This is a genomic window from Actinokineospora sp. NBRC 105648 (assembly GCF_030269645.1).
Taxonomy (GTDB): Bacteria; Actinomycetota; Actinomycetes; order Mycobacteriales; family Pseudonocardiaceae; genus Actinokineospora.
Genome location: NZ_BSTR01000001.1, coordinates 53,740 through 111,410, shown reverse-complemented (window position 1 = coordinate 111,410; position 57,671 = coordinate 53,740). Strand labels below are relative to the sequence as shown.

At 71.9% G+C, this 57,671-nt stretch carries 42 protein-coding genes (1 of these 42 running past the window's edge); 24 read left to right on the top strand and 18 right to left on the bottom strand.

What is annotated here, in order from left to right:
- Both QSK30_RS00460 and QSK30_RS00455 read right to left on the bottom strand, forming a co-directional pair.
- A protein-coding gene (locus tag QSK30_RS00460) for a type I polyketide synthase (RefSeq protein ID WP_502871773.1) crosses the window boundary here: on the bottom strand, nucleotides 1–11,266 show its 5' portion. It extends 4,160 nt beyond the left edge of the window; 11,266 of the gene's 15,426 nt are visible here — the first part of the coding sequence; it begins with the start codon at nucleotides 11,264–11,266; its stop codon lies off the left edge, out of view.
- A gap of 203 nt (nucleotides 11,267–11,469) precedes the next feature.
- Nucleotides 11,470–12,711 carry a cytochrome P450 gene (locus QSK30_RS00455; RefSeq protein WP_285498704.1) on the bottom strand — a complete coding sequence of 414 codons (1,242 nt, stop codon included), beginning with the start codon at nucleotides 12,709–12,711 and terminating at the stop codon, nucleotides 11,470–11,472.
- A gap of 240 nt (nucleotides 12,712–12,951) precedes the next feature.
- On the opposite strand from QSK30_RS00455, the gene QSK30_RS00450 reads away from it, so the two are divergent.
- The gene (locus tag QSK30_RS00450) at nucleotides 12,952–13,668 is read left to right on the top strand and encodes a thioesterase II family protein (protein ID WP_285498703.1); all 717 of its coding nucleotides are present in this window, start codon (nucleotides 12,952–12,954) and stop codon (nucleotides 13,666–13,668) included.
- 612 nt (nucleotides 13,669–14,280) lie between these two features.
- Here the strand turns inward: QSK30_RS00450 and QSK30_RS00445 are convergent.
- A complete protein-coding gene (locus QSK30_RS00445; RefSeq protein WP_285498702.1) occupies nucleotides 14,281–14,460 on the bottom strand; it encodes a hypothetical protein in 180 nt (59 codons plus the stop codon).
- 38 nt (nucleotides 14,461–14,498) lie between these two features.
- Complete coding sequence (locus QSK30_RS00440; protein ID WP_285498701.1) at nucleotides 14,499–14,960, bottom strand: hypothetical protein; 462 nt, start codon at nucleotides 14,958–14,960, stop codon at nucleotides 14,499–14,501.
- Between the two features lie 350 nt (nucleotides 14,961–15,310).
- Between QSK30_RS00440 and QSK30_RS00430 the strand changes: the two genes are divergently transcribed.
- Together QSK30_RS00430 and QSK30_RS00425 are read left to right on the top strand one after the other, a co-directional pair.
- Nucleotides 15,311–16,609, top strand: coding sequence for a helix-turn-helix transcriptional regulator (locus tag QSK30_RS00430; RefSeq protein ID WP_502871769.1), 1,299 nt, complete (start codon nucleotides 15,311–15,313; stop codon nucleotides 16,607–16,609).
- 14 nt (nucleotides 16,610–16,623) lie between these two features.
- Nucleotides 16,624–16,998: a hypothetical protein gene (locus QSK30_RS00425; RefSeq protein ID WP_285498700.1), complete on the top strand. Its 375-nt coding sequence runs from the start codon at nucleotides 16,624–16,626 to the stop codon at nucleotides 16,996–16,998.
- A gap of 106 nt (nucleotides 16,999–17,104) precedes the next feature.
- Here the strand turns inward: QSK30_RS00425 and QSK30_RS00420 are convergent, their stop codons facing one another.
- Together QSK30_RS00420 and QSK30_RS36715 are read right to left on the bottom strand one after the other, a co-directional pair.
- Nucleotides 17,105–17,524 carry an Imm1 family immunity protein gene (locus QSK30_RS00420; RefSeq protein ID WP_285498699.1) on the bottom strand — a complete coding sequence of 140 codons (420 nt, stop codon included), beginning with the start codon at nucleotides 17,522–17,524 and terminating at the stop codon, nucleotides 17,105–17,107.
- Nucleotides 17,525–17,657: 133 nt separating this feature from the next.
- A complete protein-coding gene (locus tag QSK30_RS36715; RefSeq protein WP_352231533.1) occupies nucleotides 17,658–18,011 on the bottom strand; it encodes a DddA-like double-stranded DNA deaminase toxin in 354 nt (117 codons plus the stop codon).
- Here QSK30_RS36715 and QSK30_RS00415 point away from each other — a divergent pair.
- On the top strand, nucleotides 17,944–18,912 hold the full coding sequence (locus QSK30_RS00415) for an IS30 family transposase (RefSeq protein ID WP_285498861.1): 969 nt from the start codon (nucleotides 17,944–17,946) through the stop codon (nucleotides 18,910–18,912). The genes QSK30_RS36715 and QSK30_RS00415 overlap by 68 nt on opposite strands.
- Nucleotides 18,913–19,149: 237 nt before the next feature.
- Here the strand turns inward: QSK30_RS00415 and QSK30_RS00410 are convergent, their stop codons facing one another.
- On the bottom strand, nucleotides 19,150–21,660 hold the full coding sequence (locus QSK30_RS00410) for a helix-turn-helix transcriptional regulator (RefSeq protein ID WP_285498698.1): 2,511 nt from the start codon (nucleotides 21,658–21,660) through the stop codon (nucleotides 19,150–19,152).
- A 319-nt stretch (nucleotides 21,661–21,979) separates the two neighbouring features.
- Between QSK30_RS00410 and QSK30_RS00405 the strand changes: the two genes are divergently transcribed.
- Together QSK30_RS00405 and QSK30_RS00400 are read left to right on the top strand one after the other, a co-directional pair.
- Nucleotides 21,980–23,407: an acyl-CoA carboxylase subunit beta gene (locus QSK30_RS00405; protein WP_285498697.1), complete on the top strand. Its 1,428-nt coding sequence runs from the start codon at nucleotides 21,980–21,982 to the stop codon at nucleotides 23,405–23,407.
- A 24-nt stretch (nucleotides 23,408–23,431) separates the two neighbouring features.
- Nucleotides 23,432–24,187, top strand: coding sequence for a thioesterase II family protein (locus tag QSK30_RS00400; protein ID WP_285498696.1), 756 nt, complete (start codon nucleotides 23,432–23,434; stop codon nucleotides 24,185–24,187).
- Between the two features lie 49 nt (nucleotides 24,188–24,236).
- Here QSK30_RS00400 and cutA read toward each other — a convergent pair whose 3' ends face one another.
- The gene (cutA, locus tag QSK30_RS00395) at nucleotides 24,237–24,578 is read right to left on the bottom strand and encodes a divalent-cation tolerance protein CutA (protein WP_285498695.1); all 342 of its coding nucleotides are present in this window, start codon (nucleotides 24,576–24,578) and stop codon (nucleotides 24,237–24,239) included.
- Between the two features lie 88 nt (nucleotides 24,579–24,666).
- Between cutA and QSK30_RS00390 the strand changes: the two genes are divergently transcribed.
- The 3 genes from QSK30_RS00390 (at nucleotide 24,667) to QSK30_RS00380 (ending at nucleotide 28,828) form a co-directional block, all read left to right on the top strand.
- Nucleotides 24,667–25,053 (top strand): hypothetical protein, encoded by a 387-nt coding sequence (locus tag QSK30_RS00390; protein WP_285498694.1) that lies wholly within the window; start codon nucleotides 24,667–24,669, stop codon nucleotides 25,051–25,053.
- Nucleotides 25,046–25,456, top strand: coding sequence for a hypothetical protein (locus QSK30_RS00385; RefSeq protein ID WP_285498693.1), 411 nt, complete (start codon nucleotides 25,046–25,048; stop codon nucleotides 25,454–25,456). The genes QSK30_RS00390 and QSK30_RS00385 overlap by 8 nt, the downstream gene beginning before the upstream one ends.
- A gap of 552 nt (nucleotides 25,457–26,008) precedes the next feature.
- Complete coding sequence (locus tag QSK30_RS00380; protein WP_285498692.1) at nucleotides 26,009–28,828, top strand: ATP-binding protein; 2,820 nt, start codon at nucleotides 26,009–26,011, stop codon at nucleotides 28,826–28,828.
- 433 nt (nucleotides 28,829–29,261) lie between these two features.
- Here QSK30_RS00380 and dprE2 read toward each other — a convergent pair whose 3' ends face one another.
- Nucleotides 29,262–29,999, bottom strand: a complete 738-nt coding sequence (gene dprE2, locus QSK30_RS00375) for a decaprenylphospho-beta-D-erythro-pentofuranosid-2-ulose 2-reductase (protein WP_285498691.1) — start codon at nucleotides 29,997–29,999, stop codon at nucleotides 29,262–29,264.
- A gap of 369 nt (nucleotides 30,000–30,368) precedes the next feature.
- Here dprE2 and QSK30_RS00370 point away from each other — a divergent pair, with 369 nt between their 5' ends.
- The 4 genes from QSK30_RS00370 to ispH all read left to right on the top strand — a co-directional run bounded on the left by QSK30_RS00370 (nucleotide 30,369) and on the right by ispH (nucleotide 35,805).
- Entirely contained in the window at nucleotides 30,369–31,799 is a 1,431-nt protein-coding gene (locus QSK30_RS00370; RefSeq protein ID WP_285498690.1) for a family 2B encapsulin nanocompartment shell protein, read from the top strand.
- A 93-nt stretch (nucleotides 31,800–31,892) separates the two neighbouring features.
- Entirely contained in the window at nucleotides 31,893–33,278 is a 1,386-nt protein-coding gene (locus QSK30_RS00365) for a family 2B encapsulin nanocompartment shell protein (RefSeq protein ID WP_285498689.1), read from the top strand.
- A gap of 160 nt (nucleotides 33,279–33,438) precedes the next feature.
- Complete coding sequence (locus tag QSK30_RS00360; protein ID WP_285498688.1) at nucleotides 33,439–34,482, top strand: family 2 encapsulin nanocompartment cargo protein polyprenyl transferase; 1,044 nt, start codon at nucleotides 33,439–33,441, stop codon at nucleotides 34,480–34,482.
- 87 nt (nucleotides 34,483–34,569) lie between these two features.
- Nucleotides 34,570–35,805, top strand: coding sequence for a 4-hydroxy-3-methylbut-2-enyl diphosphate reductase (gene ispH / locus QSK30_RS00355; RefSeq protein WP_285498687.1), 1,236 nt, complete (start codon nucleotides 34,570–34,572; stop codon nucleotides 35,803–35,805).
- 602 nt (nucleotides 35,806–36,407) lie between these two features.
- On the opposite strand, the gene QSK30_RS00350 is transcribed toward ispH, so the two are convergent.
- From QSK30_RS00350 to QSK30_RS00320, 7 genes are read right to left on the bottom strand one after another with little or no spacing between them, the layout of a single operon-like run.
- Nucleotides 36,408–36,866 (bottom strand): carboxymuconolactone decarboxylase family protein, encoded by a 459-nt coding sequence (locus QSK30_RS00350; protein WP_285498686.1) that lies wholly within the window; start codon nucleotides 36,864–36,866, stop codon nucleotides 36,408–36,410.
- Between the two features lie 13 nt (nucleotides 36,867–36,879).
- The gene (locus tag QSK30_RS00345) at nucleotides 36,880–38,475 is read right to left on the bottom strand and encodes a class I adenylate-forming enzyme family protein (protein WP_285498685.1); all 1,596 of its coding nucleotides are present in this window, start codon (nucleotides 38,473–38,475) and stop codon (nucleotides 36,880–36,882) included.
- Nucleotides 38,475–39,257: a class I SAM-dependent methyltransferase gene (locus QSK30_RS00340; protein WP_285498684.1), complete on the bottom strand. Its 783-nt coding sequence runs from the start codon at nucleotides 39,255–39,257 to the stop codon at nucleotides 38,475–38,477. The genes QSK30_RS00345 and QSK30_RS00340 overlap by 1 nt, the downstream gene beginning before the upstream one ends.
- Nucleotides 39,250–40,557 carry a protoporphyrinogen/coproporphyrinogen oxidase gene (locus QSK30_RS00335; RefSeq protein WP_285498683.1) on the bottom strand — a complete coding sequence of 436 codons (1,308 nt, stop codon included), beginning with the start codon at nucleotides 40,555–40,557 and terminating at the stop codon, nucleotides 39,250–39,252. The genes QSK30_RS00340 and QSK30_RS00335 overlap by 8 nt, the downstream gene beginning before the upstream one ends.
- On the bottom strand, nucleotides 40,554–41,492 hold the full coding sequence (locus tag QSK30_RS00330; protein ID WP_285498682.1) for a UbiA family prenyltransferase: 939 nt from the start codon (nucleotides 41,490–41,492) through the stop codon (nucleotides 40,554–40,556). Before QSK30_RS00330 ends, QSK30_RS00335 begins: the two co-directional genes overlap by 4 nt.
- Nucleotides 41,489–42,613, bottom strand: a complete 1,125-nt coding sequence (locus QSK30_RS00325; protein ID WP_285498681.1) for a DegT/DnrJ/EryC1/StrS family aminotransferase — start codon at nucleotides 42,611–42,613, stop codon at nucleotides 41,489–41,491. The genes QSK30_RS00330 and QSK30_RS00325 overlap by 4 nt, the downstream gene beginning before the upstream one ends.
- Nucleotides 42,610–43,815 (bottom strand): DegT/DnrJ/EryC1/StrS family aminotransferase, encoded by a 1,206-nt coding sequence (locus QSK30_RS00320; protein WP_285498680.1) that lies wholly within the window; start codon nucleotides 43,813–43,815, stop codon nucleotides 42,610–42,612. The genes QSK30_RS00325 and QSK30_RS00320 overlap by 4 nt, the downstream gene beginning before the upstream one ends.
- Before the next feature lie 218 nt (nucleotides 43,816–44,033).
- On the opposite strand from QSK30_RS00320, the gene QSK30_RS00315 reads away from it, so the two are divergent.
- From QSK30_RS00315 to QSK30_RS00285, 7 genes are read left to right on the top strand one after another with little or no spacing between them, the layout of a single operon-like run.
- Nucleotides 44,034–45,035: a Gfo/Idh/MocA family oxidoreductase gene (locus QSK30_RS00315; protein WP_285498679.1), complete on the top strand. Its 1,002-nt coding sequence runs from the start codon at nucleotides 44,034–44,036 to the stop codon at nucleotides 45,033–45,035.
- Nucleotides 45,032–45,862, top strand: coding sequence for a sugar phosphate isomerase/epimerase family protein (locus QSK30_RS00310; protein ID WP_285498678.1), 831 nt, complete (start codon nucleotides 45,032–45,034; stop codon nucleotides 45,860–45,862). The genes QSK30_RS00315 and QSK30_RS00310 overlap by 4 nt, the downstream gene beginning before the upstream one ends.
- Before the next feature lies 1 nt (nucleotide 45,863).
- Entirely contained in the window at nucleotides 45,864–47,117 is a 1,254-nt protein-coding gene (locus QSK30_RS00305) for a M20/M25/M40 family metallo-hydrolase (RefSeq protein ID WP_285498677.1), read from the top strand.
- Nucleotides 47,114–48,226, top strand: a complete 1,113-nt coding sequence (locus tag QSK30_RS00300; protein ID WP_285498676.1) for an Ldh family oxidoreductase — start codon at nucleotides 47,114–47,116, stop codon at nucleotides 48,224–48,226. Before QSK30_RS00305 ends, QSK30_RS00300 begins: the two co-directional genes overlap by 4 nt.
- Complete coding sequence (locus QSK30_RS00295; RefSeq protein WP_285498675.1) at nucleotides 48,226–49,155, top strand: Gfo/Idh/MocA family protein; 930 nt, start codon at nucleotides 48,226–48,228, stop codon at nucleotides 49,153–49,155. The genes QSK30_RS00300 and QSK30_RS00295 overlap by 1 nt, the downstream gene beginning before the upstream one ends.
- Nucleotides 49,152–49,553: a DUF6917 domain-containing protein gene (locus QSK30_RS00290; RefSeq protein WP_285498674.1), complete on the top strand. Its 402-nt coding sequence runs from the start codon at nucleotides 49,152–49,154 to the stop codon at nucleotides 49,551–49,553. Before QSK30_RS00295 ends, QSK30_RS00290 begins: the two co-directional genes overlap by 4 nt.
- Nucleotides 49,550–50,869: an NAD(P)/FAD-dependent oxidoreductase gene (locus QSK30_RS00285; protein ID WP_285498673.1), complete on the top strand. Its 1,320-nt coding sequence runs from the start codon at nucleotides 49,550–49,552 to the stop codon at nucleotides 50,867–50,869. Before QSK30_RS00290 ends, QSK30_RS00285 begins: the two co-directional genes overlap by 4 nt.
- Nucleotides 50,870–51,005: 136 nt before the next feature.
- On the opposite strand, the gene QSK30_RS00280 is transcribed toward QSK30_RS00285, so the two are convergent.
- A complete protein-coding gene (locus QSK30_RS00280) occupies nucleotides 51,006–51,548 on the bottom strand; it encodes an EF-hand domain-containing protein (RefSeq protein ID WP_285498672.1) in 543 nt (180 codons plus the stop codon).
- A 416-nt stretch (nucleotides 51,549–51,964) separates the two neighbouring features.
- Here QSK30_RS00280 and QSK30_RS00275 point away from each other — a divergent pair, with 416 nt between their 5' ends.
- The 3 genes from QSK30_RS00275 to QSK30_RS00265 all read left to right on the top strand — a co-directional run bounded on the left by QSK30_RS00275 (nucleotide 51,965) and on the right by QSK30_RS00265 (nucleotide 54,943).
- Nucleotides 51,965–52,303 (top strand): hypothetical protein, encoded by a 339-nt coding sequence (locus QSK30_RS00275; protein WP_285498671.1) that lies wholly within the window; start codon nucleotides 51,965–51,967, stop codon nucleotides 52,301–52,303.
- A gap of 30 nt (nucleotides 52,304–52,333) precedes the next feature.
- On the top strand, nucleotides 52,334–53,572 hold the full coding sequence (locus QSK30_RS00270) for a nucleotide sugar dehydrogenase (protein WP_285498670.1): 1,239 nt from the start codon (nucleotides 52,334–52,336) through the stop codon (nucleotides 53,570–53,572).
- A gap of 586 nt (nucleotides 53,573–54,158) precedes the next feature.
- Nucleotides 54,159–54,943, top strand: a protein-coding gene (locus QSK30_RS00265) for an IS5 family transposase (protein WP_285498860.1) whose coding sequence is annotated in 2 segments (ribosomal slippage) — nucleotides 54,159–54,480 and nucleotides 54,480–54,943 — 786 coding nt in all. Because the reading frame shifts where the segments join, the coding sequence is not laid out codon by codon here.
- Nucleotides 54,944–55,023: 80 nt separating this feature from the next.
- Here the strand turns inward: QSK30_RS00265 and QSK30_RS00260 are convergent.
- Nucleotides 55,024–56,493: an AlkA N-terminal domain-containing protein gene (locus QSK30_RS00260; RefSeq protein WP_285498669.1), complete on the bottom strand. Its 1,470-nt coding sequence runs from the start codon at nucleotides 56,491–56,493 to the stop codon at nucleotides 55,024–55,026.
- Nucleotides 56,494–56,615: 122 nt separating this feature from the next.
- On the opposite strand from QSK30_RS00260, the gene QSK30_RS00255 reads away from it, so the two are divergent.
- Nucleotides 56,616–57,449, top strand: coding sequence for an isocitrate lyase/PEP mutase family protein (locus QSK30_RS00255; protein ID WP_285498668.1), 834 nt, complete (start codon nucleotides 56,616–56,618; stop codon nucleotides 57,447–57,449).
- The last annotated feature ends 222 nt before the right edge of the window (nucleotides 57,450–57,671 follow it).

Below are 57,671 nucleotides of genomic sequence, written 5' to 3'. Positions count from 1 at the left end.
GCTCGTCGATGTGCAAGGTCTTGGGCACGACGCCGGCACGCAGCGCCAGCACCATCTTGATCACCCCGGCGACACCCGAGGCGGACTGTGTGTGCCCGATGTTCGACTTCACCGACCCGAGCAGCAGCGGGTGTTCGCGGTCCTGGCCGTAGGTGGCGATCACCGCCTGCGCCTCGATCGGGTCACCCAGGGTCGTGCCGGTGCCGTGCGCCTCCACGACGTCCACATCGGACGGTGTCAACCCGGAGTTGGCCAGCGCCTGGCGGATCACGCGCTGCTGGGACGGCCCGTTCGGCGCGGTGAGCCCGTTGGACGCGCCGTCCTGGTTGATCGCGGTGCCCCGCACGACGGCCAACACGCGGTGACCGTTGCGCAGCGCGTCGGACAGGCGCTCGACGAGGATCATGCCCACGCCCTCGCCCCAGCCGGTGCCGTCGGCCGCGGCTGCGAACGGCTTGCACCGGCCGTCGGGAGCCAACCCTCGCTGGCGGCTGAACTCGGTGTAGGAGGTCGGTGACGGCAGCACGGCCACACCACCGGCCACCGCGAGCTCGCACTCGTTCTGCCGCAACGCCTGGCACGCCAGGTGGATCGCCACCAGACTGCTGGAGCAGGCAGTGTCCACAGTGACCGCAGGACCCTCGAGCCCGAAGGTGTAGGACACCCGGCCGGACGCCGCGGCGGTTCCGGTGCCGGCCAGGAAGAAGCCCTCCGCGTCACTGCCCGGGGCCAGTGCGCCGATGCCGTAACCGACGAACGAGGTCCCGACGAACACGCCGGACCGGCTGCCACGCACCGACGCCGGGTCGATCCCCGCCCGCTCGAAGGTCTCCCAGGTCGCCTCCAGCAGCATCCGCTGCTGCGGGTCGGTGGCGATCGCCTCGCGCGGGCTGATGCCGAAGAACCCGGCGTCGAAGTGGCCCGCGTCGTGCACGAACCCACCCTCGCGGACGTACGACGTGCCCGGGTTGTCCGGATCGGGGTGGTACAGCGCTTCCAGGTCCCAGCCGCGGTCGTCCGGGAACGGCGTGATCGCGTCGACACCGTCCATCACCAGCCGCCACAGGCCCTCGGGCGAGTCGACCCCGCCCGGGTAGCGGCAGCTCATGCCGATGATCGCGATCGGCTCGTCGACCGCGGTCGATGCCACCGTGGCGGGCGCGGTGGCGTCGAGGCCGAGCACGTCGGCGAGCAGGTGGTCGGCCAGCGTGCGCGGGGTGGGGTAGTCGAACACCAGGGTGGCGGGGAGCTTGCGGCCGGTGGCGGACTTCAGCCGGTTGCGCACGTCCACCGCGGTGAGCGAGTCGAAGCCCAGGTCACGGAAGGCGCGGTCGGGTTCGATGGCGGAACTGTCCGGGTAGCCGAGCGCGGCGGCGGCCTGGGCCCGGACCAGCTCGAGCACGTGGCCCACGCGGTCGGCCTCGGGCAGCGCCAGCACCCGGGTGCGCAGCTCATCAGTGTCCGCAATGGACTCCGGTTCGGCCGAGGCAGCCTCGGGGATCTCGCCGATGAGCGGCCGGGCGCGGGCGGCGGTGTAGCCGGGGGTGAAGCGGGGCCACTCGATGTTGGCGACCGTCAGGCAGGTCTCGTCGGCGTCGAGGGCGCGCTGCAGGGCGGCCAAGGCGAGGGCAGGCTCCATCAGGTGGAGACCGCGTTTGCCGAGGGCTTCGACGGCGGCGGCGTCCGCCATGCCGCCTTCCGCCCAGCCGCCCCAGGCGATCGACGTTGCCGCCTTGCCCTGCGCCCGTCGACGCTGCGCGAGAGCGTCGAGGTAGGCGTTGCCCGCCGCGTAGGCGGCCTGGCCCGCACCGCCCCAGCTGGCGGCACCTGAGGAGAAGAGGATAAAAGTGTCCACATCGGACAACTCATCGAGGTGGGCGGCACCTGCCACCTTGGCGGCGGTGACCTCGGCCAGCTCGGCCACGCCGATCTCGGTGAGCCCGGTCGACTGGGCCACACCCGCCGCGTGGATCACCGCGTCGACCGGGTGCTCGGCCAGCAGCGCGGCCACCGACCCGCGGTCGGCCACGTCGCACGCGGCTACCACGACCTCGACCCGCTCTCCCAGCTCGGCCACCAGCTCAGCGGCCCCGGGCGCGGCGAGCCCCCGTCGACTGGTGAGCACCAGCTTGGTGGCGCCACCGTCGGCCAGCCATCGGGCCAGGTGCCCGCCGATCGCACCGGTACCACCAGTGACCAGCACAGTCCCGCGTGGACGCCAATCACGGGTCTTCGCGACCTCGCCCGCCCGCACCATGCGCCGGGCGAAGACGCCGGACGCGCGGACGGCGACCTGGTCCTCGTCCCCGCTCAGCACGGCCAACGCCCGGGCAAGCGCGCGATCGTCCGGGTCGGCGGGCAGGTCGAGCAGACCGCCGTAGTGCGCCGGGCGCTCCAGGCCAGCGACCAGGCCCAGACCCCACACCGGTGCCTGCGCCGGGTCGCGCAGCGGGTCGGCGCGACCCACCGACACGGCACCGCTGGTGACCATCCACAACGGACCCTGAACGGCCTCCTCGACCAACGTTCGCACGAGCGCGAGCGTCCGGGCGAGGCCGCGGGTGACGGCCTGGTCCGGCGTGGTGTCCAAGCCCAGCAGGGACACCACGCCGGCGAAGGGGGTATCGGTCGGCACGACCGGGTCTTCGTCGACGAGGATGGTGCGCGCCGACCCACCGGCGTCAGCGATCCGCTCGGCTAACCGACTGGCCAGCTCAGCCTGGCCGCGGCCCGCGACGACGGCCCACTCACCACTCAGCTCGGGCTTGGCCGTGCTCACCGACCGCCAGGTGATCCGGTACGTCCAATCGGCCACAGTGGACTCGTCGCGCGCACGCCCGCGCCACGCGGCCAGCGCGGGCAACGCACCAGCGTCGACACCGATGGCCTCGTGGTCGCCGCTGTCGACCGCCGACCAGAACCGCGCGTCCTCGACAGTCCCGTTGTCGGTCAACGGCTCCAGCCAATAGCGGTCCCGCTGGAACGGGTACGTGGGCAGGTCGACGGGCGTGCCCCCGAACTCCCACCGCGGCTCGACACCGCGCACGAACGCCTCGGCCAGCGACACCGCGAACCGCTCGGTGCCCCCTTCGTCGCGGCGCAGCGTGCCGAGCACGACCGGCTCAGGGGCACCCGCGTCCTCGACGGTCTCCTGGATACCGCCACCGAGCACCGGGTGCGGGCTGTTCTCGATGAACACACCGTGCCCGTCGGCCAGCAGCGCTCGGGTGGCCTGTTCGAATTGGACGGTCTGGCGCATGTTGCGGAACCAGTAGCCCGCGTCGAGCTCAGCGGTGTCCAGCGGACCACCGGTCACCGTGGAGTAGAAGGGAATCGGCGAAGGACGCGGCGCGACCGGCGCCAAGACCGCCAACGCCTCCGCGCGCAGCACCTCGACCGGCGGTGAGTGGCCCGCGCCGTTGATGCGGACCTTGCGGACCCGCACCCCCTCGGCCTCCAGTTCGGCGACCAGCTCGTCGATCGGCCCGTGCGCACCCGCGACAGCCACCGAGCGGGCGCCGTTGACCGCGGCGATCGTCAGGTCGTCGCCCAACCGGGCGGCGACCTCGCCGGGCGGCAACGACACCGCGGCCATCGCCCCCTGGCCGGCCAGCCGGAGCAGCAGCTTGCTGCGCTCGGCGACGATCAGGGCCGCGTCGGCCAGGGTCAGCCCGCCCGCGACGTGGGCGGCGGCGATCTCGCCCTGGGAGTGGCCGACCACCGCGGCGGGCTCGATCCCGCGCTCGCGCCACAGCGCGGCCAGCGACACCATCACGGCGAACAGCACCGGCTGGATCACATCGAGCCGGTCCAGGGGCTGCGCGCCCTCGACGCGCAGCAGGGCGTCCTCGACCGACCAGTAGACGTGTTCCTCCAGCGCCGCGGCGCAGGCCCGGAAGGTGTCGCGGAAGGTGGGCGAGTCGGTCATCAGCGCATCGGCCATACCGAGCCACTGCGAGCCCTGACCTGGGAAGACGAAAACGACCTTGCCCGTTCGGCCAGCCGTGCCCCGGATCAGCCCGGGGGCCGGGAGGTCACGGGCGAGCGCGGTGAGCTGGGCGGCGTGGTCGGGCCCGAGCAGCACGGCCCGGTGCTCGAAGCGTGAGCGGGCGCTCAGGGTGAGCGCGACATCGGCGGGCGCGTGCTCGAGTTCGCTCAGCTGGGCGGCTTGGGCGCGCAGGGCAGCGGCGGTCCTAGCGGTGACCAGCCACGGCGCCTCGACCGGCTCAGTGGCCGGTTCTGGCTGGTCAGGGGCCTGTTCGAGGATGGTGTGCGCGTTGGTGCCGCTCATCCCGAAGGACGAGACACCCGCGCGGCGCGGCCTGCCGGTCTCGGGCCAGTCGGTCCGCTCGGTGAGCAGCTCGACGCCGTCCCAGTCGACCAGCCGGGTCGGTTCGTCGATGTGCAACGACCGGGGCAGCACGCCGTGCCGCAGCGCGAGCACCATCTTGATCACACCGGCGACACCCGCCGCCGACTGGGTGTGACCGATGTTGGTCTTGATCGACCCGAGCCGAAGCGGCTCCGCACGGTCCTGCCCATAGGTGGCCAGCAGCGCTTGCGCCTCGATGGGATCACCCAGCGAGGTGCCGGTGCCGTGCGCCTCCACGACGTCCACATCGGACGGATGCAAACCTGCGTCGCTGAGCGCCGCGTGGATTACCTTCTGCTGCGCGGGACCGTTGGGCGCGGTTAGCCCGTTGGACGCGCCGTCGGAGTTGACCGCGCTGCCCTTGACCAGGGCGAGCACCCGGTGGCCGTGACGCTGGGCGTCGGAGAGGCGCTCGACGAGCAACATGCCGACGCCTTCGCCCCACCCGGTGCCGTCGGCCGCGGCGGCGAACACTTTGCAGCGACCGTCGGGGGCGAGCGCGCCACCCTGGCTGGAGTCGAGGAACATGCCGGGGGTGGTCATGATCGTCGCGCCGCCCGCGAGCGCCAGGTCGCACTCACCCTCGCGCAGCGACCGGACAGCCATGTGCAGCGCGACCAGGCTGCTGGAGCAAGCGGTGTCGACGGTGATCGCCGGCCCCTCGAGCCCGAACGCGTAGGCGAGCCTGCCGGAGATGACGCTGGTGGCGGTGCCGGTCAGCACGTGCGGACGAGAACCCTCGGGGATGTCGAACAGGCCGATGCCGTAGCCGGAGGTCGCAGTGCCGATGAAGACGCCGGTCTTGCTGCCGCGCAACGCTTCCGGGTCGAGTCGGGCGTGCTCGAACGACTCCCACGAGGTCTCCAACAGGAGCCGCTGCTGGGGGTCCATCGCCAGCGCCTCGCGCGGGCTGATCGCGAAGAACGCCGGGTCGAACTCGCCCGCGTCATGCACGAAGCCGCCGACGAAACCCTGCTCCGGCCAGCCGCGGTCGGCGGGGATGGCACCGATCGCGTCGACCTCGTCGAGCACCAGCCGCCACAGCTGGTCCGGGGTGTTGGCGCCGCCCGGGAACCGGCAGGCCATACCGACGATCGCGATCGGTTCGTCGGCGGCGATCTGCGCTGTAGTGGCAGGGTTGTCAGTCTTGCCCGCCCCTCCTGGAAGGTGGGACAACAGGTGCGCGGCCAGCACAGCGGGCGTGGGGTAGTCGAAGACCAGCGTGGCTGACAAGCGCAGACCGGTGGCCGCGGCAATGCGGTTGCGCAGTTCCACGGCCGTGAGCGAGTCGAAACCGAGGTCCTTGAACGGGCGGTCCAGGTCGACGGCCTCGATGGAGCCGAAGCCCAGCACGGTGGCGCCGTGCGTGCGGACCAAGTCGGTCAACACACGCAGAGAGTCCTCAGTGGACAACTGGTGGAGCTTGTCGGCGAGGGTGCCGGTCGACGCGGTTCGGCGGGCCGGGCGGACTAGGCCGTGCAGCAGCGGCGGGAGGGTTTCCGGGTTCGCGGCAAGCACGGCGGTGTCGAGGACGGCGGGCACTGCGAACGAACCGGGCAGCGTGAGAGCGGCGTCGAGGAGCGCCAAACCGCGCTCGGGGGTCAGCGGCGGATAGCCGGAGCGGGCGATGCGCTCGACCTCGGCCGCTCCCAGCGAGCCGAGCATGCCGCCGTCGGTGTGCCAGGCGCCCCAGGCGAGCGCGACGCCGGACCGGCCGGTGGCGTGCCGCTGGGCGGCCAACGCGTCGAGGTAGGCGTTGGCGGCGGCGTAGTTGGCCTGGCCGGGGCTGCCGAAGGTGCCCGCGAGCGAGGAGTAGAGCACGAACACGTCGGGGTCGGTCAGTTCGTGCAAGTATTGGGCCGCAAGCGCTTTCGGGGCGAAGGTGGTCGCGAGCCGGTCGGCGTCGAGGGCGGCGGTGACACCGTCGTCCACGACACCGGCGACGTGGAAGACGCCGGTGAACGATCGACCACTCAGCGCCGCTTCGAGCGCGGCCCGATCGGTGATGTCGCAGGCCAGCGACGTGACCTCGACGTCGTCACCGAGATCGACACCGAGATCGACACTGCCGCCGCCGCGGCTGAGCAGCACCAAGCGGCGGATGCCGTGGGCGGTGACCAGGTGCCGGGCGAGGAGCCTGCCGAGCGCGCCGGTGCCGCCGGTGATCAGCACGGTGCCGTCCGGGTCGAGCGCCCGCGGCATGGTGAGGACGACCTTGCCGATGTGCCCGGCCTGGCTGAGGAACCGGAACGCCTCGACGGCGTGGCGCACGTCCCAGGTGCGCACCGGCGGCGGCGTGAGCACGCCCGCGGCGAACAGGTCCATGACCGCGGCCAGGATCTCGCCGATCCGGTCGGGGCCCGCCTCGCCGAGGTCGAAGGCGCGGTAGCCGGGGACGCCCTCGCGGACGTCGGTCTTGCCCATCTCGATGAACCGACCGCCGGGCTTGAGCAGCCCCAACGACGCGTCGACGAACTCCCCAGCGAGGGCGTTGAGGACCACGTCCACGGCTGGGAACTTCGCTGCGAAGCCAAGATCTCGTGAAGACGCCAGGTGGTCGTCGGCCAGCCCGGTGGCTGTCCACTTGGGAGCACTGGCGGTGCCGTAGACCTCGGCGCCCAGGTGCCGGGCGATCTGCACGGCCGCCATCCCGACACCGCCGGCGGCGGCGTGGACGAGCACGGACTGACCGGACTGGAGGCCGCCCAGGTCGACCAGGCCGTAGTAGGCGGTTGCGTAGACGACGGGGATCGCGGCGGCCGTGCTGAACGACCAGCCGTCCGGGATCCGGGCGAGCAAGCGCTGGTCGGTGACCGCGCTCGGCCCGATCGCCCCGGTCACCAGGCCGAGCACCCGGTCTCCCGGCGCGAACCCGTCGACCCCCGGCCCCACCTCGGTGACCACACCCGCGGTCTCACCGCCCAGGTCGACCGCGCCGGGGTAGAGGCCCAGCGCGTTGAGCACGTCGCGGAAGTTGAGCCCGGACGCGTGGACGGCGATCCGGACCTCCCCCTCGGCCAGCAGTCGTTCCTCGACGCGCGCGAGCCGGAGGTCGGCCAGGGTGCCGCGCTCACCGATGTCGAGCCGCCACGGCCCGTCCGGCACCGCGAGCCCGGTGTCCACACGCGACAGTCGAGCGGCGAGAACCGCGCCGCCGCGCACCGCGACCTGCGGCTCACCGCTGGCCAGGGCAGCCGGGACAGCGTCGGCGGAGGTGTCGGTGGCGTCGACCAGCACGATCCGGCCGGGGTTCTCCGACTGGATCGACCGGACCAGGCCCCACACGGCCGCGCCCGCCGGGTCTGCGGGCAGGTCACCAGACAGCGCTTGGACGGCGCCGGACGTCCGGACGACGAGCTTCTCGTCGGTCTCGAGCGCGAGCCACGCCTGCACCCGGCCCAGCACGTCGGCGGCCCGACCCAAGGCATCATCCACAGTGGACTCGATGACCGTGTGCGCAGGAACCGCGCCAGTGCTGGGAACTGCCACCCAGCCCAGGCCGTAGAGATCAGTGGTGTCGACAGCCTCGAACGGCGCCGCCGGACGGGTGACCACCCGGTCGACCGACACCACCGGGCCACCAGCACCGTCGAGCGCCAGCACGCTGACTCCGCCGGGCACTGGCGACACCCGCACACGCAACGCCGTGGCACCCGAGGCCCACAACGACACGCCGCTCCACGAGAACGGCAGCCCGGCCTCCCCCGAGCCCCCGCGCGCGGCGACTGCCTGCAGAGCGGCGTCAAGCAGGGCGGGATGGATGCCGAAGCCCGCGTCGTCTAGTACTTCCAGCTCGGCGTAGACGTCCTCGCCGTGCACCCACACTGACCGCGCGGCACGGAAAACGTCACCGTAGGAAAGCCCGGCGGACGCCAGACGGTCGTAGAGGGCGGTGACATCGGCGGGCTCGGCGCCGGGCGACGGCCACGCGCCGACCGCGTCCTGGGCGACCACGCGGGCCTGCGGCGCGAGCACACCGGTGGCGTGCCGGGTCCACGGCCGATCGTCGGAGAGTCGCGCGTGGACAGTCAGCGACCGCCTGCCGTCCGGGTCCGCCGAACCCAGCATGACCTGCACGCGGGCCGTGGCGTTCGCGGGCAACACGAGCGGGGTCTCCAGGACCAGCTCGTCGATGCGTTGCGCCCCGACCTGATCACCGGCGCGCAGCGCCAGCTCCACGTACGCGGTTCCGGGCAGCACCACCCGACCATGCACGACGTGGTCAGCCAACCACGGCTGCGCCGAGGTGTTGAGCTGCGCGGTGAACAGATGGCCATCGCCCTCGGCGAGTCCGACCCCGGCGGTCAACAGCGGGTGCCCGGTCGGCGCGAACCCCGGGGACGAGGTCACCCGGGGCCAGTACCGCTCCCGCGCGAACGGGTAGGTGGGCAGGTCTACGACCCGCCCACCCCAACCACCGAACACCCGGGCCCAGTCGACCGGCACACCCCGTGTGTGCAGAGTGGACAGTGCACGGAGCAGCGTCGCGGCCTCGTCCCGTTCCGCCCGCAGCGCCGGGACACCAGTGCCCACCAGCGCGGACAGCACACCGTCCGGCCCGAGCTCGAGGTGGTGCCCGGCCCCGGCGCGATCAACGGCGTCGGCGAAGCGGACGGGTGAGCGGACCTGCTGAACCCAGTACTCCGCCGTGGCCGGGTCGCCCTCGGCAGTGGTCACGATCGGGATCACCGGCTGGTGGTAGGTCAGGGTCCGTGCCACCGAGGCGAACTCGTCGAGCATCGGGTCCATCAAGCGAGAGTGGAAAGCGTGCGACACCGTCAGCCGCTTGACCTTCAGGCCCTCACTCCGCCACCGCGCCGCCAACTCGTCGATGACGTCCTCGGCACCCGAGACGACCACCGAACCAGGCGCGTTCATTGCCGCGAGGTCCACAGTGGAGGGAATCTCGACGTCGCCTGCCACCGCCAGCATCGCCCCACCCGTGGGCAACGCCTGCATCAGCAACGCCCGGGCAGCGACAAGCGTGCACGCGTCTTCAAGCGAGAGCACGCCCGCGACGTGCGCCGCCGCCAGCTCGCCGACGGAGTGCCCGATCAGCACCGCAGGCCGCACACCCCAGGATTCCACCAGCCGGAAGAGCGCCACCTCCAACGTGAACAGCCCCGCTTGAGCGTTCGCGGTCTGATTGAGCGCTTCGGCTGTGGAGAAGTCGAAACCGTCGCCCAGCAGGCCCAGCACCTCGTCCCAGGCCGCGACGAAAGCCGGGAAGGCCCGCAGGCCCGACCCCATACCGACCCGCTGGGAACCCTGCCCGGTGAACAACACCGCCAACTCGCCTGCGGCCACCGAGCCCCGCACGAGGTCAGGCGACTCCGCGTCCTCGGCGAGCGCCCGCAAGCCCTCTTGGCCGAACACGACGGCGCGGTGCTCCAACGCCGCCCGCGTGGTCGCCAGAGAGCGGGCCAGGTCCATCGGCTCGGCCTCGACCGCGAGCACCCGCTCGGCCTGCTCCCGCAACGCCTCCGCCGACCGGGCCGACAACACAAGCGGCACAACCGAAGGCGCCGCGCCCTCGACCACGACCTGTTCGGCGGCAGGAGCTTCCTCGATGATCGTGTGCACGTTCGTACCGCTTACACCGAAGGAGGAAACGCCCGCCCGGCGCGGGTTTTCCCCGCGCGGCCACGGCTTCGCCGAGGTCAGCAGCTCGACGGCGCCCGCCGCCCAGTCGACGTGCGGGGTCGGCTCGTCCACGTGCAGGGTCGGCGGCAGCACTTCGCGCTGGAGCGCCTGCACCATCTTGATCACACCCGCCACCCCGGCGGCGGCCTGCGCGTGACCGATGTTCGACTTCACCGAACCCAGGTACAGCGGCGTCGCGCGCCCCTGACCGTAGGTGGCCAGCAGGGCCTGCGCCTCGATCGGGTCGCCCAGCACGGTGCCGGTGCCGTGCCCCTCCACAACGTCCACATCGGATGGTGAGAGGCGGGCACCCGCCAACGCGCTGAGGATGACCCGCTGCTGAGACGGCCCGTTCGGCGCGGTCAGACCGTTGGACGCGCCGTCGGAGTTGACCGCGGACCCGCGCACGACCGCGAGCACCCGGTGCCCGTTGCGCTGCGCGTCGGACAGCCGCTCGACCAGCAGCACGCCCACGCCCTCGGACCACCCCGTGCCGTCGGCGGCCCCGGCGAACGACTTGCACCGCCCGTCTGCGGCGAGCCCGCGCTGGCGGCTGAACTCGGTGAACACGCCGGGGGTGGCCATCACGGTCACACCACCGGCTAGCGCCAGCGTGCTCTCCCCCGAGCGCAGCGACTGGCAGGCCAGGTGCAGCGCGACGAGGCTGCTGGAGCACGCGGTGTCGATGGTGACCGCGGGCCCCTCCAGGCCGAGGCTGTAGGCCACACGACCGGAGACGACGGCGGTCGCGCCGCCGGTCAGCAGGTGGCCCTCGGTGCCCTGCGGATCGCTGACCAGCAACGACAGGTAGCTCTGGTCGTTTGTCCCGGCGAACACCCCGGTGCGGCTGCCGCGCAGCGACAACGGGTCGATACCCGCGCGCTCCAGGGCTTCCCAGCAGGTCTGGAGCAGCAACCGCTGCTGCGGGTCCATCGCCAGCGCTTCGCGCGGGGAGATGCCGAAGAACCCGGGGTCGAACTCAGCGGCGTCGGGCAGGAAGCCGCCCTCGCGCACGTAGCTGCTGCCGGGGCGGTCGGGATCGTCGTCAAACAGTGCGCCGAGGTCCCAGCCGCGGTCGGTGGGGAAGCCGGTGATGCCGTCGGCGCCGGTGGCGACCAGCCGCCACAGGTCGTCCGGGGACGCCACCCCGCCGGGGTACCGGCAGGCCATCCCGATGATCGCGATCGGCTCGCGGGCGCCGTCCTCGACCTCCCGCAGCCTGGCCTTGGCCTGCCGCAGATCCGCCGTCACCAATTTCAGGTAGTCGCGGAGGGTCTCTTTGTCTGCCATCTGGTGGGACCTCTCGGGCGGCGCACGACCGGCTGCGGAGCGCGGGGAATACGATTTCCGCGCGCGCGATATCCACGTCTCCGCGGGCCAACCCTAATAACGCCGCACGGGCCCGGACAACCCCTAGCGGACCCTTACGCTCACGGCCCCTAGCCTGCGGTGATCTACCGCACGGCCACCGGGAACTGCAACATCCCGCGGATGATGAAGGAATCCCGGCGGCGCACCGGACCCACCTGGCGCAGTTCCGGCAGCCGCTCGGCGACCGCCGCCAACGCGATCTCGGCCTCCAACCTGGCCAGCGCGGCACCGAGGCAGAAATGGATTCCGGCGGAAAAGGACAGCGTTTCCGGACCGGATTTCCGGGTGATGTCGAATCGGCCGGGCTCGGAATACACCTCCGGGTCGCGGTTCGCCGCCCCCGCGCAGATCGCCAGCTCGCTGCCCGCGGTGACCACGTGGCCGTCGAGCTCCACGTCCATGTGCGCGATCCGCCGGTACTGCTGCACCGGCGTGTCGTGGCGCAGCGTCTCCTGCACGACGGCCGGGGCGAGACCGGCGTCACCCTTGAGCAGCGCCCACTGCTCGGGGTTCTCCAGCAGCGCGCGGGTGGCGTTGCCGATCAGGTTGACGGTGGTCTCGGTGCCCGCCAGCGGCAGGAACATGCACAGCGGGACCAGCTCGTCCATCTCGAGCCTGCCGTCGTCGACGGCCGGGAGCAGGTCACCGATCAGGTCCTCGCGGGGGTCGGCGCGGTGCTCGGCGATGATGTCGGTGAACATCACCGTCATCTCCTCGATCGCCGCCCGCACGTCCCGCGCGACCTCGACCGAGGCCACGCCGTCGAGCAGGTAGGCCATCCGCCTGCTGAGCTGGAAGAACGCCCGCCGGTGCCGCTCCGGGATGCCCACCAGGTCGCCGATCACGCGCAGTGGCAGCTGCTGGGCGAACGCGCTCATGTAGTTGACCTCGGCCCGGCCCGCGAGCATCCGGTCGATCAGCTCGTGGCAGTACCGATCGGCGCTGGGCCGCCACCGGTCGAGCCTGCGCGGGTTGAGCGAGGGCACGGTCAGCTTGCGCAACCGGGTGTGACCGGGCGGGTCGAGCCCGAGCATGGAGTTGTCGAACGGCATGAACTCCGGAGCCTTGCTGCCGTCGGCCCGGCGCACACCGAACCGCTTGTCGCGCAGCACCTTGTTGGCCAACCGGTGACTCGCGGTGACCCACACGCCGAGCCCGCTCTGGTGCAGCGGACCGAGCGCGCGCACCTGCTCGTAGAGCGGGTACGGGTCCTGCGGCGCGCGCAGGAGCAGCGCGTACGGGTCGCCGCGGTCGCCGACGGCACGCAGGTGGTCCTGCCACAGCGCCATCTGCGCCCGCGCCTGGCGGTCCGCGAGGTCGGTCATCGGCGCTGTCCCCCGTCTGTCACGTCACACCCGGGCCACGCTAACCCGGCGTGTCCCCCTAGCCTCAACCCCTAGGTGCGGATGGTGGACAGCTTTCGGGCACCCTGGACACGGTGTGCCACAACGACTAGGGGTTGCCCGTCCACGACGGCGGCCGGCACGTTGGGCGGCGGGGAGGACCTTGCCCCGCACCCGACTCGTAGCCCCGCGCGGGCGGGCGCGGAGAGGAACCGAAGAGCCATGGGCGCAGTGGGGGACTCCTGGATCCGGCGGCTCCGCACCGCCGAGGACCCCCGGACCCGCCTGGTCTGCTGCCCGCCCGCGGGCGCGACCGCGATGTTCTTCCTGCAGCTGGCCCAGGCCATCGCCCGCCCGGTCGAGGTGGTCGGCGTCCAGTACCCCGGCAGACGCGACCGCAGGCACGAACCCGCGGTCACCTCGGTCACGGCCATGGCCGACGAACTCACCGCGGCCCTGGCCGACGACCTACCAACCGCCCTGTTCGGCCACGGCATGGGCGCCGCGGTGGCCTTCGAGACCGCGGTCCGCCTGGAGCGGGCGGGCGGGAAGCCACTGGCCCTGTTCGCCTCGGGCGCCCCCAGCCCGTCCCGGCTCGGGACCGCGGGATTCCCGGCGCACGACCCGAGCGACCTCATCCCACCGACCCGCGACCCGGCCCCCACCCCGCTCTCGGCCCTGCGCGACGACCGAACCGCCGCGGAGACCTACCGCTGGCACCCAGCCGACCGCGTCCGCTGCCACATCCTGGCACTGGCGGGCGACACGGACCCGGCGGTGACGGTCGACGAGGCCACCGCCTGGGGAGAGCTGACGACGGGCCGCTTCGAGCTGCAGGTGTTCTCCGGGGGGCAGACGTTCTTGAGCACGTACGTGTCCACAGTGGCCAACACGATCTCCGAGCGGATCACGGCGCTGTGCAAGGGAAGGGCTTACTAGCTTCTCGGCGGCCGGCTTGCTGTCCGGGCTCTGCGGGTCTCTTGCTGGCCGGGCTTGCGGTGGCTGGCCTGCCGGGCTTTGTGGGTGGGCTCGATTGGGTGGAGTGGCTTTGTTCGGGGCCCCTAAGAAAAGGGGCGCCGTGGGTAGAGCGGGTGGGAAAGGGATACCCACCGCCCGGGCAAGGCTAGCGCCTCTTTTCTCCCCGAACAAAGCCACTCCACCCAATCGAGCAGGACAGCTGTGCAGGTGCCGTTTGGGCTCGGCGCGGTCTACTGCTCCGCCGTGCCAGGGCAAGGGGTGGTCCATGTCTCGCTGGATCGCCGTGACAAAGTCACCGGCTTGGCGGTATGGACCAGGTAGCCAGCATGCCTGAGGGTGGCGGGAGTCGGTAGTGGTCCAGAGTGGCGCCAGCGCGGTCGACTGACCAGCCCAGCAACGCGGCCACGCAGTGAAGTCCACTGTGGTCGACCAGGATCGCTTGGTGGCCGTGAGCCACCAGGATTCCAGCCCAGTCTCCCAGTCGACGCGCGCCGTGTGGCGGTGTCGTGGACAGGGCGAGCAGATCGATCGGGTGCGCACTCGACGGTTGCGTCTGCCAGGGGTGCGTCAGGCTCACCGGGGCGCCGCCCGGGTGAGGTGGGTGGCCAGCCAGCGGCAGGTGGTGATCACCTCGGCGGTGACGTCGTCGAAGGTGTCGACCTGGTCGAGGCTGAGGCTCTGGTCCTCGATCGCGGTGAGCAACTGGTCGACCAGCCCGATGACCTCCCGCAGGTCACGCGCGAGATAAGCCACCCCACGCGGCGGAACACCATGAGTGCACGCGGGAGCGTTCACCGCGTCCCCCCGCCACCGGCCGCCGCCCGATTCACCAACGCGACAACGTGGTCCACGACCCGCGCCACCGACTCCCGCCGCACACCCAACCCGCCATCAACAGCAAGGACCAGCCCCTGGTGGTCGGCCATCACCTGACGACGCAACCGCTCCTGCCACACCCGCACCGCACCCTCCACCTCCCCGAGAGCACGCCCCCTCACGCGAATCCGCGCCCGCCGAACCCTCGCGGGAGCATCAACGAACACCATCACCGTCGCCCCATACCGCCGCCGCGACAACAACACCCCCACCCACCGATACGCCCGCCGCTCCACCGGAACCACACCCGAACGCACCAACCAGAACGCCAACCGCGCCACCACCGCCGTGTCATCACCGTCCTTCACCACCACCTCCCCACGCCCCAACGCCGCACCGATCACCCCCTCATCCACCGCATACAGCTCAGCCACCACCCCCAACACCCACCCCACCACCGCGGCCCGACCCCCGGACTCCGGCCCCGACAAGCGCTCCCCACCAGCAGCACCAACCCGGCACGCCGCCACGCCCCGCCGAGTCAACTCCGTGTGCACAGCACGCATGAGCCCAGCCGTGTCCGCCCCGGCCAACCCCTCGAACACGATCAACACGCCGGACCGCCTCCCACTCCATCGTTTGAGAGAAGGATGGGGACCGATTGTCGCGACGAACAGGGAATGGACCGGAAGACAAGCGGAAAACACCCGGAAAGCACCCGACGGTCACGTCCTCGCAGGTCACAGCATGCGCTATCGTGGACCGGAGTCATAGCCCGGAGGTTTCCATGGCGTCACATCCCCGGCGGGTTGGTTTGATCAATGCCCGGGAATCCGCACACCTGACCCAGGAGGCGTTGGCCCACGCACTCGGGATCGACCCGCGCACGGTGCGCTTCTGGGAAGCGGGCGACCACCGACCCGGTCTCGAACTTCGTTCACGTCTGGCAGCTACGCTGCGAAAGACCCCGGCCGAGCTGGACGCGCTCCTCCACGATCCGGTAGCCATGACGGGGCGCCCGCCACGAGTGCGGCCCGCGCTCCAGACCGGATCGATGCCCGCCCAGCCCAGTCACGCGGAGACAGACGACATGAACCGTCGAGACCTGTTACGCCTGTTCAGCATGACGAGCGCTTCGTTAGCGCTCCCCGCGGTAACACCTGCGATCGGTGCCGGCCGAGATGGCGCGTTGGGCCCGATCGCGGTTGGTGAGTTCACGCAGCTCAACCGCCACCTCTGGCAGGTGTACGCGATCGCGCCGATCAAGGGCCACCTGCTCTCGCCGGTCCAAGCCCAGCTCGACGTGCTGTCCGCGAGCCTGCGGCGACCACAGGCGGCTGACGTTCACCGAAACCTATGCGGGCTGACGGCCGATCTGTTCCAGCTCGCCGGTGAGATCCTGTTCGACGCCGACCGCTACACCGACGCGGCTCACTGCTACACCCTGGCGGCGACGGCGGCCAAGGAAGCCGGCTCAGTCGACCTGTGGGCATGCGCGTTGACCAGGCACGCTTTCATCGCCGTCTACGAACGGCGGTTCACCGAAGCTGCCCCGATGCTCGACCTGGCAGCCGACATGGCACGTCGTGGGGACAGCGGGCTGTCTACTCGCCACTGGGTGGCCGCGGCCCAGGCCGAGACCCACGCGGGACTCGGTGACCTGACCGCCTGCCAACGAGCACTCGACACAGCGGCGGAGGTCCGGCCGGGGAACGCGCACAACGGCGGCTGGTTGCGGTTCGACGGATCGCGGCTGCCCGAGCAGCGGGGTGCCTGTTACGTCACTCTCGGCAGGCTCGATCTCGCCGAGGCCGCGTTGACCGAGGCATCGGGCACGGCGCTCACCACCCGGCGCAAGGCCGGGGTGCTGACCGACCTGGCGATGGTCGGTGTCCACCGCCGCGATGTCGACCAGGTGATCACCCACACCGACGCGGTCCTGGCCACCGCCCGCGAGACCGGGTCGGGGGTGGTCGCGCGCAAGCTGCGCGACCTGCGGCCCAAACTGGTCCCACTGCGCACCGACCAACGAATCCAACGACTCGACGCCGAGATCACCAACCTGGTCGGCGACCGAGCCGCGTGATGGGAGACAGCACGATGTCGCACAACGGAGGCCGGGTGTTCCGCGAAGCGTGGATCGCCGGAGTGGTCAAGCACTTCCCCGGAGAGCCCAAGCCCGGTTACGTCACGCCGTGGGACGAGACCCCGGAGTGGGAGCGCGAAGCGGCAACCGCAGTCCACGACCAGGTTGTCGCCTTCATCACGACCACTGACGGCGCCGCTGGAAAGCTTACCCGGGACCAGAAGAGCCGATTCGTGGCACTCTGCTGGATTGGCCAGATCTACAAGCACTTCCCCGACCCCAAACCATCCTACGTCGCCGATTGGGACAGCCTTCCTGACTGGCAAAGGGCCACCGACGCCGACATCTTCGAACACATCGAGAAGGCCAACAGCGATGTGGTCCGGTAACCACTTGGACGACTGCAGCATAACGCCTAGTGGTCGCCCCATTCGACGAATGGCGGCCAATTGCCAGAACGAGGACAACAAACCCTCAGGAAGTGGTCAATTTACTCTACTTCTTCTTCCATTCGATTGACACAGGTCGATCGCCGCCAGTGGTGAGGAATTCTTTCAGGCCTTGCCGGAGCGAAGGCATCGGGATACGGGCGCTTCGGGGGAACTCAGTCTCGTTGCCCATGAAGTCGTAACTTGTCACACCCGGGGCGGAATCACTGCCAACGCTGAGCCAGAGCCCGGGCCACTGGCGTCCCGAGTAGGACATCGCGCCGTATTCGCCATCGACCCCGACTCCGACCTCGGGCGTGTGGATTCCACTTTCACCGGTGATGTAAACCTGCACGAGGAATGGGCATCCTAGCCTTGTGGAGTCCTGCTGGATCCGATCGAGTAGCACGTCCACATCGACCTCGGTCGCGAGGATGACACCGCTTTCGTCGTCGTCTTGCCCGTAGAACGCTGTCAGCGACCTCATGTCGCATCCCTCCCGTGATAGATCCGAAAGAATCCGCCCGCACCGTGCACAATCACAACGCAGCCTTTGGCCAAAATCTTTGGCACTAGCGCATCGCACGAAAAAGGACCTCAAGTACACGGCACATGATTGATCACGAGTGTGATCGAACTAATGCCGTGCACCGCATGTGAACGGCCAGCTTCATCTCCACGTCCGATGCCCGAAGGGGTACTCGACCACCCGGGCGCGACTCGAAATAGGCCACAGCTTGATCGTATTTGTCATCTTTCCCACTCACTTCCCCGCGAGTTGTCCCGTTCGGACCAATCCACCGGCCGTGCGTCTTGGGAGTCGACGCACCAGGTGACGGCAGGTTCAGACGGTCGTAGCATGTGAACTTGGTGTTCGGTGGGGAAGGATGCCCTGTCGTGCGGGAGATGTTGACGTTGGCTGATCGGGAGGAGATCTCCCGGGGTTTGGTGGAGTTGTTGGAGTTCAAGGACATCGCCGCCCGGATCGGTCGGAATGCCTCTGTGGTGTCGCGTGAGGTGGGTCGTCATGGTGGCCGGGACGGGTATCGGGCGGTGGCGGCCGAGGCCGCCGCGAGGGTGGGGCGGTGTCGGCCGAAGGTGATGGCGGTGGAGCGGTCGGCTCGGACCAGGGCGCGGGTGTGGTCGTTGTTGCGTCGTGGCTGGTCACCTGCCTCGATCGCGGGCCGGTTGGCACGCGAGCATGCGGCCGGGGACCCTGGTCGGGTGAGTCACGAGGCGATCTACCAGTGGGTCTACGCGCAGCCGGTCGCGACGCTGCGTCGGGAGTTGATCGCGTTGCGCACCGGCCGGACCCGGCGCACCGGTCCGCGCCCGGCACCCGCCCCGCGGATCCGGGAGCCCCGCTATATCGACGACCGCCCCGACGAGGTCGTCGGGCGTGCTGTGCCTGGCCACTGGGAGGGAGATCTGGTGATCGGGAAGGGTGGCAAGTCGGCGGTGGCGACCCTGGTGGAGCGCACGAGCAGGTTTCTGATCCTGGTTCCGTTGACCGGGCGGGACTCGTTGACGGTGACCCAGGCGATCATCGCCGCCGTCGGCGACCTCCCCGCGTCGATCACACGCTCGTTGACGTGGGACTGCGGCTCGGAAATGGCTCTGCACAAGGATGTCGCGGCCACCGGGTTGCCGGTGTTCTTCGCCCACCCGCACTCACCCCGGGAACGGGGAAGCAACGAGAACCTCAACCGGATCGTTCGCGAGTACCTGCCCAAGGGCGTCGAGATCACCAGCGACCCGACCTACCTCGCCGCCATCGCCGCGGAGATCAACGACCGACCCCGTAAGATCCATGACTGGAAGAAGCCCAGCGAGGTATTCACCGAACTCCTCGAAGCAGATGCTTCCACCGCCTGAACTCGCCGACCGCTTGTCCGGCGGAATGATGTCGGGTGGAAGTTCCTGCCGCAATCGAGACCGCGCTGAGAGCTTCGGCGTCGCGAGAGACGGACATGCACGGGATCCTAACCTGCTAGCGCCCCTATCTAAGCCGGGCACCGAATTACGCCGCCAAAGCCCAACCCGATCCAAGTATGTATTCAACAGCAGGGCCGCTGACCCCATGAGCCAATTCGACTAGCTAAAGCCCTAACCTCACGCCCCAGCCCGATCCGAGTGTCCGGTCAGGACGGAGGGCAAGTCCGAACGCCGGGAAACGCCCAGTTTGCGGTAGATCTTGGTCAAGTGCTGCTCCACCGTGCTCACCGTGATGTACAGCTTGGTCGAGATCTCCCGGTTCGTGTGGCCAAGTGCCGCCAACGAGGCCACCCGGTGCTCCGCGTCGCTCAGGCCACCGGACGTCTCGCGTTCCAGAGTGGTGACTGCTCCTTGGCGCAGGACCCGGTCGACCAAGTCGTCGACGCCGCACTCCAGGGCTTCGTCTGTTGCCGTCTTCGCCACTCGGCGGGATCGGGCGGGTTCGCCGCGTTCGGCCAGCAGGCCGCTCAGTTCGGCTAGGGCGACGGCTGCGCCGAAGCGGTCGCCGGATGCGCGGAACTCCTCTGCTGACTGCTGCATCAGGGCCAGTCCGCGTTCTTCGGCCACTGCCAGCACTCGTAGTGAGCGGGCTCGGGAAAGTCTTCCGCACGAAGGCAATTCTGCCTGCGCCTGGGCTAGGTGGGCGGCGATTCGGCGGCGGCCCATGCGCACGTGGGCTTCGGCCAGGTCTGTGCGCCAGGGTGCGAGGGCGGGCAGGTCGATTCCGTTGCGGGTCAGGAAACGGCCGCATGCTTGGAAGTCCGCGACAGCAGCTAGAAGGCGATCAGTTGCCAGGTAGTGCTGGCCGCGTGCTCGCAGGTACCGCACGCCCATCACCGTGTCGAAGACCGTGTCTGGGACGACCTCGCGCAAGCCTGCGCTGTCTGCCACCCCGAGGGCGGTGTCGGCCGACACTATTGTCGACAGGGGCAAAGCCACCAGCACGCCCCAAGACCGTGCCGGCAACCGTCGCAATGCGACTTCGGCTTGTTCGCGTGCCGTTCGGATTGCGCCGCGCCGCAAGGAGATCTCGGCGCCTACCGCCTCCAGCAATGCCAGCCACATGGTGGCGCCGCGCTTGCCCGCTTCGGCCACCAACTCGCCGCACCAGTACTCTGCGCGGTCTGGGCGGTCGGCGTAAGCCAGGGCGGTCAGTGCGGACGCCAGCACCTCCGCGGTCTGGTCGCCTAGCAGACACCCGTGCAACACGCGTTCCGCGTCGCGGACGACCTCGTCGTTTTCGCCACGCAGCAACCCTGGCAACAGGGCCGCGGCGGAGTGTTCCCACAGGGCTACCGGTGTTCCGCGGGCGACTCGGGTGGCACGGGGGCCGCGGATCCACTCGTCGCCCAGGGTGAAGCCGGTGGCGGCGCGTGGGTCGGTCACCTGGGCCAACAGGTCCGGCACGGTGTCGGAGGCGTGCCACAGCGCGTACCGCACCGCGGTCTCAGTGTCCACTTCTGACAGACAGGGCAACTCCGCGGGCGCGTAGCGCCAAGCGATCCGGGCCAGGGCCGCCGCGGTGGTGGAGCGCATGCGGCCGGTGGTCGCGGGCAAGGCCAGTTCGAGGCAGCGCACCGCGAACTCGCCCTTGTCGCAGGCGGTCGCGTCGGCCGCCGCCGCGCACAGCACCGCCACGCCCCACGCACCGCCGACCTGGCCCGCGGCGACGAGGAGGCGGGCCACGTCCATCGGTGCGGCGCGGCGGCGGTGGAGCACCTCGGCCGCCCGCAGGTGCAGCCGGGCGGAGTCGTCGGCGGGCATGCTGTCGAGCACCGCCGCGGGCACGGCGTCGTGCCGGAACCGGCCGCCCACCAGCAGTCCCGCGGCGGCGAGGATGCCGGTCGTGCGGGCGACCACGGCCCGGCTCGACCCGGTGAGCTCGGCCACCAGGCCGGGCGAGGTCTGTCCACTCAGGACGGCCAGCGCCTGGGCGACCTCCAGCAGCCGCGGCTCCCAGCGGTGCAGGCAGGCCAAGACCGCTTGTCGGAAGGAGTTCCCCGGCACCGCGCGACCGGCGCGGTGATCAGCCACCAACGCGTGCACCAGCAACGGGTTGCCACCACTGACCCGGTGGCACGCCGCCGTCGCGCGGTCGTCGCCCAGTTCGGCGCAGAGCAGTTCGGCGACCCCGGCCTCGCTCAACGGCCCCAGCCGCACCCGCCGATCGGCGCGCATCGTCAGGTCCCCGGCGGAGAGCGGCTCCCACTCGGTGAACACCAGCAGCACCGGCGCGTCGGCGAACCGGTCGCGCAGCCCGGCCAGCGCGCGCAGCGAGGCGCCGTCGAGGTGCTGCACGTCGTCGACGACGAGCACCACCGGTCGTTCGGCCGCCGCGCGCAACACCCGGTCGGCCAGAGTCCCGACGCCGTCGTCGGCCAGCCCGGACACCAGCTGCCCCACCGCGCCGAGCGGGATCGCCCGCTCGCCGCGCGAGCCGGTGGCGGTCAGCAGGAGCGCTCCCGAGTCGGCGACCTGGCCCGCGAAGACGTCCAGCAGGCTGGACTTGCCACTGGCCAGGCCCCCGGTGACCGCGGCGACCCGACCGGCACCGGCGGTGCTCTCGGCCAGGGTCGCGGTCAGCGCCGCGAGCGCGGCCCGGCGTTCGACCAGTGCCATCCCGGCCATCCCCTCCACACCCCGCGAGCGGCGGTCCGGCTGAGCAATCTACTCCCGGCGCCGGGTGACCGAGAAGTGAATTGTCATTGCGGCCACGAGATCTTCTGGTTAACCGCGGACTTAAGGAAAACGCAAGGCACGCCAGGTAGGAATAGGGGTGCCCAGGGGTAGACGCGGCCACCCCGGCCCGGACCTACTCCCTGGTCGGATCGATGCAGCCCCAGCGCATCCGTCCCACCCGGCGGTAGGGGTTGTCCACCCCCGACGCCGCTGGGATGGTCGGGATTCACGGGGGGTCACGCCGCTATCTGAGTGGGGGAATGAGGCCATGACCGTTCTCGCCGGGCATTCACTCGACGAATCAGGGATTCACGAGGGCGACTTCCGCGACCCCGAGCACCGCCTGGCCCAGCTGCTCGACCCGGGCTCGGCGACCGAGCTGCGCGCGGGCGGCACCACCGCGGTGACCTACACCCGCGGCCGGGTCAACGGGGCGCCGATCGTGGCCTACTGCACCGACGCCACCAACCGCGGCGGCTCGCTCGGCTCGGCCGAGGCCGACCGGATCATCGACGCGATCGAGCTGGCCGTGCGGCTGCGCGTGCCGGTGATCGGGCTCTGGCACTCCGGCGGCGCCAAGCTGGCCGACGGTGTGGAGTCGATGGACGGCGTCGGCCGGATGTTCGCCGCGATGACCCGGGCCTCCGGTCGGGTGCCGCAGCTCTCGGTCGTGCTCGGCCCGGCCGCGGGCGCCGCCGCCTACGGCCCGGCGCTGACCGACCTGGTGATCATGTCGACGGCCGGCCGGGTGTTCGTCACCGGCCCGGACGTCGTGCGCAGCGTCACCGGTGAACAGATCGATCAAGAGGGCCTCGGCGGCGTCGAGGCGCACGGCCGCAAGTCCGGTGTGGTGCACGTGACCGTGGAAACCGAGGCGCAGGCCTACGAACGGGCCCGCGCGATCACCACCCTGCTGACCCGCCCCGGCCTGCTCGACGTGCGCTCCGCCGCGGGTGAGACCCCGCTGCGCGAGCTGCTGCCGGAGAACCCCAAGCGCGCCTACGACGTCAAGCCGGTGGTGCGCGCGCTGCTCGACGACGGCGCCTTCGAGGAGCTGCAGGCCAAGTGGGCGGCCAACATCGTGGTCGGCCTGGGCAGGCTGGCGGGCCGCACGATCGGCGTGATCGCGAACAACCCGCTGCGCAAGGGCGGTTGCCTGGACTCGCTCTCGGCGGAGAAGGCGTCGCGGTTCGTGCGGATGTGCGACAGCTTCGGCGTGCCGCTGCTGGTGCTGGTCGACGTGCCCGGCTACCTGCCCGGCGTCGGCCAGGAGTGGGGCGGCGTGGTGCGCCGCGGCGCGAAGCTGCTGCACGCCTTCGCCGAGGCGGCGGTGCCCCGGGTGACCCTGATCACCCGCAAGTCCTACGGCGGCGCCTACATCGCGATGAACTCCCGCTCGCTCGGCGCCACCCGCGTCTTCGCCTGGCCCGAGGCCGAGGTGGCGGTGATGGGCGCGGAGGCCGCGGTGGCCGTGCTGCACCGGAAACGGCTGGCAGCGACCCCGGAGGACGAGCGCGAGCAGCTGCGCGCGGAGCTCGTCGTCGAGCAGCAGCGCACCGCGGGCGGGGTCGACCGGGCGCTCGCGCTGGGCGTGGTGGACGAGGTCATCGAGCCCGCGCACTCCCGTCGGCACATCGCCGAGGCACTCGCGACCGCACCCGCGGGCCGCGGCCACCATGGCAACATCCCCCTGTAGGGATCACCAGGGGAAGGACCCGAGATGACCACCGACACCGACCTGTGGGTGCGCCGCTTCCACCCGGCGCCGGACGCGCCCGCCCGCCTGCTCTGCCTGCCGCACGCGGGTGGCTCGGCGAGCTACTTCTTCCCGGTGTCCCGGGCGATGGCGCCGCGCGTCGAGGTGCTGGCCGTGCAGTACCCGGGGCGGCAGGACCGGCGCGGCGAGCCGTGCGTGGAGACCGTCGGCGAGCTGGCCGACAAGATCGCCGACGTGGTCGCGCCGTTCCTGGACAAGCCGCTGACCCTGTTCGGCCACAGCATGGGCGCCTCGGTGGCCTTCGAGCTGGGGCTGCGGTTGCAGGAGCGGACCTCGGTGGTCAACGGCGTGTTCGTCTCCGGCCGCCGGGCCCCCTCGGCGCTGCGCGACGAGCGGGTGCACGAGCAGGACGACGACGGCCTGATCGCCGAGATCAAGCGGCTCAACGGGACCGAGTCGCAGCTGCTCGACGACGACGAGATCCTGCGCATGGTGCTGCCGTCCATCCGCTCGGACTACAAGGCGGCCGAGACCTACCGGCACGTCGGCGGCACCCGGTTGCGGGTCCCGGTGATCGCCCTGCTGGGGGACACCGACCCCAAGGCCACCACCGAGGAGACCCGCCGCTGGGCCGAGCACACCGACGGCGAGTTCACCCTGGAACTGTTCCCGGGTGGACACTTCTACCTCAACGCGCACGTCCCCGCGGTGATCGACCGCATCCGCGGCCACATCGACGCGCTGTCCGTCGTGGACTAGCAGTGGACTGACCGATCGGCCCGGGCGCGAGTCCCCGGGCCGATCGGTACTACTCGACTGCCCGGGTCTCTGCGGTTCGAGTTTCAGCGACGACCCAGTCCAGGTACTCGGCGCTGCCACCCGCGATCTCGACCGCGACCACCTGCGGCAGGTCGTAGCTGTGCCGCTCCCGGATGTGCGCGACCAGGGCGTCGAGCCGGTCGGCCGCCGTCTTGACCGCCAGCCGCCACTCCGGCGCCTGCTCCACCTCGCCCTGCCAACGGTAGACGCTGGTCACCGCCGTGATGTGCACGCACGCGCCCAGGTGCTCGGCGACGATCCCGTGGGCGAGCCGCTCGGCCTCCTCCGCGCTGTCCGTTGTGGTCACGACCTGGAGGCAGCGCGTCGTCATGGGCCGACCGTAGCCCGATCCGGCCCGCCGGTGCGGGGCGTGCGACGCTCTATCGCGTTCGCGCGCGCGGGCCGACGGGAGGGTGACGATGATCGACGCGCTGTCCGACACCCTGATCTGGGTGGCCCTCGCGGCCGCGGTCTGGGCGCTGGTGCTGGTCGTGCTCAACCGGCCGCCGCTGCCCGGCCCGAAGGACGGGTGGGCGTTCTTCGGCCTGCTCGCCCTGCTGGAGCTGGGGCTGCTGGCCCAGGCGGTGGTCGGGCTGGTCCAGCTCGCCACCACCGACCGCGACGTCGCCGGGCTCGCCTTCGCCGGCTACCTGCTCGGCGCGCTGCTGATCCTCCCGGTCGCCGCGTACTGGTCGCTGGCCGAGCGCACCCGCTGGGGCACCGCGGTCCTGGTCGTGGGCGCGCTGGCCCTGCCGGTGATGGTCGTGCGGATGCACCAGGTCTGGACGGCGGTGCCCGGTGGCTGAGGACCGCACCGCGACCCGCTCCGGGCCCGGCAGGCTGCTGATCGCCGTCTACGCGATCTTCGCGCTGGCCGCCTGCGCCCGCTCCGCCAGCCAGATCGCCGGCCACTTCTCCCGGGCGCCGCTGGCCTACCTGCTCTCCGCCTTCGCCGCCGTGGTCTACGTGGTGGCCACCGTCTCGCTGTCCCGCGGCAGCCGCGGCTCGCGGCGGCTGGCGGTCGTCTCCTGCGCGGTGGAGCTGGTCGGGGTGGTGACCGTCGGCATCGCCAGCCTGGTCGCGCCGAGTGCCTTCCCGGATGCCACGGTGTGGTCCGTTTTCGGTCAGGGGTACGGATTCGTGCCCGTTGTGCTGCCCGTTCTGGGATTGCTCTGGATCCGGCGCACGGCGGGATTCGGCGACTCCTGACACACGGCATTCACGCGACTGAATTGCGCGCGGAACAGGCCCTCGACTACTCCGTTCGGGGACGATGATCGTGACTACCCGTAGTGAACAAGATAAGGTCATCCCATGGCCGACAACTGTCCAGTTGGCATGATCACCACCCCTGGCGGTCGGCCCGCGCAACCCCGAAGCACCCCTAATCTCCGGACACTTAAGGCGCTCTTGATGTCATGGGTTGGAAAGTGCCCAACCCATCGTCCACAGCAGAGCGACCGGACAATCACTCCGGGTGATCCCCGCCTGGGCCTGGGCGGTTGTTGAACAGACACCTACCCATGCGGACCGCGGTACGGCTAGCGCCGCAGTGGAATGGTCCGAATGGTGCACCCGAGAAGTGAAAACGCGTCTGGATTACGCATTGTTCATCCAGTCACTTGGCAAACCTTCCACATCCGTGCTCATTGCCGTTAGATTCGACCCGGAGCGTGGGGGGACGGGGAAATCAGGGTCACTGAGCGTGACCTCGGCGCGGGTGCGGCAGCCCGTCGAGGGCCACAGGGGAAGGGGCGACGCATGGCGCTGGTCGAGCGGAACGAGGAACTGAGGGCTCTCGGGGGGCTTTACGCCGAGTGCACCCGCAGCCGGGGGCAGGTGGCCCTGATCAGCGGGGGCGTCGCCAGCGGCAAGACCGAGCTGCTGCACGCCTTCGCCGACCGCGCGGTGGGCGAGGGCGCCCTGCTGCTCGTCGCGTCGTGCTCGCGCGCCGAGCGCACCCTGGCGTTCGGGGTGCTGCGCCAGCTGTTCGCCTGCCCCTCCTTACCCGGCGCCGTGGCCGCGGACGTCACCCGGCTGCTGCGGGGCGACGACGTCGACGCGGTCCCGGCCGAACCCGCCGCGGGCGACCCGGTGTCGATCGGCTGGGCGGGCGCCCGGGTGCTCGACGGCGTGTGCGCGGCCCTGCTCGAGCTCGCCAAGGACCGCCCGGTCGTGATCGAGGTCGACGACGTCCAGTTCGCCGACGCCCCCTCCCTGCAAGCCCTGCTCTACCTGCAGCGCCGGATGCGCTTCGCCCGGGTGCTGGTGATCCTGACCGAGTGGGCGCTCCCCCGCCCGACCCAGGCCGTCTTCCGCGCCGAGGTGACCCGCCAGCCCAACACCTCGCACCTGCGACTGGCCCCGCTGTCGCTGCGCGGGGTCGGCGAGCTGCTCGCCACCCAGCTCGACCCGGCCACCGCGGGCGCGCTCGCCCCGGTGCACCACGCGGTCAGCGGCGGGAACCCGCTGCTGGTGACCGCGCTCATCGACGACCACCGCGCCGCCGTCCGCGCGGGCGCGCGCCCCGCCGACGGCCAGGTCGCCGTCGGCCAGGAGTTCGGCCACGGCGTGCTGGCCTGCCTGCACCGCTGGGAGTCCGGCATGGTCCAGGTCGCCCGCGGCCTGGCGCTGCTGGGCGACGCCGGTTCGCCGGTCCTGCTGGGCAAGCTGCTCGACATCACCTCCGACTCCGCCGCCCAGGTGCTCGACGTGCTGGAGATGGCGGGCCTGCTCGACGGCGGCCGCTTCCGGCACCCGGTCGCCAAGGCCGCCGTGCTGGACAGCCTCGCCCCCGCCGACCGCTCCGCGCTGCACGCCCGCGCCGCGCGCCTGCTCTACCGCGACGGCTCGGCCGCCGACGAGGTCGCCTGCCACCTCACCGCGGCCGACGGCGTCGACGGCCTCACCGACGCCCCGTGGGCGGTGGAGGTGCTGCGGCACGCCGCGCAGGAGGACCTGGTCGCCGACCGCGTCGACCTCGCCGCGCGCAGGCTCGAGGTCGCCGCCCGGCTCAGTGCCGACGACGACGAGCGCGCCGACATCACCATGCAGCTGCTGCGCGTGGAGTGGCGGCGCAACCCGTCCTCGGCCGCCCGGCACCTGCCCGCGCTGCGGGTGGCCAGGGCCGAGGGCAGGCTGTCCGACCGCAATGCCGTGCACCTGGCCAAGTTCCTGCTCTGGTACGGCCACACCGAGGAGCTGGCGGCGATCCTGGCCGACCTGGCCGCCCGGTCCGCCGAGCGCGAGGCGCCGATGGCGGGCCAGGTCAGCCTGGTGTTCCACTGGCTGGCGTTCCTCTACCCGCCGGTGATGGCCGGGGTGCCGCACCCGAACAACGACGCCCCGCCCGCGCTGCTGGCCAACCCGTGGACACGCGCGTCGGCCATGCTCGACCGCGTGCGCGTGGGCGGCCCGCGCGAGGAGATCGTCACCGCTGCCGAGCACATCCTGCAGAGTTGCCGACTCGGCGAGCAGACCCTCGGCTCACAGCTCTCGGCACTGGCCGCGCTCGTGCACGCCGACCGCAACGACCGCGCGATGCACTGGTCGGACGCGCTGCTGGCCGACGCGACCGCCCGCAGCGCGCTCACCTGGCAGGCCGTGCTCGGCGCGATGCGCGCGGAGATCGCGCTGCGCCAAGGAGATCTGCCCGCGGCGGCGGAGACCGCGACCATCGCGTTCGGCAAGCTGTCGGCCACCGGGTGGGGCGTGTGCATCGGGGTGCCGCTGGCGACCCGCGTCGCGGCGGCGACGGCGATGGGCGCACACGACGAGGCCGCCGCGCTGCTGCGCACCCCGGTCCCGGAGGCGATGTTCCAGACCCAGTTCGGACTGCACTACCTGTACGCGCGCGGCACGCACTACCTGGCGACCGACCGTCCACACGCGGCACTCGCCGACTTCCAGCGCTGCGGCGAGCTCATGGGCGGCTGGGAGATCGACCTGCCGACCCTGGTGCCCTGGCGCGCGGGCGCCGCGCAGGCGCAGCTGGCCCTGGGCAACCACGAGATCGCCCGGGCGCTGATGGCCGAACAGCTCGCCCGCCCGGGGTGCGAGGGTGCCCGCACGCGCGGGGTGTCGTTGCGGATCCTGGCCGCGACGTCCACTTCGGACCGACGGGTGGCCCTGCTGGAGGAAGCGGTCGAACTGCTGCACGCGGGCGGCGACCGCTTCGAGCTCGCGCGCGCCCTGCTCGACCTGAGCCACGCCCACAACACCACGGGCGACTGCGAGAAGGCGCGCACGGTGGCGCGCCGCGCGCTGCAGATGGCCAAGGGCTGCAACGCGGAGCCGCTCAGCCGGGAACTGCTCCCGGGGCGGGACGCGGAGGTCCCGGAGCAGGCCGGCCGTCGGCCGCAGCCGACCGGGATGGAGACGCTGAGCGAGGCCGAGCGCCGGGTGGCGGTGCTGGCGGCGCTCGGGCACACGAACCGGGAGATCGGCGGGAAACTGTACATCACGGTGAGCACGGTGGAGCAGCACTTGACGCGGGTGTACCGGAAGTTGAACGTGACCCGCCGGACGGACCTGCCTGCTGGGCTGCCCCGACAGCTGCTGACGGCTTCGGACGAACGCTGAAGTCGTTGGTGGGTAGCGGGTTCTGAGCTTAGTCGGCTCTACCCTGGTTGTTGGGGTGTGTCGTCGGGGCTTGCTGTGGTGGTGGTGGTGCTCGATTGGGGACTGCCTTTGTGCGGGGCCCCTGGGCGACCGCCGGTGGAAGGGCGGGTGCGGAAGGGATCCGCCCACGCGCCGGGGAGCTCAGGCGGTCGCCCTCCCCCACACAAAGACAGTCCACCCAATCGAGCATTCGGGCTGAGCAGGGCGCCTTTGATGGTAGGCGGGATTGGGCAAAGCGGTGGACGGGCGGGGCGGGTGGGGAAAGTCGGTCTCGGTCGATCGGCACGAGTAGTGGGCAGGGCAGGAATCTATATGCCGCGAGTCACTTAATCATGAATCTCGCTCAATCGTGAATCCTGAATCGTGCATTTGTGGATATGGGTGACGATTCTCCCTACCGGGGCAGCCTGCGCCAGACCGCTCTCGGTAGGAGGCGCATGAGGAAGAAGACCGGGCGCAGGACGCCGGGGACCCAGACCTCGCCCCGGCCCTTGCGCAGGGCGCGGACTGTCGCGTCGGCGACCTGGTCCGGGGTGCTGGCGAACGGGGCCGGGCTCATGCCCTCGGTCATCCGTCCGATCACGAAGCCGGGTCGGACCAGGAGCAGGCGCACGCCGCTGCCCGCCAGGGCGTCGGCCAGGCCGCTGGCGAAGCCGTCCAGGCCCGCCTTGGCCGAGCCGTAGACGTAGTTCGCGCGTCGCACCCGGACGCCCGCGACCGAGGAGAAGACCACCAAAGAACCCTTTCCCTGCTGTCGCAGCAGGTTCGCGAGCAGGGTGAGGACGGAGAGGTGGGCGGTGTAGTCGGTGTGGGCGATGGCCACCGCGTGCGCCGGGTCGCTCTCGGCGCGGGTCTGGTCGCCGAGGATTCCGAAGGAGACCACGACGGTGTCGATCGGACCGTGGTCCGCCACGATGCCGTCGAGGACTGTCGCGTGTGCGCCCAGGTCGTCGGCGTCGAACTCGACCGCCTCGACCGCCGCCGCGCCCGCCGCCCGCAAGGCCGCCGCCTGGTGTTCAAGATCACTTGACCGCCTGGCCGCCAGCACGACGCGCTGACCTGGGGCGATGCGGTGGGCCACGGCCAAGCCGATCTCGCTGCGGCCGCCCAGCACGACGATCAGTCCACTCATGGGACCGCAGTGTGCCCACACAGCGGTACCGGCGGCCCGGCGGCCCCCACCTCTCCCGTGGACCATCCGTGCACAAGATCGAGTGGTAGATCGACTCAATGACTACTCCGGGTCTGCCTGACCCCTGAAACGGGTGATTTCTCCCGGGTTATCACCAGCCCATTCGGGGACTGTACGGCAACAAAATCCCGGTGCTAGCTTCGTTGCCGTCAACCGAACCGAAGGGGCACACGGGAGTCTCGGCCCGACAAAAAGGTGAATGCGAGACATTTTCCGCCAATGGCCTGCGATACCTGGTCAGCCCGCCGCCCTGGACACCTCGCCTGATACCTCTCGAATCCGAACACGCCCAGATTGGCGGTAGCTACCGTGACCGAGACCCTGCGTCCCGTCGACGGCGACGCGACGTCGCCGCAGCAAAGCCTCACCACCGCGGCGGCGCGGAACCTCGCCACCACCACCAAGTCCGTCCCGCAGATGCAGGAGATCACCTCCCGCTGGCTGCTGCGCGTGCTGCCGTGGACCCAGGTCGGCGGTGGCACCTACCGGGTCAACCAGCGGCGTAGCTACGTCGTCGGCGACGGCCGCATCGCGATCGACTACGTCGTCGGCGACGGTCGGATCACCGTCGACCGCGACGCCGCCACCGCCCGGGTGGTCGCGGGCGACCTGCGCGAACTGTCCTTCCTGCGCGACTTCGACGACGAGGAGGCGCTCGACGCGCTGGCCGCGCTGTTCGAGCAGGAGCAGTACGCCGCGGGCGACACGATCGTCGAGTGGGGCCACGCCGAGGACCGGTTCCTGGTCATCGCGCACGGCCGGGTCGAGCAGCGGGCGGCGGGCCAGTACGGCGACGAGACCGTGGTCGGCGTGGTGGCCGACGGCGAGTACTTCGACCAGTGGGGCCTGCTGGAGGAGCGCATCTGGGACTTCACCGCCCGCGCCGCCACCGCGGTCACCGTGCTCTCCCTGCGCCGCACCGACTTCCAGAACCTGCTGGAGCGGGTGCCCAGCCTGAGCGCGCACATCGAGGCCTACGCCGCGGCGGGCATCGACCACCGCGACGGCGAGGTCCCGATCAACCTGGCGGCCGGCCACGAGGGCGAGGTCGAGCTGCCGGAGACCTTCGTGGACTACGAGGAGAACCCGCGCGAGTACGAGCTCAGCGTCGCCCAGACCGTCCTCAAGGTGCACACCCGGGTCGCCGACCTCTACAACCAGCCGATGGACCAGGTCGAGCAGCAGCTCCGGCTGACCATCGAGGCGCTGCGCGAGCGCCAGGAGCACGAGCTGGTCAACAACCGCGAGTTCGGCCTGCTGGCCAACGCCGACCCGCGCCAGCGCATCCACACCCGCTCCGGCGCGCCCACCCCGGACGACATGGACGAGCTGCTGGCCAAGGTCTGGAAGGACCCGTCGGTCATCCTCGCCCACCCGCGCGCGATCGCCGCGTTCGGCCGCGAGTGCAGCAAGCGCGGGATCTACCCGACCAGCGTGGAGATCGCCGGGCACCACGTGCCGTCCTGGCGCGGCATCCCGGTGCTGCCCTGCAACAAGATCCCGGTCAGCGACACCCGCACCACCTCGATCCTGGTGCTGCGCACTGGCGAGCAGAACCAGGGTGTCATCGGCCTGCACCAGACCGGCATCCCGGACGAGTACGAGCCCGGCCTGTCGGTGCGCTTCATGGGCATCAACGACAAGGCGATCCTCTCCTACCTGGTGAGCGCCTACTACTCCGCCGCCGTCCTCGTCCCGGACGCGCTCGGCGTGCTCGACAACGTCCAGATCGGCCTCTAGCCACCCTCCCGGGGCACCCGGGCCCACCCAACCCCCAGGGGTTGGCCCGGGTGCCCCACCCCCGCACACGACCACTGATTGGCGGTACCGCGCGTGACCGGTCTGCTGGAAACCGGACCTGAGCAGCAACAGAGCCTCGGGACCACGGCGGCCAGAAAACTGGCCACCACCACCAAGTCCGTCCCGCAGATGCAGGAGATCACCTCCCGCTGGCTGCTGCGCATGCTGCCCTGGGTCGAGGCCCAGGGCGCGGTGTACCGGGTGAACCGCAGGCTCAGCTACACCCTCGGCGACGGCCGGGTCACCTTCACCAACACCGGCGCCGACGTGCAGGTGGTCGCCCAGGAGCTGCGCGAGCTGGCGCTGCTGCGCGGGCTGGAGGACGCCGAGGCGCTGGCCGAGCTGGCCCGCCGGTTCACCCAGCGCGAGTTCGCCGCGGGCGAGACGATCGTGCGCGGTGGCGAGGCCGCCGACGAGGTCCACCTGATCGCGCACGGCAAGGTCACCACCTACACCACGGGCCACTACGGCGACGACGCGGCGCTGGCGATCCTGGCCGACGGCGAGTTCTTCGGCGACCGCGGCCTGGTCGAGTCCGACGCCACCTGGGACTTCACCGCCAAGGCGACCACCCAGGTGATCCTGCTGTCGCTGTCGCGCTCGGAGTTCCTCTCCCTGCAGGAGCGCTCGGCCGCGCTGCGCGCGCACGTCGAGGCGTTCCGCGCGCAGCCCAAGGCGCGGCAGAACAAGCACGGCGAGGCCGAGATCGCGCTCGCCTCCGGCCACCAGGGCGAGCACGAGCTGCCGGGTACCTTCGTCGACTACGACCAGGCCCCGCGCGAGTACGAGCTCAGCGTCGCGCAGACCCTGCTCAAGATCCACTCGCGGGTCGCCGACCTGTACAACGAGCCGATGGACCAGGTCGAGCAGCAGCTCCGGCTGACCATCGAGGCGCTGCGCGAGCGCCAGGAGCACGAGCTGGTCAACAACCGGGACTTCGGGCTGCTGCACCAGGCCGACCTGCGCCAGCGCATCCACACCCGCGAGGGCGCGCCCAGCCCGGACGACCTCGACGAGCTGCTCTCCCGTCGGCGCGGGTCCAAGTTCTTCCTCGCCCACCCGCGGGCCATCGCCGCCTTCGGCCGCGAGTGCACCAAGCGCGGGCTCTACCCGCCCACCACCGAGGTGCAGGGCAGGCAGGTCCAGGCGTGGCGCGGGGTGCCGCTGCTGCCCTGCGACAAGATCCCGATCAGCGACACCAACCTCACCTCGATCCTGGTGCTGCGCACCGGCGAGTCCGACCAGGGCGTGATCGGCCTGCACCAGACCGGGATCCCGGACGAGTACCAGCCCGGCCTCTCGGTGCGGTTCACCGGCATCAACGAGCGCGCGATCATCTCCTACCTGGTCAGCACCTACTACAGCGCCGCCGTACTGGTGCCCGACGCCCTCGGCGTGCTGGAGAGCGTGCAGATCTGATCCCCGGCACCCCGCCGCCGCGCTCGCGGCGGCGGGCCCACCGGTCCGTCCACACCCCACTATCCCCAGGACCGGACACATGCACTCCAACCGCTCCGCCATCCGCCTTCCCGACGCCCGGCGCCCCGGAGAACCACCGCACCCTGGAAGGGAACCCGACGTGACGCCGACCGCCGAAGCGCCCGCAGCCCCCCGCTCGGCCCGGGATGTGCTGGCACAGGCCAGGAACCTGTTCGACCCGGCGCTGCGCGCGGCCGTCGACACCCTCCCGGAGTCGATGCGCGCCATCGCGGGCTACCACTTCGGCTGGTGGGACGAGCACGGCGCGCCCGCGGCGGCCGACAGCGGCAAGGCGATCCGCCCGGCCCTGGTGCTCGTCGCCGCCGAGGCGGTGGGCGGCGACCCGAGCGACGCGCTGTCCGCGGCCGTGGCGGTGGAGCTGGTGCACAACTTCACGCTGCTGCACGACGACGTGATGGACGGCGACCGCACCCGGCGGCACCGCCCCACCGCGTGGAGCGTCTTCGGCTTGGGCGCGGCCATCCTGGCGGGCGACGCGCTGCTGACCCTCGCCTACGACGTGCTGGCCACCACCGGCCACCCGTGCGCGCAGGAGGGCGCCCGGGTGCTGTCCGCGGCGGTGCTCGCGGTGCAGGACGGGCAGGCCGCCGACCTGGCCTTCGAGAAGCGCGCCGACGTCAGCCTGGCCGAGTGCCTGCGGATGGCCGAGGGCAAGACCGGCGCGCTGCTGGGCTGCTCCACCGGGATCGGCGCGCTGTTCGGCGGCGGCACCCCGGAGCGGGTCGGACACCTGCGCTCGTTCGGCGAGCGGCTCGGCCTCGCCTTCCAGCTCGTCGACGACCTGCTGGGCATCTGGGGCGACCCGGCGGCCACCGGCAAACCGGTCTACTCCGACCTGGGCAACCGCAAGAAGTCGCTGCCCGTGGTGGCCGCGCTGGCCACCGACACCGCCGCCGCCCACGAGCTGCGCGCGCTCTACCGGGGCACGGCACCGCTGTCGCACCCCGAACTGGTGCGCGCGGCCGAGCTCATCGAGCAGGCGGGCGGCCGGTCCTGGACCCAGACCCGCGCCGACGAGCTGCTCGCCGACGCCCTCGACCACCTCGAGGCCGCCCACCCGCAGCCGCGCGCCGGGGGCGAGCTGACCGCGATCGCCCGCCTGTCCACCAGCCGCGACCACTGAGGTCACCGTCGAAGCAGCCGCCTCACCATCGACTCGCCCCACCGGACGCCCGTCCGCCTGTCGAGCACACCGAGGAGACCCGACCCGATGACCACGCTGGGACCGACCGACCCGCTGCCCCCGGGCACCGTGCTCGTCGCCGACGAGCTGCGCGGCTTGGGCGGTCCCGACGTCGGCTGCCCGGCGGCGACCCTGATCGAGGGCGAACTGCGCAGGCAAGGCGTCCCCAGCGTGCGCGGCGTACTGGACGTCGCGGTCGACCGGACCAACACCGACGCCACCTGGTCCACCGTCGGCGACACCGGCTTGGGCGTGGTCGTGCGCCACGGCGACCACAAGGCACGACTGGCGGCCCGCTCGGCGGTCAGCGCCTGGGTGGCGGTCAGCGGCCCGCGCTCGGTGGTCCTGGCGGCACCGCGCTCGTTCTGCGCGGGCGTCGAACGCGCGGTCCAGGTGGTGGAGCGGGCGTTGGACCGGCAAGACGAGCCGGTGTACGTGCGCAAGCAGATCGTGCACAACACCCACGTGGTCGCCGACCTGGAAGCACGCGGCGCAGTGTTCGTGGACGAACTCGATGCGGTACCCGATCAGTCCACTGTGGTCTTCTCGGCACACGGCGTCTCCCCAGCGGTCCGCACCGACGCGGCGGCACGCGGGATGGCCGTCATCGACGCCACCTGCCCCCTGGTCACCAAGGTCCACGCCGAAGCACGCAGGTTCGCGGGCCGAGGCGACACAGTGATCCTCATCGGACACGCGGGCCACGAAGAGGTCGAGGGAACACTGGGCGAGGTACCGGACCGCACCGTGCTCGTGGAGTCGGTCGCCGATGTGGCGACAGTGGACATCCCCGACCCCACAAGGGTTTCCTACCTGACCCAGACCACCCTGGCGGTCGACGAGACCACGGACATCATCGACGCCCTGCACGCCAGGTTCCCGGCACTGCGCGGCCCCGGCTCCGACGACATCTGCTACGCCACCACCAACCGCCAGGACTCACTGCGCGCCGTGGCAGCGGTATCAGACCTGGTACTGGTGGTCGGCTCCACCAATTCCTCGAACTCACTGCGTTTGGTCGAGTTGTCAAAGCGACAGGGCACCAAGGCATTCCTGATCGACGACGTCCGCGACATACGCCCACAATGGCTCGCAGGCACGAAGACCATCGGCCTGACCGCTGGGGCTTCGGCACCGCCACACCTGGTGGACGAGGTAATCGCGACGCTGCGCGGGCTTGGACCGGTGGAGGTCTCAGAGCACGAGACCGCACGGGAAACCATCCAGTTCACCCTGCCCTCCCCAGTACGCCACACTTCCTAGCCACCACACCCCAAGCCCTAATCCAACCGCGCAGCCCCAGCACGTGCCCTCTGCCCTCTGCCCTTGCCCTTGCCCTTGCCCTTGCCCTCAATCCCTAATTCCCAAGCCCCACGGAACGCAACACCCGTTACGGATGTGCTCGATCTGGCGGACTCCCTTTGTGTGGGGGAGGAGTGCCGCTAACCTTGACCTGGTGGTGGGGATGCCCTTCACCCCACGCTTTTTCCCCACAGCGGTGCTCTAGGGGCCCCGCGCAAAGGGAGTTCGCCAGATCGAGCCTGCGTCTTAGTCGGGCAACCCGTATGAGCTACGCCCAGTCGAGGACGGCGAGCAACGCCGTGTGTACCCGAGTAAGAGCGGGCTCGATTCAGTGAACTCACTTCGTGCGGGGCCCCTAGAGCACCGCGGTGGTGAAAAAAGGGCGGGTGAAGGGCATCCCCACCACACGGCAAGTTTAGCGGTACTCCTCCCCCACACGAAGTGAGTCCACTGAATCGAGCACTGGCGTAGCGGGTGTTGCGTGGCATAGGGCTTGAGAATTAGAGAGTGAACAGCAAGGGCAAGGCAACATGTCGGGGCGGCGTGGTGCAGTGCGGTGCGGTCTAGAGCGGGGGTGGGGTGTTGCGGCTGGTGACCGAGAGGCGGTTGAAGGCGTTGATCACGGTGATCGCCCAGATCAGCTGTGTCAGTTCCGCCTCCGAGAACTCCTTGGCGGCTGCCTCGTAGACGTCGTCCGGCACCCTGGTCTCCGCGAGCAGGGTCACCGACTCCGTCAGTGCCAGTGCGGCTTCCTCCCGTGCCGTGAAGAAGCCGCTCTCCCGGAAGGCCGGGAGGGCGTGGATGCGGCGGATGTCTTCGCCCAGCTTCGATGCCGCTGTGCTGTGCATGTCAATGCAGAAGGCGCAGCCGTTGATCTGGGAGGCGCGGATCTTGACCAGTTCGATGAGCTTCTGGTCCAGTCCGGCCGCCACGGCCTCGTGTTCCACGGCGGTGTGCAGGGCGATCAGCTTCTTGTACAGCTCCGGCGCGGCCGGGATGGCGGCGACTCGTTGCGTTGTCACAGTGGGGATCTCCTCACGTCCAGCGTCCGGTACCGAAGGTATCGTGCCCGCCGGTGATCATGGTGCGCAGTTCCATCCGGCGGACCTTCCCGGTGCCGGTGCGGGGGATCTGCTCCCACGGCACCACCACGGGGTCGGCCAGGGCAGGTAGGTCGTGCAGTGCGTGCTGCCAGGAGAACGGGTCCAGTGCTCCGTCGGCGGTGACGACCACCGGCACTGGCAGCCTGCCCGGAGTGGGTAGGACGACGCACTCCAGGACCTGGGGAACCCGGTCCTGGAGCACGTCTTCCAGTTCCACGCAGCTCTGGCCGGGCAGCACGTCCACCTCGCGGTCGAGCAGCAGGTACGAGCCCGTCCGCGTGCGCACGCCCAGGTCGCCGGTGTTCCACCACGCACCGGTGAGCTTGGCTTCCCAGCGGTCGTGTTCGCCCAGGTAGTCGAGGCAGCGGGTGGGGGTGTGGATGAGCACCAGGCCCGGGGTGCCGCGTCGGACCGGTTCGAACGTGCGCGGGTCGACCACGCGCAGCCTGGTGCGGAAGGGGATGGGGCGGCCGAGGTCGCGGGTGGTCGGGTGCCGTTGCTCGCGCTCGGCCAGCGCGCGGCGGGTGAGGAAGCGGAACGTCATCGGGCCGGTCTCGGTCTGCCCCCACACCTGCGCCCACACCGGTCGCCTGCGCGTCGCGGCCAGGAAGGCGCGGACCGTCGGTGGGTGCACGGCGTCGAAGGTGCTGATGAACAGCCGCACGCGGCGGAACGGGTTGCTCGGTTGGTCGGCCATCGGTTGCCAGCGCACGTAGGTCGAGGGCAGCGCCTCCAGCGTGGTCGGCGGGTACGCGCGCAGCACCCGCTCGGCCACGACCGGGTCCGGTGAGTCGATCACCACGACCTCGCTCGGGGCCAGCCACAGGACGCTGGCCGTCCACGGGATCGCCCGGCCGTGGCTGTAGGCGATGGCCGAGCAGACCGTGTCCCGCTTGCGGCTGGACACGATCGGCAGCCGGGTCGACTCCGCGCCCGCCAGCCCCAGCACGAGCGTGCGGTTGGAGTGCACCACCAGCTTGGGCACGCCGGTGGTGCCCGAGGTGTGGTTGACCACCAGCGGCTCGTCGTCGTCGCGGTGGACCGGGGGCGGCGGCTCGTGGCCGTGCAGCCGCTCGATGTTGATCGTGCCCGGGTAGCGGCCCTCCAGGGTGAGCGTCTGGCGGGCGTGGCCGAGCAGGTCGCACCCGTGCTCGCGGGCGTTGTCCAGCACCGACCGGGTCGTGATCAGCAGCGCCGGGTCGAGCCGCTTGAGCAGCACCTGCAGCGCCTCGGGGGCCACGTGGTCCGACAGCAGCGCGGGCACCGCGCCGACCCGCACGGCGGCGCAGGCGAGCAGCACGTAGTCCCAGTGGTTCGGCTTGACCACGGCCACCCGGTCGCCCGGGCGCACCCCGGCGGCGTGCAGCCAGCCCGCGAGGTTGCGCACCAGCGCCGCCAGCGCGGGCAGGTCGTAGCTGGTGCCGTAGTCCGGTGCCACGTCCAGCGGCCTGCTCAGCCGCACGACGGTGCGCACCCGGCGCTCCACCAGGTCGTCGAACAGGGTCCCCAGGTCGCGTGGCCCGCTCATCAGCCGTCCTTCCGCCCGGTCACCGTGACCATCACCTGCGAGAGCCACCGGCGCCCGGGATCGGCCAGGTCGGCGACCGCGCCATCGATGTCTACATCGGACACCCCATCCGCCGCCACCATCGCCGGTCGCAGGTGCTCGAGCCAGAGCGCGAACCAGCGGCCCTCCGGGGTCCCGCCCGCGACCACCTCGGCGCGCCCCTCGGCCCGCACGTCGTGGAGCCCGGCGGCCAGGGCGAGCTCGACGTCGAGCAGGCCGCAGCGGGCGTGGTAGCCGGAGTCGATCATCACCGCGTAGGCCGCGGCCTTCACCGCGGGCTGCAGCGGGCCGTCGGCGGTGCTGAACAGCGACGCGGTGTCGGTGTCCTCCAGCACCAGGTGACCCCCCGGGCGCAGCATGGCCACCATCCGGCGGACGGCCGCCGCGCGGTCGCCGACGTGCTGCACGACCAGCCGGGCGTGCACCAGGTCGTAGGTCTGCTCGGGCACCTCGCCCACGCTGATGTCCGACTCGCACACCGCCACCCCCAGGGCGCGCAGCCGGTTCAGCCGGGAGGTGTCGATGTCCACCGCGGTGACCGCGGCACCGCGCCCGGCCATCCACGCCGCGATGGACCCGCGGCCGGCGCCGACCTCCAGGCAGCGCTTGCCCGGGCCGACGCCGAGCGCGTCGAGCCGGGCGATGGTGCCCGGGTCCCAGAGCCGCTCGCCGAGGGTGAGCCGCTCCTCCTCGCGCTCGAAGGCGGTGCCGAACACGTAGCGGGCGACAGCGATCTCAGGCACCGGCCACCGCCAGGTCGGCGCCCGCGAGCCGGTCCGCGACGACCTCGGCCGAGCGCACCGCCGACTCGCTGCTGGGCCGCAGGGCGTACCAGTCGCCCGCGTACTCGACCGCCGCCGCTGGGCGCCGGACGAACTCCGGGCGCAGCGCCAGCGCGGCCGGGGTGGGCATCGGCAGACCGTGCGGGAAGCGCAGGACCACGGTCGCGCGCAGGGTCGCCGCCAAGCCCGGGACGTAGCGCTCGGCCTGGGTGAGCAGCGTGCGGGCGATCTCGTCGTCGGAGGCGGACAGCAGCTCACCGGTGACTCCGGGCGCCGAGACCAGGGTGAGCATGCCGCGCCGGGCGGGCGCGCGGCCCGGGTGCTTGCGGTCGTCGAACACCACGCCCGCGAGCACCGGGTTCTCCACCGCGGGCACGGCCAGCGCGAACGAGCGCCCGAGGCCCTCCAGCGGCCGGTCGAGCAGGCAGATCACCTTGGCCATCGGCCGGAACTCGCAGCGCCGCACGTACTCCGGCGCCCCCGGGTGCAGCCGCGCGGCGACCGGCGCGGGCACCGCCAACACCACCGTGCGCGCGGTCAGGGACGCGCCGTCGATGGTGATCCGCGCGCCGGACCCGGTGGTGGTCACCTCCCGCACGGCGACGCCGGTGCTCACGTCCAGGCGGGCGGCGAGCAGCCGGGCGATGGTGTCCATGCCGTCGCGGTACGTGCGGAACGTCTTGGTGGCGCCCACCGCGAGCAGGTGGCTCAGCAGCGGCCCGGCGCACGCGCGCTCGGTGTCCCAGCCGAAGAACCCGCCGCTCAACGGCTGGAGCAGGTAGTCGTGCACACCGCCGCGGGCGATCTCGGCCACCGTGCGCCCGCCCATCGGCGTGCCCTCCGGGGTGTCCGGGTCGTAGGCCCGCCTGCGCAGCGCGGCGGCACCGAGCAGCTTGGCCAGCTCGACCCGGTCGGACAGCGACAGCCCGGCGCCCTCGGCCAGCCCGCGCGGGTCGCCGACGTGCGGGCGCGGGCGCCCCTCCCGCCACACCGCGAGGTCGGCACCGATCAGCGGGACCTCCACATCGGACAGACCGAACTCGCGGATCAGCCGCCAGGTGGCCGGGTAGCCGGTGGTGCCGATCATCTCGGCGCCGGTGTCGATCAGGTAGCCGTCCCGGCGCAGGCTGGTCATCCGGCCGCCGATCTGGTCGGCGGCCTCGAACACGTGCACCGAGCGGCCCCGCGCGCGCAGCCGGTGGGCCAGCGCCAGGCCCGCGATCCCGGCTCCGACAACGGCGACGTCGAGATCTGCGCTCACGAACCGGCTCCCAGCACGATGATCAGGTTGACCGCGACCAGGCTCGCGGTGGTGACGCGGTGCGCGCGCAGGCCGAGCAGCCGGGCGCCGAGCAGGTCGCCCAGGCCGACGCCGCGGCGCAGCTGCGCCAGCCGCAGCAGCATGGTGGGCGAGAGGGCCAGCGCGAACCACCACGGGGCGGCGCCGAGCCCGGCCGCGCTGGTGATCAGGCCCGCCTCGGCCACCGACAGCCCGGCGATGAACAGCCGGTTGGCCCGCGCGGAGAGCAGGACGGCGGCGGTGGGCCTACCCACGGCCGCGTCGCCCTCGATGTCGCGGGTGTTCGAGTAGACCCCGAACAGCAGCGGCCCGAGTCCGAACAGGACGGCCTGGACCAGTGCGAACCCGCTCATCCCGCCGGTGCCCAGACCGAGTCCGACGAGCACCAGCCCGGCGCCGAAACCGGCCAGGAACACCTCCTGCCAGCCGCGGTAGCTGATCTTGAGGCCCCACGAGTACTGCACCGCGGCGGCCAGGCACACCGCGGCCAGCAGCACCGTCCACAGTGGAGCGCCAGCGACCAGCACCGCCAGCGCCCAGAGCAGCGCGCCCGCGACCGTGGCCAGCCAGCCGAAGCGGACCGCCTCCGCCTCGGCGAGCTCCCCGGTGAGCAGCGGCTTGCGGGCCAGCCTGCGGGCGGGCGAGTCCGGGCCGTAGTTGGCCGCGTCGCTGCCGTCGCGGTAGCCGGTGACGTCGTCGAAGGCGACCGCGCCCGCCACCACCGACACCGTGCCCGGCCCGAAGATCGCCAGCAGGCCCAGCGCCGCGGGCGTGAACCCGGCCAGCGACCAGGCCAGCGGCAGCGCCAGGTAGTAGTCCCACACGTCGAGCTTGGCCAGGCGCGCGTAGGCGCCCAGCTTGCCGGGCGCGGCGGTCAGCCGCAGCGGCACCGTCATCGCGGTCCTCCGGGGAAGTCGCAGACCGCGTCGGCGATGTGCTCGACCTGGGCGTCGGTCAGGTGCGGGTAGATCGGCAGCGCCAGCGTCCTGGCGCTGGCCAGCTCGGCGTGCGGCCAGTACTGGCCGGGCCGGGCGAAGCGGGCGAACGCGGGCTGGCTGGGCAGCGGCGCCGGGTAGTAGACGTGGCTGCCCACCCCGCGGGTGAGCAGGTGGGCCTTGAGCGCGTCGCGGCGCTCGGCCAGCAGCGAGTACACGTAGAAGCAGCGGCCGTCACGCCCCGGCGGGGGTGGCTGCACACCGCGCTCGACCAGCGGGGTGAACCGCTCGGTGTAGTAGTCGGCGATCTCGGCGCGGCGGGCCAGCCGCCCGGCCAGCCCGGGCAGCCGGTGCAGCTGGAACTCGGCCACCAGCTCGTCGAACCGGCTGTTGTAGCCGACCAGGTGGTGCACGAACCGGGCGCGCCCGTCCTGGCCGTGGTTGCGCAGCATCCGCACGGTCCGGCCGAGCTCGGCGTCGTCGGTGACCACCGCGCCGCCCTCGCCGACCGTGCCGAAGGTCTTGACCTGGACGAAGGAGTACACGCCCGCGTCGCCCCAGCGCCCGGCCGGGACCCCGCCGAGCACCCCGCCCTGGGCCACCGCGGAGTCCTCGACCAGCCGCACGTCGTGGCGCCGGGCCAGCTCGCGCATGGTGGGCATGTCGGCCATCACCGAGAACATGTGCGCGGGCATGACCGCCGCGGTGCGCGCGGTGATCGCCCGCGCGACCTCGTAGGGCTCGACGACCATCGTCCACGGGTGCACGTCGGCGAACACCGGGACCGCGCCGACCGAGACCACCGAGGAGGCCAGCGGCGCGCAGCCGAAGGCGGGCACCACGACCTCGTCACCGGGCCCGATGTCCATGGCGCGCAACACGAGCGTGAGCGCGGAGGTGCCGCTGGAGCAGGCGATGACCTCGGCCGCGCCGGTCTCGGCGCGCAGCGCGTCCTCGAACTGCGCGGTGCGCTCGCCGAGGATGAACTTCTGCGACGGTGAGAGACCGGTGCGCCGGACGATGTCGAGCAGCGCGTCGCGCTCGTTGTCGAACAGGTCGGGCGGGAAGAACGGGAGCGTCACGAGGCGGCACCGCCGTAGAAGGCGCGGACCAGCGCGCACACCCTGTCCACTTGCGACTCCAGCAGGTCCGGGTAGAGCGGCAGCGCGACGGCCCGCGCGCAGGCGGCCTCGGCGTGCGGGAACTCCCCGCGCCGGTGGCCGAGGTCGGCGAAGCAGGGCTGCAGGTGCAGCGGCACCGGGTAGTAGGTCTCGGTGCCGACACCGTGCGCGGCCAGGTACTCGACGAGGGCGTCGCGGTGCTCGACCTCGACGAGGTAGACGTAGAACACCGGGTCGGTGTCGACCTCGCGCTCGACCGCGGTGGGCAGCCTGCGCACCCCGGGGCAGCCGCGCAGCCGCTCGGTGTAGGCGGCCGCAAGCTCGGCCCGCCGGGCGATGTCGGCGTCCAGCCTGCCGAGCTTGGCCAGCAGCACCGCGGCCTGCAGGTCGTCCATCTTGGAGTTGACCCCGGGCAGCGCGGTCTCGTTGGAGATGCCCGGGAAGTGGTCCAGGGTGCGGCCGAACCGGCCGTGGTGGCGCAGCGCGGCGGCGGTCTCGGCGACCCGGTCGTCGTTGGTGATCACCGCGCCCGCGTCGCCGAGCGCGCCGAGGGTCTTGGTGGGGAAGAACGAGAGCACCCCGCCCGCGCCGTGCAGCCCGGCGTGCACGCCGTCCCAGCGCATGCCGATCGCCTCGGCGCTGTCCTCGACCACGGTCAGCGCGTGCCGCTGGGCCACCTCCGCTATCCCCGCCAGGTCGGCGAGCTGGCAGAACAGGTGCACCGGCATGACCATCCGGGTCGCGGGCGTGACCGCGGCGGCGGCGGCGCCCGGGTCCAGGCCGTAGGTGAGCGGGTCGATGTCGGCGAACGCGGGCCGCCCGCCCGCCAGGACCACCGAGGACGCCGAGGCCACGAAGCTGAACGCGGGCACCACGACCTCGTCACCGGGCTCCAGCCCGGCCGCGCGCAGCAGCAGCACCAGCGCGTCGGTGCCGGAGTTGACCCCCACCACGTGCGCGGCGCCGAGCCGCTCGGCCAGCGCCCGCTCCAGCTCGGCCACCAGCGGGCCGTGCGAGAACTTGCCGCGGTGCAGCACCGTGGTGACGTTGGTCGCGATGGCGGGCCACAGCTCGGCGAAACTGCTCGCCTGGCTGAAGAAGGGCACCGCCCGGCCGCTGTGGTCGGCGGTGCCGGGATCCGCGAGTGCCGCGGCGTGCTCCATGCCTGTCCCTCCGGTCGGGCGTCGCCACACCGCGCCCCGCGGCGGTGCCCACCCGACCGCGGTCCAAACTAGGCGGTGCGGAACCGTTGTGTGTCAACGCAATCAAAAGATCACACGGTCGTGTGGCCGTCGGCGACCGGCGTTGACACGGTGCGCACGCCCCGGCCAGGGTTGGCCCGGTTCCGGGGGTCCACGCGGTTTCAGGAGGCACGCCACCCATGCTGGGCACGCTCGTCGTGGGACTCGGCCGGTCCGGGGCCGGGCTGCACCTGCCCGTGCTGCGCAAGCTCGGCTACGGCAGCGGCCGCTCGTTCGGCAGACCGCCGATCACCGTCTACGACCCGCGCCGCGCCGTCCCGGACGCCCCCGACGTGGTCACCGCGAGCTCGCTGGCGCAGGCCGCCGCGCTCACCGACCCCGAGCGCACCGTCGTGCACCTGTGCACCGGCCCGTCGGCCCGGCTGCGCCCGCTCACCGAGCTGGCCGACCTGGGCTTCCGCCGGATCCTGCTGGAGAAGCCGCTGGCCGCCGACGAGGTGGAGCTGCGCGAGGTGCTCCGGCTGCGCGAGCTGGCCCGGCTCGACCTGGTGCCGGTCGCGCAGTGGCGGGCCAGCGAGCTGACCAACCGGATCCTGGGCGTGCTGCACGGCGGGCGGCTCGGCGCGCTGCGGTCGGTGGCCTTCACCCAGAGCAAGCCGCGCTTCGCCCGCACGCTCGCGGGCGACGACCACCAGAGCGCCTTCGACGTGGAGGTGCCGCACTCGCTGGCCGTGGCGCTGCTGCTGGCCGGTCCCGCCGAGGTCACCGCCGCGGGCTGCGCCGACATGCTGCTCGGCGACGCGGTGTTCCCGTCGCTGGGCCGGGCCTGGCTGCGGCTGCGGCACGCGGGCGGCACCCGCACCGACATCCGCACCGACCTGACCGCCCCGGTCCGCGAGCGCCGGATCACCGTGGAGCTGGAGGCGGGCACGCTGGTCGGGCACTACCCGATCAGCGCCATCGACGAGTACGCCCAGCTCTCGGTGCGCACGCACGGCGGCAAGGTCGACTCGGTGTTCCGCGACGACTCGCTCACCGCGTTCATCGCCCGGGCCTACCGGCACTTCGCCGGCGAGGAGCCGCTGGCCGACGAGCCCGCCGCCGGGATCGCCGCGGTGCGGCTGCTGGCCCAGGCCAAGCGCCGCTCCGGGCTGCGCGTCCCGGTCGGGGCCGACCGGTGACCGTGCTCGCCGGGATCGGCGACGAGGCGGGCCCGGCGCTGGCCGACCAGGTCGCCGCGATCGCCCGGCTGGGCTGGTCGGCGATCGAGCTGCGCACCGTCGACGGCGTGCCGGTCGCCGAGCTGGACGACCACGAGTTCGCCCGGGTGGCCGAGACGCTGGCCGAGCTGGGGCTGCGCACGGTGTGCGTGGACTCGCGCATCGGCGACTGGTCGAGCGCGATCACCGGCGACTTCGGCCGCGACCTCGACGAGCTGCGGGTCCTCGCGACGCGCTGCGCCCGGCTGGGCACCCGGTACCTGCGGGTGATGTCCTACCCCAACGACGGGCTGCACGCCGACGAGTGGGAGCACCGGGTGCTGCGCCGGATGCGCGAGCTGGCCCAGCGCGCCGAGCAGGCGGACCTGGTGCTGCTGCACGAGAACTGCGCGGGCTGGGCGGGCCGGGACGCCGGGCACGCGCTGCGGATGCTGGAGGAGGCCGACAGCCCGGCCCTGCGGCTGCTGTTCGACACCGGGAACGGCCTGGCGTACGGGTACTCCGCCGTGGCGCAGCTCGCCGAGCTGGTCGAGCACGTCGCGCACGTGCACGTCAAGGACGGCGTGCCAGGCGCCTACGGACCACAGTGGACACTGCCGGGCGAGGGCGCGGCCGACGTCGAGGGCTGCCTGGCCCTGTTGTCCGCGCACGGCTACCAGGGCGCGCTCTCGATCGAGCCGCACCTGGGGCTGCGCCCGCACGAGGACGAGCGCGGCCCCGGCTCGGCCGAGGCGTTCACCGCCGCCGGGCGCGCGCTCGAGGCCCTGCTCGCCACCGCGGGCCGGTGACGTGGCGGGGCTGACCGAGGCCGACGTGGCGCTGCTGCTGCGGCTGATCGACCTGCCCACCGCGGGTCCGCTGGAGGGGCCCGGCCCGGTGTGGCTGTGGGCGGCGCAGACCGCCTACGCCGAGGCCGCGCACGGGTTCGACGTCGTGCACCACGCCCCGGCCGAACCGTCCGAACTGGACCTCCCGAGCGTGCCCGAGGCCGTGCGCGACGCCGCCCGCGACCCGGACTTCCTTGCCGCGCAACCCAATCTCGTGCTCAGGCTGGGCCCGGCGGACGCACCGACGGTGATGTTCAACGTCCACCTCGACACCGTGGCCGGGCACGAGCCCGCGTCCTGCGACGGCGCCGTGGTGCGCGGTCGCGGCGCGGTCGACGCCAAGGGCCCGGCGGTCGCGCTGCTGGCCGGGATCCGCGACGCGGTGGCCCGCGAACCCAGGCTGGGGCGGGAGGTCTCGGTGCTGGTGCAGGCCGTCGCGGGCGAGGAGGGCGGCGCGATGGGCACCTTCGGCACCCGCCCGCTGATCGCGCGGGGCTTCTACGGCGCCCTCAACATCTTCTGCGAGCCCACCGGCCTGCGCTACCTGGCCCGGGCCACCGCGTCGGCCACCGCGCGGGTGCGGGTGGCGGGCAGCGGGGCCGTCGACGACCGCCCCGGCGACGGCCACAACGCCACCGTGCTGCTCGGCTACCTCGCCCAGCACCTGGCCACCGAGCTCGCGGGCGGCCAGGCGTGCATCGCGGGCCTGCACACCGGCACCCGGCACAACCGCGTCTACGGCCAGGGCGACCTGCTGGTCAACCTCGCCTACGCCGGTGCCGACGAGGGCGCGGCGCTCACCGCCGCCCTCGACCGCGCGATCGCGGGCGGCGTCGAGCGGTTCGGCTCGGCCTTCGCGGGCGTGCCCGAGCTGGCCCGCACCGCCGCCGACGCGGCCCGGCTGACCACAGTGGACTGGCTCAAGCGCGGGCTGCCCGCGCTCGCGGGCGGCGGCCCCTGGCTGGGCGGTCTGATGGCCACCGCGGGCGTGCCCGCCTGGCCCACCGCCGAACCGGCGTTCACCTGCGACGCCATCTGGATGTCCGAGGTCCCCGGGACCGCCACCGCCGTGCTCGGCCCCGGGGACCTGGCCGCCAACAACGCGCACGCCGAGGGCGAGTTCGTCGCCCTGGCCGACCTGGCCGCCTTCGCCGACCAGGTCAGCCGCGTGCTGCGTGCCTTCACCGCCACACCGACGAGAACGGCACCGGGATGACCGATCTGGACCACGCCCCACCCGCGACGCGGGTGCGCGTCGAGCTAGCGGAGCTGCTCAGCTTCACCACGGAGGTGTTCGTCGCGCACGGGGTACCGCGGGGTCGGGCGAGCGCCGCCGCGACCGCGCTGTGCCACGGCGACATCACCGGCACCAGCTCGCACGGCCTGGTCAACCTGACCAGGATCTACCTGCCGCTGCTGCGCTCCGGGCGCAGCAGGCCCGACGCCGAGCCGCGGGTGCTCGCCGACCGGGGCGCCTCGGTGCTGCTCGACGGGTGCGGGGCGCTGGGGCTGTGGCTGGCGGGCGAGGCGATGGACCTGGCCGTGCGGCGCGCGGTCAACCACGGCATCGGGCTGGTCTCGGTGCGCGGCGGCACGCACTTCGGCTGCGCCGGGCCGCACGCCCTGCGCGCGGTGGCGGGCGGGATGATCGGCGTGGTCGCGGCCAACTGCGGCCACCAGCGGATCGCGCGGCCGCCGCGCGGCCGGGTGGCGATGCTGGGCACCAACCCGCTCAGCGTGGCCGCGCCCGCGGGCGCGCACCCGCCGTTCCTGCTGGACATGAGCACCACCGCGGTGCCCACCGGCAAGGTCCGCGCGGCGGCCCGGGCGGGCGAGGGCGTCCCGGCGGGCTGGCTGGCCGACGAACACGGCGACCCCGTGCGCGACCCGGCGCTGTTCGACCAGGGCACCGCCCACCTCACCTGGCTCGGCGGACCGGGATCGGGTGAGTACAAGGGGTTCGGCCTCGGTCTGATGGTCGAGGTGCTGGCCGCGCTGGTGCCCGGCGCGGGCATCGGGCCCTCGCCCGCCGCCTGGGCCGCCGACCGCGCCCCGGACGACGACATCGGCTACCTGGTGCTCGCCGTGGCGCCCGCCACCCTGCGCGAGCCGGAGGCCTACCAGCGCGACGCGGGGTCGCTGTTCGGGTCGCTGCTGGGCTGCCCGCCGGTCGAGGCGGGCGGCAAGGTGTCCTACCCGGGGGTGCCGGAGGCCCGGCACGCCGAGGAGTGCCGCGGGCTGGGGGTGCCGCTGAGCGGCGCGCTGCACGCCGAGCTCGCCGACGTGGCCGCCGAGCTGGGCCTGGACCTGCCGGGGGTGCGCTGATGCGGATCGGTGTGATCGGCCTCGGGGTGATCTCCCGCTACTACCTCGCCGCCCTCGGCGAGAGCGGCCCGCTGCGGCTGGGCGCGGTGTGCGACGTGCGGCCGGAGGCGCTGGCGCCCTACCGCGACGAGGTGCCGTGCTGGCGCGACCACCGGGACATGATCACCGCGGGCGGGCTGGACGCGGTGGTGGTCACCGTGCCCAACGACCAGCACGCCCCGGTGTGCCTGGACCTGCTCGACGCCGGGCTGCCGGTGTGCGTGGAGAAGCCGCTGGCCACCCGGCTGCCGGACGGGCTGGCGCTGGCCGAGCTGGCCGCCACCCGCGGCGCGGTGCTGTTCACCTCGTTCCACCGCCGCTACAACGCGCGGATCCAGGCCCTGGTGGCGAGCCTGCCGCCGGGGGTGCCGGTGGAGTCGGTCCGGGTGCGCTACCTGGAGCGCATCGAGGACCACGTCGGCGAGGACGAGTGGTACCTCGACCCGCTGCGCTGCGGCGGCGGCTGCGTGGCCGACAACGGGCCCAACGCCTTCGACCTGGTCCGACTGCTGCTCGGCACGCTCCAGGTGTCCGGTGTGGACATCCGGCGGGACGCGACCGGGGTGGACCGGGCCGCGGTGGTGCGGCTGGCCACCGAGACCGGCGCGCTGGCCACCGTGGAGCTGGACTGGGACCACCCGGGCGAGACCAAGGACGTCGAGGTGCGGCTGGCCGACGGCACCGTGCGCCGGGCGGACATGCTGGCCGGGTTCGCCGGGTTCAAGCAGTCGCTGTGGCACGAGTACGCCGGGGTGCTGCGCGCGTTCACCCAGGCCATCCACACCGGTGGCGTCGACCGCGACGGGCTGGCCGCGCTGGCGCTGGTGGACGCCTCCTACCGGGTGGAGCACTGCTCGAAGGTCGCGGCGATGGTGGGGCGGGAACGGTGATCGAGGACGGCGACAAGCGGACCGTGGCCGGGGTGCTGGTGAAGGTGCTGGTGCACCGGCGCGACGACCGCGGGATGCGGCTGGAGGAGTTCGCCAGCCGGTGCGTCCGCCGGGGCGAGGTGCACGAGCTGGTGACCACCGACCACGCGGTCGGCGACCCGAGCATCGACCGGGTCGGGTTCCTCGGGTTCGCCGAGATCTCGCACGGCGGGGTGATCGACCGCGGCGACGAGGTGCGGATCGGCGACCGGGTGGTGGGCACCGTGCTCGGCTTCGACGCCTGCCACTTCCCCAACCACTACAACATCCTGATCCGCCGCGAGGCGCCCGTCTCCGGCGGCCAGATCGACCTGTCGCCGGAGTCCACCGTCCACTTCGTCCAGTCGGCGGCCCGGTGAGGCGTGCGGTCGTCGCGGGCGGCAGCGTCGCCGGGCTGCTCGCCGCCCGCGTCCTGCACGACCTGGCCGACGAGGTGCTGGTCGTCGAGCCGGGCGACCTGCCCGAGGGGCCCGAACACCGCGCGGCCGTCCCCCAGGACGCGCAGTTGCACATCCTGCTGGGGTTGGGGCAGCACCTGCTGGCGCACTGGTTCCCCGGGATCCTCGACGACCTGGCCGCCGACGGGGCGGTCCTGCGCGACCCGCACACCGATGCCCGCATGTACGTCGACGGCCGGATGCGCCCACCGGTCGGCGGCGACAGCCTGCTGCCCGTCGACCGCCCGCTGCTGGAGTGGCACATCCGATCGGCGGTGCTGGCCCTGCCGCGGGTGCGCCTGGTGCGCGACCGGGTAGTCGGGCTGGAGCTGACCGGCGACCGGGTGACCGGGGCGCGCCTGGAGTCCGGGGTGCGGCGGGCCGACCTGGTGGTGGACGCGACCGGTCGGGCCGCGCGGTTGTCCAGCTGGCTGGCCGACCTGGGCTACCCGGCCGCACCGAAGCGGCGGATCGGGCTGGACCTGGGGTACGCGACGACGCTGTTCCGGCGGCGGCCCGGCGCGCGGCTGGACGGGATGTTGATCGTCCACTCGACACGGTCCGCGGCCTGGGCCCGGGCCGGGATGAGCTGCGTCGCGCCGGTGGGGCCGGACCGGTGGGTGTGCGTGGTGTCCGGGTACGGCGCGGACCGGCCGACCCGCGATCCCCGGGCGTTCGCCGCGCGCTGCCTGGCCGAGCCCGCTCCCGGTTTCGCCGAGCTGGTGGGCGGTTCCGAGGCGGTGGCGCCGGTCGCGACGCACCGGTTCCCGCACAGCGTCCGCCGGGACTTCCACGCGGCGGAGCGCTTCCCGGACGGGGTGGTCCCGGTCGGTGACGCGGTGGCCTCGTTCAACCCGATCTACGGTCAGGGCATCTCCTCGGCGGCGCTGCACGCCTCCGCGCTCGGCGGCTGGCTGGGGGCGGGTACGGCGGTGGGCGACTACCTGCACCGGCTCTCGTTGCTGGTGGACGTGGCGTGGCAGACGGTGCTCAACGACTTCCGGCTACCCCACGTCACCGGCGAGCGCCCGCGCGGCGACCGCTTCCGCCAGGCGCTGGCAGGCGCCATCGACGCGGCGGCGATGTCCGACCCGGTGGTGGCCCGCCGGTTCGCCGACGTCCTGGCGATGCGCGCCCGGCCCGTGGAGCTGCTGCGCCCCGCGGTGCTCGGCCGCGTGGTCGTCGCGGCGGCTCGGACCAGGTTCGCCGCGAACCACGGAGGCGACCCGCCCGCGTGAACGCACGGCGGTTACCACTGGGCGGGACACCGCGTCCCACCCTCTGGTAACCGGCCGTGGTCCGCGGGCGGGTGCACGGAAAGGAACCGCCCCGGAGGCATCAGCCTCCGGGGCGGTGGTGTCCGAGCAGCCGGGGTCAGCGGCCCAGCAGCGAGATGTCGTGCTTGCCCTGGTGGAAGTCGCGCACGGCCTCGACCAGCTCCTCGACCGAGAGCGTGCCGCTGCCGTTGCCGTCGAGCTGGCGGAAGGCGCTGTCCGCCTGGCGCTCGTCGACACCGGCGGCGCGCAGCCAGCGCTTGAACTCCGAGGGGTTGACCTCGCCGTCGCCATCGGTGTCGGCGATGTCGACGATGGCCTCGATGGTCGGCCGCAGGTTGCGGTCGAACCCGGCGTCGCCGCCCTGGACCAGCTCCTCCTCCGACACCCGCAGGTAGTCCTGGAGGGACACCTTGCCCTGCGGCCCCACACCCGCCTTGCCTGCGAGCTTCTCCCACAGGCCGTTGTACGCGGAAACGAGAGCCCGCCCCTTGGGCGAGTTCTCCTGCTCGCCGAAGCCCTGGAGGATTCGACGCGCCTCGGACTCGTAGTCCGACTTGTCGATCGCCCCGTCCCCGTTGCTGTCCCAGAGTTCGAAACGACGCTTCAGCCGGCTGTCCTGGACGCTTGCGGTCACGACCATGCTCCTTCGCGTTTGACGGTATTCCGCGCGGGCACCCGACGATTCCGCCGCTCATTCGGTACCCGACGAACCCCGACACTAGCAACGCGGCCCGTCCTGGGCGCGATCTGGACGATCCCTTTTCGGGTGATCGACGATTCCGCCTATCGAGCCCTGGGTAACCGCCGAAAACCTGGGTAAGATCTTTTCACCGCTTTCGTGATTCACCATTTGGCCTGGCTATTCAGGCCCGACTGAGCCGATGATCCAACTCGGCGCGGAGCCGGGGCCATGGGCGGCGCGCCCCTCGACGCGGACGGCCGGACATCACCCGCCGCCAACCGATAGGGTGAAAATACGTACCCGAATCGGCGACTGCGGCCCTGCTGGGAAATGACCAGCATGGGACGCGAGATCCGATTCCAGGGAGGGCCCCAATGCGGTTCGCACGCTCGATCGTCGCCACCTTCGCCGCCGCCGCGCTCACCGGCGCGCTCGCCGCGCCCGCCGCGGCACTGGCCGGGCAACCACCGGCGGCGCGCGGCACGGTGATCGTCTTCACCCTGGAGGGCGACCCGCTCAAGTTCATCCAGGACCCGCACGGCGGCTGCAACGATCTGCCCGCGCTCTCGCACCTGGTGCTCAACCTGACCGACCGCAGGCTGACGCTGTACTTCGACCCGCTGTGCATCTTCCCGGTGCCCTTCATCGGCGACGTCCGGCCCGGGTACGGCGGGCACCCGCTCTCCCCCGCGGGCGGCTTCCGGGTCGGCTGAGACCCCTCATCGGCGCGGAAAGGACGAATCTTGTCTGTGGACCTCGTGGTAGTCGGGCTGGGTTACGTCGGGCTCCCACTGGCCAGGCGCGCCTGCGCCGCCGGGCTCGCGGTGGTCGGCGTGGACACCGACCCCGACGTGGTGTCGGGCCTGCGCTCGGGCCGCTCACACGTGCAGGACGCCGCGGACGCGGAGATCCACGCCATGCTGGACAACGGTTTCCGGACCACCACCACGTTCTCGCCGGTGTCGCTCGCCGACACCGTGGTGATCTGCGTGCCCACCGGCCTGGTCGACGGCGAGCCGGACCTGCGCGCGGTGATGGCGGCGGGCCACTCGGTCGCCGCCCACCTGCGACCCGGCACGCTGGTGGTGCTGGAGTCGACGAGCTACCCCGGCACCACCGAGGAGGTGCTGCTGCCGATCCTGGAGTCCACCGGGCTGGTGGCGGGCGTCGACTTCAACCTGGCCTACTCCCCGGAGCGGATCGACCCGGGCAACGGCGAGTACGTCCTGGAGAACACCCCCAAGGTCGTCAGCGGCCTGACCCCGGTGTGCGCCAAGCGGTGCGAGGCCTTCTACGAGGAGCTCGTCGACTCGGTGGTGGTCGCGGCGGGCCTGCGCGAGGCCGAGACGGCGAAGCTGCTGGAGAACAGCTACCGACTGGTCAACATCGCCCTGGTCAACGAGCTGGCGGTCTTCTGCGACCGGCTCGGGATCGATGTCTGGGACGTGCTCCGCTGCTCGGCCACCAAGCCGTTCGGCTTCCAGCCGTTCTCCCCCGGCCCCGGCGTCGGCGGGCACTGCATCCCGGTCGATCCGCGCTACCTGGCCAACCGCGCCCGGGCCGAGGGGCTGCCGTGCTCGATGGTCACCACGGCCCAGGAGGTCAACGCGGGCATGCCCGGGTACGTGGTGCGCCGCGCGAGGGACATCCTGGCCCGCGACGGCGGACGGGTCTACGGGGCCCGGGTGCTGCTGCTGGGGGTGACGTACAAGGCCGACGTCGGGGACCTGCGGCAGTCACCGGCCGTCGGCGTCGTGCGGCAGCTGCGGGCGATGGGGGTGGAGGTGCTCTACTGCGACCCGCACGCGCCCGCGTTCTCGGTGGACGACGCGCCGGTCCGCTCGGTGTCCGATGTGGACCACCCGGTGGATCTGGTGGTGCTGTTGCAGGCGCACCGGTGCTATGACTTGGGGGCGCTGGGCCAGCGGGTGGTGCTGGACGCGCGGGGGAAAGTGGAGGGGGATCGGGTGGAACGGCTGTGAACCCCGGGCTCGCGTGGGCCAGATCTAGTGAACTCGCTTGAGGGTTGCCGTGTTCGTTGCCCAGGTAAGAGCGGGGGCTCGATCTAGTGAACTCACTTCGCGCGGGGCCCCTAGAGCACCGCGGTGGTGAAAAAAGGGCGGGTGAAGGGCATTCCCCACCACCGGCAAGTTTAGCGGTACTCCTCCCCCACACGAAGCGAGTCCACTAGATCGAGCATCCGTAGCGGGGCCGCCGGTACCAGCCGGGCCGGGATTAAGAGCAATGAAAGCTTGGAAAGCTCGAAGAGATTGAAGAGCTTCGAACCTTTGGGGCGCTGCCTCTGTACCTCCAGCCGAGCCCGCTGGAACGTGCGTCCCGCTACGTGTGCTCGATCTGGTGAACTCATTTCGTGTGGGGGAGGAGTACCGCTAAACTTGCCGTGTGTGGGGATGCCCTTCACCCCACGCTTTTTCCCCACCGCGGTGCTCTAGGGGCCCCGCACGAAATGAGTTCACCAGATCGAGCCCCCGTTCTTAGACCCGGTCTCATGTGGTTGATCTTGGTTTGGGATGATCGGTTCTCGTGGACAGGTTGTCGTTGCGGTTGGTGCCGGATGCGTTGTGGGACGTGGTGGAGCCGTTGGTCCCGGGGTTCGTGGCCCGGCCGCAGGGTGGTGGGACGGCTCCGTTGGATGATCGGGCGGTGTTCACCGCGATCGTGTACGTGTTGACCAGTGGGTGTGGGTGGCGGGAGTTGCCCGAGCAGTTCGGGGTCAGTGTCCCGACGGCGCACCGCAGGTTCACCGCCTGGACCAAGGCGGGGTTGTGGACCCGGATACACCACGCGATCCTGGACAGACTCGGCGGCGGTGACCTGATCGACTGGTCGCGGGTCGTGGTGGACGCCGCCGCGACCCGGGCGAAAAAGGGGGCTCGGTAACCGGTCCGAGCCCGGTGGACAGGGGCAAGAACGGGTCGAAGATCCACGTCCTGGTCGACCGAGCGGGTCTGCCCTTGGTGGTCGGGGTCTCGGCGGCCAACGTCAACGACCACCTCGCCCTGCCCACCCTGGTCCACGCGGTCCCGCGGGTGCGCACACCGAGGAGGGGACGGCGGTTCCGCCCGGACAAGCTTCACGCCGACAAGGCTTACGACGTGCGCGAACTCCGGAAATGGCTGATCGACCGGGGCATCATGGTCCGGATCAGCCGCAAGGGTGTCGACACCTCCACCCGGCTGGGCCGTCACCGCTGGGTCGTCGAACGCACCTTGTCCTGGCTGGTCAACCACTACCGCCGCATCGGCACCCGATGGGAACGCCATGGACGCAACTACCTCGGCTTCCTCACCCTCGCCGCCGCCCTCACCTGCTTCAAGAAACTCACCACATGAGACCAGGTCTTAACTGGGGTACTCACGGCGGCGAACGCTCACGAGAGTTCGGCGGCGAACGCTCAGGAGACGGCGAAAGCTCAGGAGAGCTCGGAACCACCCACAGCGGCCGGATCGGCGATCGCCCACAGGTGCTGCACCGCGTACGCCCGCCACGGCCGCCAAGCCGAGGCATGGGCCGTCAACGCAGTGGGCGTGAACGGCAGCCCGAGCGATCGCGCGGCCGTCCGGACCGCCAGGTCGCCCGGTAGGAACGCGTCCGGGTCGCCCAGCGCGCGCATCGCGATCGTCTCCACCGTCCACGGGCCGAATCCCGGCAGCACCGCCAGTCGGGCGCGGGCCCGGTCGCGGTCGGCGCCGACTCCGAGGTCGATGGACCCCGAGGCCAGCGCGTGCACCAGGGCGGCGACCGTGTCCCGTCGGGCCCGGGGAAGTGCCAACCGGTCGGGATCCAGTTCGGCCAGTGACTCGGGGGTGGGGAACAGGTGCGTCAGGCCGCCGGACGGGTCGTGCGCGGGATCGCCGTGATCAGCCACCAACCGGGTCGCGTGGGCTCGCGACACGGCGGTGGTCACCTGTTGACTCAGCACCGCGCGCACCGCCAGCTCACCGCCGTCGACGGTCCGGGGGACGCGGCGGCCGGGCGCGCGGCGGACGTACGGGTGCAGAACTGGGTCGGCCGCGAGCAGGTCGTCCACCGCGACCGGGTCGGCGTCGAGGTCGAGCAAGCGCCTGCAGCGGCTGATCGCCCTGGCCAGGTCGCGCAGGTCGGTGAGCGCCAGCTGGCAGGCTATGTGGTCGGCGGTCGGTCGCAGGGTCGCGATGCCGGTGCCGTGCGGGAGCCGCAACGTCCGCCGGTAGGCGCCGTCGCGCCACTCCTCGACGCCGGGGATCGCGGTCGCGGCGAGGTAGCCGAACAGGTTGTCCGGGCACAGCGGCTCGCGGAAGGGCAGCCGCAGGGAGATCACGCCCGGGCTGGACACCTGCCTACCCGCGCGTAGCCGCAATTCCGTTGGGGGCAGCGCGAAAACCTCGCGCACCGTGTCGTTGAAGGTTCGGATGCTGCCGAAGCCCGCCGCCGCCGCCACCTCGCTCATCGGCAGGGCCGTGGTCTCGATCAGCAGTCGCGCGGTCTGCGCGCGCTGGGCCCGGGCCAGCGCGAGCGGGCCCGCGCCGAACTCGGCCAGCAGCTGGCGCTCAACCTGCCGCACGCTGTAGCCCAGGCGCGCGGCCAGCCCGGGCACGCCCGCCCGGTCGACCACGCCGTCGGCGATCAGCCGCATGGCGCGGGCGGCCAGGTCGGCGCGCTCGTTCCACTGCGGCGAACCGGGACTGGCGTCCGGGCGGCAGCGCTTGCAGGCCCGGAAGCCCGCCTGCTGGGCCGCGGCCGCGCTGGGGAAGAAGGTCATGTTCTCGGCCTTCGGCGGCATCCCCGGACAGCTCGGCCTGCAGTAGATGCGGGTAGTCCGTACCGCGGTGAAGAACCAGCCGTCGAAGCGCGCGTCCTTGGACCGCACCGCGCGCACGCAGCGGTCGAAATCCTCATGCACACGGGACAGGATGAAGGTCGGCCGTACAGTGTCCACTAGCGGTAAAACGACTTTACTGTCCAGAAAGCATCGCCGGCGGTTTTCCGCGCGTTCCTGTCGGTGGGTCCTGCTTGACTGATCGCATGACGACTTCCCAACAGGACCGCGCCCACGAGTTCCACGCCCTGCACGCGGGCCCGGAGGTGTTGGCGCTGGCCAACGCCTGGGACGCGGCGAGCGCGGCGGTCTCGGTCGCCGCCGGGGTGCGCGCCGTGGCGACCACCAGCGCGGGCGTCGCCTGGAGCTTGGGCGCCCCCGACGGCGACGCCCTCTCCCGCGACCACGCCGTAGACCTGATCGCCCGCGTCGTGTCCGCCGTGGACGTGCCGGTCACCGCCGACATCGAGTCCGGCTTCGGCACCACCGCGGCGGACGTGGCCGAGACCATCCGCGCGGTGCTGGCCGCGGGCGCGGTCGGGGTGAACATCGAAGACTCCCACGCCAACGCCACCGGACCACTGCGCCCGATCGCCGAACAGGCCGAGCGCTACACCGCCGCCCGCGCCGCGGCCGACGAGGCAGGCATCGCCCTCTACCTCAACGCCCGCACCGACACCTACCTGCGCGGCGTCGGCGACGAGGCGGACCGGTTCAGGGCGACAGTGGACCGGGCCAACGCCTACCTGGCAGCCGGCGCCTCCGGCATCTTCGTGCCCGGTTTGGTCGATTTGGAGGTGATCAGCCGACTGGCCAAGGAAATCCCGGCCCCACTCAACATCATGATCCACCCCGGCGCCCCCTCGATCGGCCAACTGCGCACAGCGGGCGTGGCCAGGGCCAGCCTGGGCGCGGCCATCGCACAGGCGGCTTACGCCCTGACCCGACGGGCCACCGAGGAACTGCTGACCGCCGGAACCTACGACACGGTAACGGAATCCATGACCTGGGTGGAACTCAACGGCCTCCTGCGCCGCTGACGAAACCTGCTTTCCGCAATTCCCTGTTCGCCCGCCGCCGCTGTCCACTGTAGAGGGATGAGGACACCACCCGCACCCGAGTGATCACGGCAGCGGGCAGCGGGCAGCGGGCAGCGGGCAGCGGGCAGCGGGCAGCGGGCAGCGGGCAGCGGGCAGCGGGCAGCGGGCAGCGGGCAGCGGGCAGCGGGCAGCGGGCAGCGGGCAGCGGGCAGCGGGCAGCGG

Excerpts from the sequence above, each read along its gene's own strand:
- QSK30_RS00455 (WP_285498704.1), bottom strand. The coding sequence starts at position 12,711 with ATGACCGACCTCGCGGACCGCCAGGCGCGGGCGCAGATGGCGCTGTGG.
- QSK30_RS00450 (WP_285498703.1), top strand. The coding sequence starts at position 12,952 with ATGGGCGCAGTGGGGGACTCCTGGATCCGGCGGCTCCGCACCGCCGAG.
- QSK30_RS00430 (WP_502871769.1), top strand. The coding sequence starts at position 15,311 with ATGGCGTCACATCCCCGGCGGGTTGGTTTGATCAATGCCCGGGAATCC.
- QSK30_RS00425 (WP_285498700.1), top strand. The coding sequence starts at position 16,624 with ATGTCGCACAACGGAGGCCGGGTGTTCCGCGAAGCGTGGATCGCCGGA.
- QSK30_RS00420 (WP_285498699.1), bottom strand. The coding sequence starts at position 17,524 with ATGAGGTCGCTGACAGCGTTCTACGGGCAAGACGACGACGAAAGCGGT.
- QSK30_RS00415 (WP_285498861.1), top strand. The coding sequence starts at position 17,944 with ATGTTGACGTTGGCTGATCGGGAGGAGATCTCCCGGGGTTTGGTGGAG.
- QSK30_RS36715 (WP_352231533.1), bottom strand. The coding sequence starts at position 18,011 with ATGTCCTTGAACTCCAACAACTCCACCAAACCCCGGGAGATCTCCTCC.
- QSK30_RS00410 (WP_285498698.1), bottom strand. The coding sequence starts at position 21,660 with ATGGCCGGGATGGCACTGGTCGAACGCCGGGCCGCGCTCGCGGCGCTG.
- QSK30_RS00405 (WP_285498697.1), top strand. The coding sequence starts at position 21,980 with ATGACCGTTCTCGCCGGGCATTCACTCGACGAATCAGGGATTCACGAG.
- QSK30_RS00400 (WP_285498696.1), top strand. The coding sequence starts at position 23,432 with ATGACCACCGACACCGACCTGTGGGTGCGCCGCTTCCACCCGGCGCCG.
- cutA (WP_285498695.1), bottom strand. The coding sequence starts at position 24,578 with ATGACGACGCGCTGCCTCCAGGTCGTGACCACAACGGACAGCGCGGAG.
- QSK30_RS00390 (WP_285498694.1), top strand. The coding sequence starts at position 24,667 with ATGATCGACGCGCTGTCCGACACCCTGATCTGGGTGGCCCTCGCGGCC.
- QSK30_RS00380 (WP_285498692.1), top strand. The coding sequence starts at position 26,009 with ATGGCGCTGGTCGAGCGGAACGAGGAACTGAGGGCTCTCGGGGGGCTT.
- dprE2 (WP_285498691.1), bottom strand. The coding sequence starts at position 29,999 with ATGAGTGGACTGATCGTCGTGCTGGGCGGCCGCAGCGAGATCGGCTTG.
- ispH (WP_285498687.1), top strand. The coding sequence starts at position 34,570 with ATGACCACGCTGGGACCGACCGACCCGCTGCCCCCGGGCACCGTGCTC.
- QSK30_RS00345 (WP_285498685.1), bottom strand. The coding sequence starts at position 38,475 with ATGAGCGGGCCACGCGACCTGGGGACCCTGTTCGACGACCTGGTGGAG.
- QSK30_RS00330 (WP_285498682.1), bottom strand. The coding sequence starts at position 41,492 with ATGACGGTGCCGCTGCGGCTGACCGCCGCGCCCGGCAAGCTGGGCGCC.
- QSK30_RS00320 (WP_285498680.1), bottom strand. The coding sequence starts at position 43,815 with ATGGAGCACGCCGCGGCACTCGCGGATCCCGGCACCGCCGACCACAGC.
- QSK30_RS00315 (WP_285498679.1), top strand. The coding sequence starts at position 44,034 with ATGCTGGGCACGCTCGTCGTGGGACTCGGCCGGTCCGGGGCCGGGCTG.
- QSK30_RS00300 (WP_285498676.1), top strand. The coding sequence starts at position 47,114 with ATGACCGATCTGGACCACGCCCCACCCGCGACGCGGGTGCGCGTCGAG.
- QSK30_RS00295 (WP_285498675.1), top strand. The coding sequence starts at position 48,226 with ATGCGGATCGGTGTGATCGGCCTCGGGGTGATCTCCCGCTACTACCTC.
- QSK30_RS00280 (WP_285498672.1), bottom strand. The coding sequence starts at position 51,548 with ATGGTCGTGACCGCAAGCGTCCAGGACAGCCGGCTGAAGCGTCGTTTC.
- QSK30_RS00275 (WP_285498671.1), top strand. The coding sequence starts at position 51,965 with ATGCGGTTCGCACGCTCGATCGTCGCCACCTTCGCCGCCGCCGCGCTC.
- QSK30_RS00255 (WP_285498668.1), top strand. The coding sequence starts at position 56,616 with ATGACGACTTCCCAACAGGACCGCGCCCACGAGTTCCACGCCCTGCAC.